We start from the raw sequence: 57,671 nt of genomic DNA on the forward strand, positions 1-57,671 counted from the left end.
ATTGCATGGCAGTATAAGCCTAGACAGCCATTATAAAGGTTTGTGTGCCAGCAATTTCTCGCGGCCGGTGAAAAGCTGACGGCTGATGACTTACTGCTATAAAATCAAGAATGCCCACTGATGGAATTTTCCGCCAATGAAGACTATCTTTCGACTAGCGATCGCTTTTTTTGTCCTACTATTTATCCTATCTCCTGTCAATGCCTTAGCTGCCAGTTCTGCTGCTGTCACAGGAGCTAATGCCAGTTATGAAAACCAGAATCTGACAGGAAAGGATTTTTCGGGACAAAATTTGCAATCTGCCCAATTTACTAACGTTAATCTGCAAGATTCTAACTTTAGCTCTGCCGATTTGCGCGGGGCGGTGTTTAACGGAGCCTCTATCATCGAAGGCAACTTTCATGGAGCGGACTTAACCAATGGATTAGCCTATCTGAGTACCTTTAAAAATTCCGATTTAAGCGATGCCATTTTTGCCGAGGCAATTATGCTGCGTACCATTTTCGAGGGAGTCAATATCAACGGTGCTGATTTTAGTTTTGCCGTGCTTGACGCTCAACAAATCAAAAATCTCTGTGAAAGAGCCGAGGGTGTCAACTCAAAAACCGGCATCTCTACCCCGGAATCTTTAGGATGTGATCAATGATGCACACAAGGGTTGGTGTTATTGGTGGTGGACAATTAGCATGGATGATGGCACAGGAAGCCAAGAAATTAGGCATTTCTCTAATTGTACAAACACCACACCCCGACGATCCCGCCGTTGCTTTAGCTGACGGGGTTGTCTTCGCAGAAATAGCTGACGTGGAAGGCACAAAAAAACTAGCTCAACATTGTGATCTGATCACTTTTGAAAATGAGTTTGTTAATTTAGATGCCCTAGAAGAATTAGAGGCCACAGGAGTTAAATTCTATCCTAGTTTGGCAAATCTGCGCCCCCTATTGGATAAATACGAGCAAAGATGTTATTTACGCTCCCTAGGGTTGCCTGTGCCTGATTTTTGGGCGATAGATAATTTATCCCAACTAGAAAATTATCCTTTTCCGCTAGTGCTGAAAGCGCGACGACACGGTTATGATGGTCAAGGAACCTTTATTATCCGCACTCCTGAAGAATTAAACGCCAAAAAGCCGCAATTAGAGCGTCTTGACTTGATGTTAGAAGCTTATATTCCCTACGAGCGCGAATTAGCCATCGTTGCCGCTAGGGGATTAACCGGGGAAATCGTCACCTATCCCGTGGTGGAAACCTATCAAGAGGAGCAAGTCTGTCGCTGGGTGATTGCTCCCGCCGCTCTTAACCAATCTTTACAGGCTCAAACCGAATCTATCGCCCATCATCTGTTAAGTAGTTTGTCGGCGGTGGGTGTTTTCGGAATCGAATTATTTGTCACTCCGCAGGGAGAGGTATTGATTAATGAAATCGCTCCCCGTACCCATAATTCGGGTCATTACAGCCTCTCTGCCTGTCTTACCTCCCAATTTGCCCTACAACTGCAAGCAGTGGCTAATTTGCCCCTCGGAGCCACGGACTTAAAATCTGCTGGGGCAGTTATGGTTAATTTATTGGGTTTTGAGGATAGTGACGGCGATTATGGGGAAAAAAGAGCAGTTTTAGCGGCAATTCCAGACGCTCACGTTTTTTGGTACGGTAAAAAATCCCGTCCCGGTCGAAAATTAGGCCATGTCACCCTCTTAAGGGATACAAGCGATCGCTCTGAGTTATTGGCCCTAGCAAAGCAGATAGAAAAGCTTTGGTATGGTTGTTAGGGAATTATGAATTATGAATTATGAATTATGAATTGGGGAGTGGGGAGTATTTTCAGTAAACAGTAAACAGTAAACAGTGAACTGATAACTGATAACTGATAACTGATAACTGATAACTGATTCAGTAAACCCTAATTAAAAGACCTTTTTGATTGCCTCGGCCAGTTTTTGACTAATTAACTCGTTACCGTCTCGACTAAGATGAATATTATCGCGATAGAGGGAATCAGGAGTAGGATGAGCTTGAAAAATGGGCAGAAAATCTAGATAAAAAATCTGCTGGTTGCTGGTGAAATCCGCTAGTCTTTGACGGGCCTTTAATTCATAATCTCGCCCCTGTTTTTGAGCTTCGCGAATGAGGGGGGTAATAGCGATAATTAAACGGGCTTGATGAGCCTGAGCAAGGGCTTGAATTTGAGCCAGAGCGGTTAAATTATTGCCCACTCGATCGCCCCCTTCTCGCACCGGTGGCAAGGGAGGATAACGCTTAAAATATCGATCGTACAACTCGATTAAAGCTAAAGCCGGCCGGCGAGCGGGATAATTAATTTCTCGTCCCACCACCGCCGAACTAGGAGCTAAAGCGAACAGATCATCGGTGTTCATTAATAACACGATCACCTGGGATTCAAAGGTGCCGAAACGTCTTAGATAGGCCGATTGATTGCGCGGTCCCCAAGAATTAGCCGAAGCATTGAGAACTTCCACCGAACCCGTCAGATTTTGGCCTAAATTTTTGGTGATTAAAGCAGCAATGGTCTCTTTTTGATCTGTCCACCAGGAGCCATTAGCGATCGAATCACCGATTAACATTATTCTCGTCGTCTCCGGGGGCCGTTGGGGTGTAATCGGATCGCTCCGCATCGAATACTGATTAACGGCGATAAAATTGGAAAACCGGCGCGTTTGTTGATTAGGAGCCAAAAGATAGCCAATTTCGGCATCAGCTTTGTAAATAAGCGGATTACCGAACCCGAAGACAATTCTTAAAATAGCCTCAAGGAGAAGGCCAAGGGCGAAAAGAACGCCTAGAATGATTAAAGACAGCCGAATGATACCAATTTCTAATAACACGGATAGATGAGAGTTCGCTAATTTTTGACATCCTCACCGCCGTAAACGGACGGTGATTCCCAAACCTCACGATTTGAGTTTCTGCTTCTTTCCCGAAGGATTTTTCGCACCTGCCTTAACAGATTTACTCTGTTCTGGTCATCAGGTCGCTCTACAGACTGACACCGCAAGCCCTGCGGCCAAAATATTTTTACTGGCGTTAATATCTCGGTCATGGTGAGTCCCACAGTCTGGACAGTCCCATTCTCGAATATTTAACGGCATTTTTTCAGCAATATACCCGCAATTACTACACCTTTTAGAGCTAGGAAACCATCTATCTATTTCGATGTAATTTCTCCCATACCAACGGCATTTATAGGCTAATTGTCGGGTAATTTCTCCCCAACTAACGTCAGATATTGCCTGAGATAATTTAGGGTTTTTGACCATATTCTTGACGGCTAAATTCTCAACCACAATCGTTTGATTTTCACGAACTAATTGAGTGGTTAGCTTATGTAAATGGTCTTTTCTGTTATCAGTAATTTGAGCGTGAATCTTGGCTACTTTGATTCTTGCCTTTTCCCGATTTTTTGACCCTTTCTGTTTTCGAGAAAGATTTTTCTATGCTCTTCGCAACCTCTGATAATGTTTCTTAAAATGCTTAGAATTAGATACTTTATCGCCGTCGCTGGTAATCACAATGCTACTAATTCCTAAGTCAATTCCAATGGCTTTATCTGTTACTGGTAATGGCTTAATTGTTGGGTCATCAAATCTTATTGAGATATGCCAACGTCCAGAAGGATGTAATCTGACTGTTACTGTGCTTGGTTCACATCCGTCTGGTATTTGTCTTGACCATCGAATAGGTAAAGGTTCTGTGCATTTAGCTAAATAGATTTGTCTGTCTTTAAATTTAAAAGCAGATTTGGTAAATTCGGCACTTCCTCCCTGATGTTTTTTCTTAAAGTTAGGATACTTAGTACGACCAGAAAAGAAATTGTTAAAAGCTGTTTGTAGGTGTCTTAACCCTTGTTGTAAAGGTACACAGCTAACTTCGTTTAAAAAGTCTAATTCTTCTTGTTTTTTCCAATCGGTCAACATTGAAGAAGTTTGAGCATAGCCTACTCTTTCTTGCTTTTCGTACCAAGCTTGTGTTCGTTCGTGGAGAGCTTTATTGTAAACCAATCTTACACATCCCAAAGTGCGCCGCAATAGCGACTCTTGTTCGGGTGTTGGGTAAAATCGGTAAGAATAGGCTTTTTCCATGTCTTATATTTTAGCATATATTTCGTAAATGTGCTAATATTTAACAGCAAAGCCGCCGTAAAACGGCGGGGTTTCAGACCCAAATTTTCGATGAAAAGGAGTTAAGGGCAATGTCAGACTTAAATCGTGGCATTATGAAATTCGAGGGAGCCGATAAACCGGCAGTAGTGGCGATATCGTCGATTATCGTCATCGGTAGTATTATTGCTCTGATCCTTTGGGCAATGAAAGTCGCCTACATCTAGTTAGGGTTTGCGGCAAAAAGTTTCTCGTGGGGGCAGGGTGTAGGGTGTAGGGTGTAGGGTGTAGGGTTTTACCCATTTTCATCTGGTAAATTACCTAATTTTCAGGGAAAAAGTCCCTAAAATTTCCCCCCGATCCCTCCAATGGCGGGTACTTTTTGATTTCCCAAAAGTCTAAAAGTCTTACCCAACAAGGTTTAGATTTATTCAGCAACATCTAGTTAACTAGATTATTTCGCTCACTTTTGGCATCACTCAGTTTAAGTTTCTTGCCATCACGATCTCACCTCTTGTCCCCTTGAGCCTGTAGGATAGGGTCAAGGGAGAAATTGCTAGTTCCCTCTATTGCGCTTGCTAGTCACACTCGACTCGAAACAGATCATCGATGAGCAGATCAACTTCTGTTTTAACAGAACTGTTGCAGTTACTCCCCCAATGGCGATCGCAGATGTACTTCAAAGTATCCCTGACCGCGCTATCCCACGCCATGGAGGATCAGGTTTTAGCGGAAGACGATCAACCATTAGTGATTGCCAGTTTTCAGCGTGAGCGCTTTTATCGTCAAGAGGCCCATCGCTATCGACGCATTGCCCACAAAAGCGGGCAAGTTTATGTTTTGTCCGCCCCAGAAACCGATTTTAAGCATAGTTCCGACATTTACGAGACGATCGCTTTTCAACCGGAGGACAGTTTAGCCCAAGAATGGCATCTAGTGGTTATCGGTCACCATTATGCTAGTTGTTTGATCTGTCGGGAACGAACCCATCTGGTAGCCGAAGGGGAAAATAGGGCAGCTATGGATAATAATCGCCGTTTTGAGGGGATTTGGACGAGCGATCGCCATGTAAGTCAACAGGCGGCCCAAATTCTTTTAAATCATATTCTCGATTATCGTCCTGAACTGGCGGAGAAAATTAGGCGCGCTCAAGAAGAATACCTGATCTGTGAACTGACGGACAGGGACCATCAAGAGGAACCAGATCCCTTTGTCCAGCGATTGGTCACTTATTTGCAAGCGGGACAGTATAAACTGCTGAAAGCCAATCGTTCCCTAGCATCGAAAGAACACAAGGAAAGACTGATCAACTCGGTGACAGCGGCGATCCGTCGTTCCCTCGATCCGGAAGATATCCTCCAGGTGGCAGTGCGGAAATTGGGCGAGGGATTAGGGGTCTGTCGCTGCGTGGTCTATCGTTGTAAGGAAGCCGACATTAACGCCACCATCGAACACGAATTTTTAAACTCCGGCATTAGTTCCATCAAAGGACAAAAATGGCCCCTGAAAAATAATCCTCTTTTTCAGGAAGTGCTGGAATTGAGAGAATCCCTGAAAATCGAAGACGCTATTCACGATCCCCGTCTCCCCGGCGATTCCATTCAAAATCTCGTGCGGGAATGTTCCATCTATTCCTGGTTATTAGTGCCGATTTTTTACCAAAGTCGTCTCTTGGGAATGTTGGAACTGCATCACTGTGGACCCGATACCACCACTTGGAAAAGCGAGGATGTCGCCCTTGTGGATGCGGTGGCCACTCAAATCGGAGTCGCCCTCATTCAAGCAGAAGCCTACGCTAATTTACAGGATTTAAACGAACAATTAGCCGCCCTCGATCGCACTCGTTCTAATTTAGTCGCCATTACCGGCCACGAATTACGCACCCCCCTCTCCACCATTCAAGTCTGTCTAGAAAGTTTGGCCTCGGAACCGGATATGCCCGCGGAAATGCGCCAAATTATGCTTGATACTGCCCTGAAAGATGCGGAACGAATGCGTAAATTAATCCAAGATTTTTTAACTCTTTCTCGCTTAGAAAGTGGCCGGGTTAATTGGAATCCCGAAGCTTTATCCCTATCGGAATGTGTGGAATTAGCCATCAGTCACGTTCACTCCTGCAATCTCGACAACGAAAACCCACAAATTATCAATCTTGTCCCCCCTAATCTGCCCTTTGTTTTAGCCGATGGCGAGTGGTTGGTGGAATTACTCTCCAAACTTCTCGATAATGCCTGTAAGTTTACCGGACGGGAGGGAAATGTCTCGATCGAAGTCGCTTCGGGAAAACCAAAAACTCTAGAAGTAACCATTTCTGACACTGGACGCGGCATCGAACCCAATCTTTTAGAACAGGTTTTTGATCGCTTTTACCAAGAGGAGGGGGCCCTGCGACGCAGTGCCGGGGGAACCGGTTTAGGACTGGCTATCTGTCGTCAGATCGTTAATGGTTGGGGCGGCGAAATTTGGGCAGAATCGAGGGGCAAAAATAACGGCAGTCAGTTTCATTTTACTATTCCAATATTTAAAGATAAAACTAACGATAATCCCCCAAATACCGCTCCGAAAAAATCCTCCCGTCGTCCTGCTAGTAAACGTAAATAGCGGCCAGTTGCCCGTTTAGTTTTGGCTCTTTACTCGTGATACTAAATCCAGTTATTAAAAACTGATTATGTATTCCCCCTTTTGCCTCTTGCCTCTTGCCTTTTGCCTATCCTGATATGTAGCATATACTTAACGGATTTAGTATGACTTCCTATGCCTTTTCTTCATCAAAAACTAAATAAAAAAGCATTAAAAAAGAAGCATCAAATACCCAAGATATATAATAAACTTAAAAGAGTAATCAATTAGTCGTTTTTAGGTGAAAAAATTATGGGACGCGCCAAGAGAGTGGTTTTAGCTTATTCCGGAGGAGTCGATACTTCCGTTTGTATTCCCTATCTCAAACAGGAATGGGGAGTGGAAGAAGTGATTACCCTAGCCGCCGATTTAGGACAGGGAGACGAATTAGGCCCGATTCAAGAAAAGGCCCTGCGCTGCGGAGCGATCGAATCCTTAGTAGTCAATGCTCAGGAAGAATTCGTCAAAGAATACGCTTTTCCCTCAATTCAAGCTAATGCTCTCTACGAAAATCGTTATCCCCTTTCTACCGCCCTGGCTCGTCCTTTAATCGCTAAATTATTAGTAGAGGCCGCCGAGAAATACGGGGCCGATGCCGTCGCTCACGGCTGCACCGGCAAAGGTAACGATCAAGTGCGTTTTGATGTGGGCATTATGGCCCTCAATCCTAGTTTAAAAGTTCTCGCTCCCGCCAGGGAATGGGGCATGAGCCGGGAAGAAACCATCGCCTACGGGGAAAAATTCGGGATCGAGTCCCCCGTGAAAAAATCCTCGCCTTTTAGTATCGATCGTAACCTGTTGGGCCGCAGTATTGAAGCCGGTCCTTTGGAAGATCCGATGACGGAACCCCCGGAAGAAATCTATCTCATGACCAAAGCGATCGCCGATACTCCCAACGAGCCGGAATACGTCGATATTGGTTTTAATCAGGGAATTCCCGTCAGTTTAAACGGAGAAAATCTCGATTCTGTCACGCTCATTAGTCAATTAAATGACCTAGTGGGTAAACACGGTGTTGGTCGGTTAGATATGATCGAAAACCGGGTAGTGGGAATTAAATCGCGAGAAATTTACGAGGCCCCAGCTTTATTAGTTTTAATTGATGCTCACCGGGACTTAGAAAGTTTGACTTTAACTGGAGATGTTACCCAATATAAACGGGGAATTGAAGAGACCTACGGACAGTTAATTTATAAAGGATTGTGGTACAGTCCCTTAAAGGAAGCGATCGATGCTTTTATCCTCAAAACCCAAGAACAGGTAACGGGATCGGTGCGAGTCAAACTGTTTAAAGGTAACGCTAAAGTGGTCGGTCGTCAGTCAGTCAATTCCATCTATTCTCCCGATTTAGCTACCTACGGGGCCGAGGATCAATTTGATCATAAAGCTGCCGAAGGTTTCATCTATGTTTGGGGATTACCCAGCAAAGTTTGGGCTGAAAAAACTAGAGGGAAGTAATCAACAATTCTCCCCTAAGTAAGTGGTTTTTAATTCAGATCCTCCCAAGGTAGGGTTAATTCATGAATTAACCCTACTATGACTGGACCAGGGGGGAATCAACAAATAACTGATTTAAATTTGATCACCGATTTTATCAGACTTAGGATTGTTAATAAAATTAAATATAACTAATGAAATTACTTTTTTAGAACCATGCCAGCAAAAGATATTTACCATGAAGCCGTGAAAAATGCCTTAATTAAAGACGGTTGGAGTATTTTAGCTGATCCTGATAAAATTAAATATAAAGATGTTGAATTTTTGCTGATTTAGCAGCAGAAAAACCTTTGGCTGCTGAAAGAAATGGACGTAAAATTGTTGTGGAAATCAAAAGCTTTTTAAGTCCCTCACCTATGAGATATTTTGAAATAGCTTTAGGACAATATATTTTATATCGAAATTTAATCAGTCTTACCGAACCAGAATATCAAATTTATCTAGCCATTAAAGACAGCATTTATGAAAATTTTTTCCAACGAGAATCAATTCAGGATATTGTGAAAATAAATCAATTACTTTTGCTGGTTGTTGAGATGGAAAAGGAGAAAATTTTACAATGGATAGACTAGAAAAATATCGCAATGCCATTAAAAAAGTATTAACAGAATATCACGAATGGGTTTCTGGTTCTGCTAATTTAGATCAAGAAAGTTGTCTGGTTTTTGACGAGATACATGATCAGTATTTTTGGCTTTTTATGGGTTGGGAAGGCAAGAAAAAAATCAGGAATATTCAAGTCCATATTAGGATTAAAAATGAGAAGATTTATATTGAGGAGGATTGGACAGAGGAAGGTATCGCTACGGAATTATTAAGGGAGGGTATTTCTAAAGAAGATATAGTTTTAGCTTTTTACGATCTGGAAACTCGTAAGTTAACTGGGTTTGCTGTGAGTTAAGTTCTCGGTAAATCTTGCCTCGAAATCTGAGGTTGATAAAAGAAGCTTAAAGGAGCTATTCTGTTACTTTTTAACCAGTTTATCCCTATGGGTAACAAAAATTTGAGGTATAATTATAATATCTCTATAAACCCGCATAAAAAAAGTTTATGGCTATTTCAATTACTTTAACTTTACCTGATGAGATTTTTAATCTAGCTCAATCCTTAGCCCATTCAATTAACCGTGATCTTAATGATATATTAGTAGAAGCGATAGCTTTTTCTATTAGTCCCAATTATCAAGGCGAAAAAATCTCATCCCTAAATTCATTATCAGATGAAGAAATTATCAAATTAACTCAATTACAAATGGCATCAGAACAGGATCAAAGATTAAGCGAGTTGCTCAATCAACAACAAGAGAGGGATTTATCAACCTTTGAAAATACGGAACTTTGGTCATTGATGCAAATTTATCAAATAAACTTGTTAAAGAAGGCACAAGGATTAAATGAAGCGGTTAAAAGAGGATTAATTTCACCCTTAGAAGCATGAATCCTGTCCCTATTCCCGACTATATTAAAGATAAAATTCGCCAACAAGCTAATACTAAATCTGGTTATTAAAAACTGATTATTTATTCCCCCTTTTGCATGAGGTTCTCTCCTTTATAAGTAGCCTATACTCAACGGATTTAGTATAATTGCTGATTGTCGGTATTCCTGCAAATGTAAGATGCACCAGGTCAATTTATTGCGGGGGAACCTAGGAGCGAAGGTGATCATTTCGGTCAAAGAAATAAGTATAGGTAGAACCTCGCTTATCTGCATTCCAAGGTAGAACCTTGCAACCAGTCAAAAATATTTATATAATCCAAAACTATCTTAAACATAAAAATCAATAAAAAATGATGATTAAATACCCCTTGACTTCCCCCCCCCCTTGTGATATTTTTTGCTGTGGGATATTGGCGCAAAACTAGCGTTAAATATGACCATAATTTTCTCCTATTACTGTCATCGAATCCATGAAAAAATTACTGACAATTTTAACCCCCTTGACTCTGATGGGGTTAGCTGGGGTTACTCCTGCTCAAGCGGCAATAGTAGCTGGTTGGAACGAATTTACTGCTTTTACGGCAACCTATCCCAAAGCGGCGGATAATGTAGGTGCGAATATAACCAGCACTGGGTTAGATACCGCCGGGATAAATCGGTTGGGTGGTCCTCCTTTCTTGTTGGGTAATACGAGTTCTGGCGGTTGGAATACAGGTAGCACTGTTAATACCAGCCAATACGTCGAATTTGCCGTACAACCCGGTGCAGGTTTTCAAGTCGATTTTACTAACTTGCAACTCAATGCGAAGCAGGATGAAACGCGGCTAGATTTGGTCTTGCGCTCTAGTGTTGATGGGTTCACCAGTAATTTAGGGACACAAGTTAGCCTAACAGATAGCTTTAATACCTACAGCTTTGATCTAAGCAGTTTAGCACCCCAAACCGGCCCGGTACAGTTCCGTCTCTATGGACTGAATGCTGACTCCTCCTTTATCTACTTCCATGGTGAAAACTCCGCTAATGTTACCGGGGGTGGGTTTGTGGCTCTTAATGGGGATATCACTGCTACTGGTGGCGGTGCTGTATCAACCCCGGAACCTAGTAGTATAGTTGGTTTAATTGCTGTTGGTGCCTTGGGTGCCGCTTCCCTTCGTCGTCGGGGATAAATTATCCTTGGCAGGGGCAACTACAGAGGGGTTGCCCCGATATCTTGATATAATCGGGAGTGATAGGTCAATTATCTTTTCTGAATAGGGGCAAATATGCAGATAAAAGACATGACTCCCCAAGAGTTACAAAGTTTAATCCGTAATACAGTAGATGATACTCTAGATGAATACTTTGGTGATCCGGATGAGGGAAAACAAGTTAAGGAATCTTTTAAAGAAAAGTTATTAGAAATCCAACAAAAAAGACTACAAGGAAGAGCGACTATTCCTGCAGCTGAGGTGGATAAAAGATATGGGATAGAACCTTAAATGAGCTATTCTGTTACTTTTGAACCAGAGTCGATAACTGATTTAGATTTGATCACAGATTTTATCAGACTGAGGATTCTTAATAAAATTAAATGGTTAGCTATCAACTTTGAACAGATAACTCCCCTACCTCTTACGAGAGAATGGTCAGGGTTTTACAAATTAAGAGTAGGAGATTATCGGGTTATTTATGAATTTGATCGAGAGAGTAGGATAATTATTATTGTTAGAGTAGGTCATAGAAGTGAAGTTTATGACTAAATACTTACTAAAATAATTGGGATCAGCAATAAGCTAAGACGCATTTTAAACGCCTATCCTTAGAATAGCGAGATTATTTTCTAGTAAAAATTGCCAAAGACAGCCCAATTATTGACAAAATTATGGCAGCATAAATCGAGCGGTAGCCCTGATTAATTACGGCACGGCATATAATAAAAAATGGTCTCCCTAAACCAGTTGCCAAAATCGCCGCCATGGACAGTCAATTACTCGATAAACTCGGACAATTACAAAACCTCTTACAAACCAGTGAAAAGGCTCTGATTGCCTATTCTGGGGGCGTGGATAGCACCCTAGTGGCAAAAGTGGCCTATGATCTGCTAGGGAGTCAAGCATTGGCAATTACGGCGGTTTCCCCTTCCCTACTGCCGGAAGAATTGGAAGAAGCGATCGCTCAGGCCGATTATATCGGTATTCCGCATGAATTGGTGGAAACCGAGGAAATGAATAACCCTAATTACACCAGTAATCCCGTTAATCGCTGTTATTTCTGCAAAAGTGAGCTACACGACACCCTTAAACCCCTCGCTCTCGCTCGTGGTTATTCCTACGTCATCGATGGCGTTAATGCTGATGATTTAAGGGATTATCGTCCCGGGATCCAAGCCGCTAGGGAGCGCGGCGCTCGTTCACCTTTGGCGGAAATTGCTATCACAAAAAGCGAAGTTCGTCAACTATCCCGTTACTTAAATTTACCTTGGTGGGATAAACCGGCGCAACCCTGTTTAAGTTCCCGTTTTCCCTACGGGGAGGAAATTAGCCTGGAGAAATTGCAAAGAGTCGGACGGGCGGAGATTTATCTGCGAAAATTAGGTTATCGTCAATTACGGGTGCGATCGAGCGGCGATACGGCACGGATTGAATTACCAGCAGCAGAAATCCCCGACTTTATTAATCGGACAAATTTAAGCGAATTAGTCGCTGATCTGCAAAAATTAGGCTTTATCTATGTCACCCTCGATCTAGAAGGTTATCAAAGCGGCAAGCTTAATCGAGTCCTCTAGGAGTGAGGTGATGGGAGATGGGGGTGGGGGGCTGACAGGTGTAGGTTTATTACAAAGAGGTGAGCAGTCACACACTCAGGGTGAGAAAATCAAGCTGGTGGTCTGTCAAGATGTTATTGACGGATACAATCTTTTTAATTTAATTCGGGCATCTTCAGTGGTAAATCGCCAATCTACAGGAGCAGAATTTTCATTTCTGCGTTTTTCCCCAGCTGCTACTTCTTCTGTTAAGATTTCCTTGTCTTCAATACGCCGATCAAGGCACTGTCGGCTTAAAACACTCAACTCAATTTCAGCCATATTTAACCAACTTCCATGTTTAGGAGTATAATGAAACTCCAATTTATCCAGAATGCGTCTTGCTTTGACTGGGGTAAAAGCTTGATAAAGAGATGCTTTGACATGAGTATTCAGATTATCTTGAACTACTTTAATTTTCTTGGCTTGAGGATGACGTTGAGCAACTAAATACTTCATTTGTTGGGCATAGTCAACAATCCTACGTTGGTCAGTAACTTCCATATATCTCCAACCCGTGAACGGCTCAAAAAACATGAATAAATTAGAAACTCCCTCTCGCTGATATTCATAATCAAAACGTTCGGACTTACCCGGTTCGGCAGCAATTGGCGAATTGATTTCTGAAATCAGTTGTTTTGAGGTCTCATCAAAACAAACTAAGGGATAATCTGGGTCATAGTTGCTGGTGTAAAGTTGTAACACTTCTGACCTTTGACAGACAAATTCGGCATTGGCTTGAGGTGGAATTACCCAAGATTCTTTTAACCAAGGTTTTATCTCGTTTTTTTTAAGACCTGTCGCACTGTTTCATAAGAAATGCTTTCTATGTATTCTAAAGTTACCATTTCCTCTGCCAGTAGTCGTAATGTCCAACGGTTATAACCTTGAGGCACTTGTGAGCAAGCCAGTGCGATTAAATGGGCTTCTGCTTCTCCGTCTATCTTTTTGAGCTTTAATGACTTTTTCGGACGAGGGTTAAGTGCATTTTCTAGGCTTTCTTCCACAAATCTTTGTCTGACTCTCTCAATGCTTCTGGTACTGATATTCAAGGCTTCACTGATTTGTTTATCTGTACAACCTCCATCGGGTTGATTGATATCTGCTTTCAGTAAAATTCGAGCATGATTAATTTTTCTAGCGGAAGCTCTACCTGTTGTGGTTAGTTTGTTGAGACTCTTGCGTTCATCTTCAGTTAAGCAGACAATGTATTGTTTGGCTGGCATTGTTTTTCGGGGTTAGCTTATTTACATTCCTATTATCCGACATAATTGCTTTGACAGACCACCAATATTTTGTCGCCATCAGCTTTTAGCCACAATTCAATTGAGTATAAAATAATCTCAGAAAAAGCCTCCAGAAAATGTCAAATCAACCATGAAAACAATCATTTTGATTTCTAGTCTATCTTTAACAATGGTAGTCGGTGCTTCCTGGGCAAAACCGAATATAGTTTTGGCTCAAACTTGTAATTACTTTGCCGGAACTGCTGTCACGGGAAAAAGCGTTAACATCGATTTATGTTCGATTGTTCCGGCTAGTTCGCGTAGTGTTGACTTTGTTTATTATTTAGGAAATCAACGACTGGTTAGCCAAGCTAATTGTGATAACGGAACTTGGACGACTTTTCCCGAAAGACAAATTCATCGTCCCCGCTCTCAGGCGACTCAAACAATGCTAGAGGTGGTGTGTAGTTACAGATTCGATAGTTCTCAATCTACATCAAGAATCGCTACAGCAATAGTGTTTTCTCCACCATCAAATGTGAGAACGTCCCCCAATGGCAATATCATCTGTTCAGTCAGAGAACCTAGAACCATCAATATTTATGGTTCGGTTGGTCCTTGGTATTATACGGATGTCTGTGGAGAAATGGGTCTTATACATTCCAGTCAAATTAAATTTGACAAATAGAGATCGCGTTTCTGCGGGAACACAGAAACGGGTAGAATCAATCAATGCAGTTGTTTTCTTTCGAGGTGTCATCATTACTAAGAAAGCTACCCGTTCCTTAGCCGGTATTGCCGGAATTGTCGCCGTTGCCACCTTAATCAGTAAGGTTTTTGGTTTAGTCCGCGAACAGGTAATCGCCGCTGCCTACGGTGTTGGACCAGTGGTGAACGCCTACGCTTTTGCCTACGTTATCCCCGGTTTTCTGTTAATTCTCCTCGGTGGTATTAACGGCCCCTTTCACAGCGCTTTGGTCAGTGTTTTGGCCAAAAGAGATAAATCCGAGTCCGCGCCGATTGTCGAGACTGTCACCACCCTAGTCAGCGCGATTTTATTAGCTGTCACCGTCTTTTTAATCGTTTTTGCCAATATTTTTATCGATGTTCTCGCCCCCGGTTTAGATGCCGCCACCCGTGCCATGGCCATTCAACAACTGCAAATTATGGCCCCCATGGCGGTTTTAGCCGGTTTAATCGGCATCGGTTTCGGTACTCTCAATGCGGCGGATCAATACTGGCTACCGAGTCTCAGTCCGCTTTTTTCCAGTGTGGCGGTGATTATCGGGGTGGGTTTGCTGGCTTGGTTTCTTGGCGATCGCATTGATGAGCCGCAATATATTCAACTGGGGGGTTTTGTCCTCGCCGGCGGTACTCTCATCGGGGCGCTCTGGCAATGGTTAGCACAAGTGGGCGCACAAGTCAAGTCAGGTTTAGGAAAATTAACATTTCGTTGGGATTGGCGGATACCGGGGGTGTCGGAGGTGTTGCGGGTGATGATTCCGGCGACCTTATCTTCGGGAATGTTGCATATTAACGTTTATACTGACCTCTTTTTTGCTTCTTTTATCGAAAATGCCGCCGCTTCCATGCGTTACGCCAGTTTTATCGTTCTCACGCCCTTGGGCATCATGTCCAACATGATTCTCGTGCCGTTTATGCCGATATTTTCTCGACTGACGGAACCGGAAAATTGGGGAGAATTGAAGCAAAGAATCCGTCAGGGTTTATTATTGACGGCTTTAACCATGTTACCCTTCACCGCTATCTTTATCGCCCTCGCTTTCCCGGTAGTGCGAGTTATCTATCAACGGGGTGCTTTTAATCTGGCTGCCTCGGAACAGGTGGTTCCCGTATTAATGGCCTACGGTTTCGGGATGTTTTTCTATCTCGGCCGCGATGTTTTAGTACGAGTGTTCTATGCCTTGGGTGATGGTGACACCCCCTTTAAGGTGAGTATGGTGAATATTTTTCTCAATGGTGTGCTGGATTTCCTCTTGTATAAACCTTTTGGTACTCCGGGGATTGTTTTAGCAACCGTGGGGGTTAATATCATTTCTATGGGCATTTTTACGGTAATTTTAAATCGTCGTTTAGGGGGTTTACCTCTGGGAGAATGGGGTTTATCCTTATTGGGATTAACGGTAATTACAATACTTTCTGGTGTTAGTAGTTGGGGTGCTAGTTGGGGTTGGGAAAAGGTTTTCGGTGCTGGTAATATTTTCTTGCAATTATTACAGTTGGGTTTGGCCTCGACCGTAGCGGTGGGTTTATTCCTCCTCGGTGCGATGTTATTGAAGTTACCTGAATTAGACCTATTAATCTCGCGATTTCGTCAGAAGTTCTTGAAAAAATCTTAGGTTTAAGTTGCTGCCTCACTAGATTAAAGAAGGGTTAAACCCTAGCTAATACCAAATCAGTTTTTAAGAGTCTGATTAACTCCCTCCCTCCCTCGTAATTACTGTTGTAGGGGACGGAAGAATTTTTTCAATTTGCTCGCTCTCTTTTTGTTTAATGTCAAACAAATCCAATCGGATTTGAAGATTTAACCAAAAATCAGGAGAGACTTGCAAGTATTTAGCTAGTCTTAAAGCGGTGCTAGGGGTAATCCCCCGACGACCGTTGACGATTTCGTTAATTTGTCGGTAGGGAACTCCGATTGCGTCGGCAAGTTGACGTTGTGTGATTCCCATCGGCTGCAAAAATTCCTCTTTCAGCATCTGGCCCGGATGGGTGGGTCTTCTATGGGTAGGTATGCGAACCATGCTTATACTCCTTTTTTAACTGGAATGATAATCAACGATTTCAACCATTTTTGCCCCGTTTACAGTCCAGATAAAACAGATACGGTACTGATCATTGATTCGGATACTATACTGACCTTGCCGATCACCGACTAAAACCTCTAAACGATTATTAGGTGGAACGCGGAGGTCATCTAGGGAGGTCGCCGAATCGACTAAATCGAGTTTTCGCCGGGCCACGTTCCATAAATTTCTAGGACAGACTTTCCGCGCTTTTTTTGTATCCTCACCGTTGAAAATATCTTCAGTAGCTGTATTCCTGAACGAGAGGATCATAATAACACGGTAGCACGTTTATCATGTTAGACATTGTTATATCGGAAATGCCAGTTTCCTTGTTCTGACTTTCCCAACCGACGACCGACTCCTAACCGCAGTAAGAAGCTTTTTCAGCAAACCTTATTTATTTTTAGGAATTGGGGGCAGTTGCGGTGATTTTCGGCGAGAATTAGAACCGGATATTTTCGGGGGTAGGGGTGCAGAATTGCGATTAGATAAACTTTGAAGGCTCTTTTTCATATTAGCAGGTTCTGGCAGTTCTAGAGTTACCCCTTCTCTAGCGGTCATTGTTTCCTCTGGTAGGCATAAATCAAAAACAAAGGCAGAATTATTGGTTAAATCGGCAAATTCTAATTTTACCATCTCTCGAGAGGATTCTAGTGCTAATAAAGGTTCAATTTCGGTTTTAATTAACTGTTCTAATTGAGCCAGATAATTGATCTTAACAGGAGTAACAATTAAAGTTAACGTTTCTTGCCAACCTTGCCCCGCCAATTCTGCCAGAATATCCCCATAACAGCGAATTTTCCAGCTACCTATTCCTAAATCTCGATAGGAAAAAATTTCTAGCCAACCCCCAGCATCCGATCGATAATAATGGGTATATCGTTCGCTACTTTCGGGAGATTCGTAATCGATACGCACTTCAATATGAGCAAAAGGAGAATCCAGACGGGCCAAAAGACGATAGTTTCCCGAGACAATTTCTAGAGAATTATTAGAAATTGTGCTTCCGTGATTCTCCCCTTGTTTTTGCAGTATAAATTCCATAATCTTAGCCTAGGACTGATGTTTGGCCTCTTAGGTTTGGTGGGTAAAATGTATTCTAGGATACAGTCCCGCCAGCGAGCGAGTGGAACGAACCACAAAGACACAAAGGACACAAAGAATAAGAGAGCCTAATGTTTGCCCATGACGCTAAAACTTAGGATTTGTGCCGGGAGATTTGCGCTTTTAATTCCCTTGCTTGTGTCAATAAATCCGCTTGGGTTAGACTAATTTGTTCTTGGGTGGCCATCCATTTCAGTTGTACCGTGCCATTTTCAGCCTCAGCATCCCCCAAAATTATACAGCCCACGGCCTTAGCTCGATCGGCCCGTTTAAATTGTTTTCCGAAAGCGCTGCCGCTTAAGTCTAACTCAACGCTAAACCCCAATCCGCGTAATTGTTGCGCTAACACCACACTGCGGGCCTCAGCTTTTTCTCCTTTGGAGACGAGATAAAAATCGGGAACCAAAAAAGATAAAGATTGCTTTTGTTGTAATAATATAATCAGACGTTCTAAACCGATCGCCCAACCCACTGCTGGCGTGTCTGGACCGCCTAATTGAGCTATTAAACCATCATAACGACCACCACCGCAAACCGTGGCTTGAGCGCCTAAATCATCGGACTGAATTTCAAAGGCCGTATGGGTGTAATAGTCCAATCCTCGCACTAAACAGGGATTAAGATTATAGATAACTCCCAAATCAGTTAGTAAAGATTGCACCCGTTCAAAATGCTTTTGAGAATCACTGCCGAGATGCTCAAGAATACTGGGGGCATTCTCACAGATAATCTTGGTTTTCTCGTCCTTACTATCCAAAATTCGCAGGGGATTTTTTTCTAATCTCTGTTGAGAATCCGCGTCTAAATCAGCTTTGTAGGGAGTCAAATAATCTAGCAGGGCCTGACGATAATTTTGCCTATCTTGGGCATTTCCCAGGGAATTAAGGTCTAATTTTAGGTTTTCTAGCCCCACAGCTTTTAATATCTCGCTGGCAAGGGTAATTACTTCCACATCCGCCCTAGGGTCATCAGTTCCCAACAATTCGACCCCAATTTGATGAAACTGTCGCTGCCTACCCGCTTGCGGACGTTCATAACGAAACATCGGCCCCTTATACCAGAGTCTTTGTACTCCTCCGGCGGCCTGTAATTTGTGTTCAATGTAGGCGCGAACGACCCCAGCCGTTCCCTCCGGTCGCAAAGTCAGGGAACGTTGACCGCGATCAAAGAAAGTGTACATTTCTTTACCCACCACGTCCGTCGCTTCCCCGATACCCCGTTCAAAAAGTTGCGTCTGTTCAAAAATGGGAGTTCGTATCTCTTGATACAGCGCAGTCCCTAAAATTCTGCTGGCAGTTTCCTCTAACCACTGCCAGTAACCGATCTCCGCCGGTAAAATATCTTTTGTGCCTCGGATTGCCTGGATTTCGCCCATAGTTCTCTGTATTTTTATCCCTATTTGAACAATCTTAAACCGCTTAGAGTCACTAATACCGTCGATCCTTCATGACCGATAACACCCAGAGGTAAAGTTATATCACCGGCAAAATTGGCTATTAGCAATATGCCGATAAACGCGAGGGCGAAAGTGATATTCTGTTTAACGATGCGATTGGCACGACGACCAAGGTTAATCGCGCTGGGAATTTTGGCTAAATTATCGGACATAAGGATAATATCGGCCGTTTCCAAGGCCACATCACTACCAGCTTTTCCCATGGCAATCCCCACATTAGCCATAGCTAAAGCGGGCGCGTCATTAATGCCATCCCCCACCATAGCGACAGTGTGATATTTTTCTTGCAGATTTTGGATAACGCTTAACTTATCTTCTGGCAGTAAATCAGCGTAAACTTCCTCAATACCGAGTTTTTCAGCGACTTGATCGGCACTTTGTTGATTATCACCCGTAATTAAAACGATATGTTCGATACCGATCTTTTTTAGCTGCTTCACCAGATTAACTGCCGATTCCCGCAGGGTATCGGCCACAGCGATCGCACCAAGTATCTGATTCTCTTGTACTACCCATACCAGGGTTTTGCCTTCTTTTTGTAAACGTTCGCGCATAGCTAGAATATTCTGGTCAAGATCAGTAATATGGTCACGAATATAGGCAAAATTGCCCACAGATACCGACTTATCGGCAATTTTTCCCGTGATACCCCGTCCCGATACCGCTTGCACCTGATTAGCACTGAAGAAATTTATACCACGTTCCCTGGCTGTGGCGGTAATAGCGGATCCGATGGGATGTTCCGAACAGGATTCTAGGGCTGCAGCCACCGCTAACACCTCATTTTCACTGACTGCATGGATAGGGATAATTTCCACCACTTGCAACTTACCAAGGGTGAGAGTGCCGGTTTTATCAAAAGCGATCGCTCGTATGCGGCCGATCATCTCCAATCTTGCGCCATTTTTGAATAAAATCCCCTGTTTTGCGCCGTTAGCGATACCCGATAACAAAGCTGGCATAATTGAGGCCATTAAAGCACAGGGAGAGGCCACCACAAGAAAAATTAAGGCCCGATAGATAGTAGTTTCCCAGGTCCAACCCCAGAGAAAAGGCGGTAAAATCCCGAAAATTAAGCCCAAAATCACGATAATTTTCGCATAACCCCGCTCGAAACCTTCGATAAACTCTTGGGAGGGAGGGGATTCATTTTGTGCTTTTTCTACCAAACGAATCACCCTCTCAATTAAGCGACTTTCGGGGGGAGTTTCCACCTTTAAACGTAGCACTCCCGCACCGTTGAGAGTTCCCGCAAAGACTTCTTCACCGATGGTTTTATCCACGGGAAGGGATTCTCCGGTAATTGGCGCTTGATTGATGGGACTGTTTCCCTCCATAATAATGCCGTCAATGGGGATTAATTCACCCGGTTTGACCAAAACTGTGTCACCTATCCGTAATTGCTTGATAGGAACCTCTTTTTCCCTATCTCCCGTGATTAATCTAGCAGTATCGGGAGTCATCGCCATGAGAGAACGAATATTGCGATCGGTTTTTGCCATGGCAATCTGTTCTAATGCACCACTAATGGCGAAAATCAGGATTAAAACGGCTCCATCGATGATGAGATAGTAATTACTATCCCAGAGTCCCAAAATCGCCGCCCCCAAGGCCGCTACAATCATTAACAGGTCCACATCCAGTTCTTTTTCCTCCCATAAAGTCGTCAATCCTGCTTGGGTACTCTCGTATCCTCCCACCAGATATGCGATCGCTAGTAGGATAAAAGCCGGGCCGATCAGATTAAGGTGTAGGCATAACCAACCAAAAAAGACTAAAATAGCGCAAATTCCTGCGGCAACTGCCGAGGAATACTCAGACAACCAAGAGGACGAGATACTCTGAATCATGGATCGATGGCAATTACTTTTCTCCCCATTCTAGAAAAAATTAGATCGATGCAGAAAACCCCTATGTGGTATTCACCGGTGCGAAGGCTCTCTTAGGTTTGCTGGTTAAAATGTATTCTAAGATACAGTCCTGCTGGCGAGGGAGTGGAAGGAACCACAGAGGCACAAAGGACACAAAGATCGATCACTACATTCAGTTAAACTGATCAGACAAAGAAGAGTGGAAGGAACCACAGAGGCACAAAGGACACAAAGATCGATCACTACATTCAGTTAAACTGATCAGACAAAGAAGAAGAGAGCCGTGCGAGTTACGAGGAAGCGGAAAATTGGCTATTAGAGGACGAGTATGAACCCCGAAAGGGACGAATTTCGGCAGTAGAGATATAATTTCCTTATCTGTGCGAAACGTTTAGGCATGAAATAGGGTTGAAATGCCTGAAATAACCGCCTAGTAAGGTCTTCAGTCCCCCGACTGAATCTAAGAGGTCAACCCAGACCAACCTTATAACTGTTTATATGTCCCGACGTTTAGTATCACCCGATACAAAATAGGCAAGGGGACTCAAGGTCAAAACACTTTGTAACAACTATTTACAATCGTTACAAAGGTGAGAGTAACGGCGATAGCCACCCCCAGTTTCAGAAGTCACAACCCTGAAATTGAAGCGGGGAACGGAAGGCTCCGAGGTGCAACCTAACACCAGCAGCGAGACCACTGCCAACAGCCCAGGATTAAGCGAAAGCTGAACGTCTGACATGAACCATCGTAACAATTAAGCAGTGAAATAAGGTTGACACACTGCGTTCAAAAGAACAAGGGGAATAAGTGAGGGACTTGATAAGCTACTCACACAGACCTTTTAAAGTACCCCGGTGGAAAAGACGAATCTAAAGGATGGAAAGCCCATATAAACGGAACGTGATAACCCCTTTCAGGCTCTGAGTATCGGTCGAAATACCCAGTAGTGAGAAGTGTAAGCGCAAGCCTTAAAGGGGGTGAGATGTAACCAAAAGCCAACGCTTGACGTTAATAGTCAAGATACGCTAACAGGTTACGGTTTGATTGTAAGGATAGAGTCTAGTAGGAGTCTATATGACGAAATCGAGAAAAGGTAAAGGGTTCGGGAAACCGAAAACCACTAAGACTACGAATGTATGGAAGGCTATCAATTGGGCGAAAGTCCAAAGATATGTCTTCAAGCTCCAAAAGAGGATATACCAAGCGGCTAAATCGGGACAGGATGCAAAGGTTAGAAGGTTGCAACGTCTATTGGTGAAATCGTACTACGCTCGTCTATTAGCGGTTCGCAAAGTAACCCAAGATAATCAAGGAAAGAAAACAGCAGGAGTTGATGGGAAGATAGTAATATCCCCAGAACAAAGGCTAAATCTAACCGAAGAAATTAAGGGAACACTTAAAGCAAAACCGTTAAGAAGGGTATGGATTCCTAAACCCGGCAGGGATGAAAAACGCCCATTAGGAATACCAACCATCAAAGACAGAGCTAGACAAGCGGTGATTAAATCGGCACTTGAACCAGAATGGGAAGCAAAAATGGAAGGAACCAGCTATGGTTTCCGACCCGGAAGGTCTGCCCATGACGCAATATCGAGGATATACCTCAGCATTAATAAGGGTAATTACTTTGTGTTAGATGCTGATATTGCCAAGTGTTTTGACCGAATTAATCACAACTTCCTACTGTCAAGAATTCATTGTCCCAGTGCCTTGAAAAGAGACATAAAACAATGGCTCAAAGCAGGAGTATTGGATAAAGGCGTATTTGAAGAAACAGAAACAGGGACACCACAAGGAGGGGTAATAAGTCCACTACTTGCTAACATCGCACTGGATGGAATGGCAAGATTAATCGAAACACTATTCCCCAAAAAGGGAAATGGTACAAATCAAGCTGTTTTAATAAGGTACGCCGATGATTTTGTGGTGATTTCACCTTCACTCGAAATCATTGAACAGTGCAAAACTGCTATCTCCGAATGGTTAAAACCGATAGGATTAGAACTCAAACCAGAAAAAACCAGAGTGTGTCATACACTCAAACCCATTGAATATAATGGAAAAACGGAAGAACCAGGATTTGACTTTCTAGGATTCAACATCAGACAATACCCAGCCGGAAAATATAAAGCGGGAAAAATATGTAAAGGAACACCCAAGACATTCCTAACACACATTAAACCTAGCCAAAAAGCAGTTAAAGCCCACACAGAAGCGATTAAAGGTGTAATCAAAAAACACAAAACCGCACCTCAATCAGCCCTGATTAGTCGACTAAACCCAATCATAAGAGGATGGGGGAACTACTATTCAGGAGTAGTATCTATGGATACTTTCACAAAACTAGACCATACAATCTGGTTGATGTTAAGGGCATGGACAGTATCAAGATGCAGAAAAGCGAACTACGAAAAGCTGAGAAATTACTTTAGACCGGGTACAGTTAAACTCAGCAATGGGAAAGAAAGACAAGAATCCTGGTTATTTCAAACCAAAGACGGTCTCCACTTATGGCAACATAATTGGATACCAATTGTCAGACATACCTTAGCACGCTCCGACGCATCACCATTCGACGGAAATTGGACCTACTGGGCAACCAGAAGAGGACAAGCAATCGACACACCGACAAGAGTAGCCAAACTACTTAAGAAGCAACAAGGCAAGTGTAACCGATGTGGGCAATACTTCACCCCATCGGACTTAATTGAAGTTGACCACATCCACCCTCTCAGCCTAGGCGGAAAGGATGAATATAAAAACCTTCAATTACTACACCGCCACTGTCATGATGAAAAATCAGCTTCAGATGGAAGCCTCGATATACCCACAAGACAAAGTATACAGGCAACCACAGAGAAGTCAAGCGGTATCCTTAACAAAGGAACAATCAAACTAGGAGCCGTGTGAGGTGAAAGTCTCAAGCACGGTTCTGAATGGGAGGGGAGGTCGGTGACGACCTTCTCGACCCCTAATTCCTTTCCGCTTTTCTTCAAAACCCTTATTCTGTATGCTGTTTAGCAAGAATTAGCGATCGCCGCTTAACCAACTCAGGCCCTAATAGGTAAAATATAAGCTGGGAGATTATAGTGAGAAGTTATGAAGTTGACTGTAACACTTGACCGTGACGAGGATGGGGTTTGGGTTGTAGAATGCCCCAGTATTCCGGGTTGTGTCAGCCAAGGTCAAACGAGAGCAGAAGCTCTAGAAAATATCAGAGATGCGATTATCGCTTGCCTTGAAGTTCGTGCAGAACGTGGACTACCGCTCACGATTGAAACTTGTCAAGTAGAGGTAATGGCCTAATCATGTCCTCTGCTCTTCCTGTTCTCAGCGGACGTGAAGTAGTCCGAATATTTGAAACCTTTGGCTGGCAAGTTGCGCGTCAAAGTGGAAGCCATATCATTATGGTTAAGGAGGGTGAACAGGTAACACTCTCTGTTCCTGATCATCGTGAAGTGGCTAAAGGTACGCTTCGTAGTCTTATTCGTACTGCTGGAATTACTTTACAAGAATTTGTTTCTGGCATGAGATGAACAAACAAGTCGAGGAAGCGGAAAATTGGCTATTAGAGGACGAATTTGAACCGGTAGAGGGACGACTTTCGGCAGTAGAGATATAATTTCCTTATCTGTGCGAAACGTTTAGGCATGAAATAGGGCTGAAATGCCTGAAATAACCGCCTAGTAAGGTCTTCAGTCCCCCGACTGAATCTAAGAGGTCAACCCAGACCAACCTTATAACTGTTTATATGTCCCGACGTTTAGTATCACCCGATACAAAATAGGCAAGGGGACTCAAGGTCAAAACACTTTGTAACAATTATTTACAATCGTTACAAAGGTGAGAGTAACGGCGATAGCCACCCCCAGTTTCAGAAGTCACAACCCTGAAATTGAAGCGGGGAACGGAAGGCTCCGAGGTGCAACCTAACACCAGCAGCGAGACCACTGCCAACAGCCCAGGATTAAGCGAAAGCTGAACGTCTGACATGAACCATCGTAACAATTAAGCAGTGAAATAAGGTTGACACACTGCGTTCAAAAGAACAAGGGGAATAAGTGAGGGACTTGATAAGCTACTCACACAGACCTTTTAAAGTACCCCGGTGGAAAAGACGAATCTAAAGGATTGAAAGCCCATATAAACGGAACGTGATAACCCCTTTCAGGCTCTGAGTATCGGTCGAAATACCCAGTAGTGAGAAGTGTAAGCGCAAGCCTTAAAGGGGGTGAGATGTAACCAAAAGCCAACGCTTGACGTTAATAGTCAAGATACGCTAACAGGTTACGGTTTGATTGTAAGGATAGAGTCTAGTAGGAGTCTATATGACGAAATCGAGAAAAGGTAAAGGGTTCGGGAAACCGAAAACCACTAAGACTACGAATGTATGGAAGGCTATCAATTGGGCGAAAGTCCAAAGATATGTCTTCAAGCTCCAAAAGAGGATATACCAAGCGGCTAAATCGGGACAGGATGCAAAGGTTAGAAGGTTGCAACGTCTATTGGTGAAATCGTACTACGCTCGTCTATTAGCGGTTCGCAAAGTAACCCAAGATAATCAAGGAAAGAAAACAGCAGGAGTTGATGGGAAGATAGTAATATCCCCAGAACAAAGGCTAAATCTAACCGAAGAAATTAAGGGAACACTTAAAGCAAAACCGTTAAGAAGGGTATGGATTCCTAAACCCGGCAGGGATGAAAAACGCCCATTAGGAATACCAACCATCAAAGACAGAGCTAGACAAGCGGTGATTAAATCGGCACTTGAACCAGAATGGGAAGCAAAAATGGAAGGAACCAGCTATGGTTTCCGACCCGGAAGGTCTGCCCATGACGCAATATCGAGGATATACCTCAGCATTAATAAGGGTAATTACTTTGTGTTAGATGCTGATATTGCCAAGTGTTTTGACCGAATTAATCACAACTTCCTACTGTCAAGAATTCATTGTCCCAGTGCCTTGAAAAGAGACATAAAACAATGGCTCAAAGCAGGAGTATTGGATAAAGGCGTATTTGAAGAAACAGAAACAGGGACACCACAAGGAGGGGTAATAAGTCCACTACTTGCTAACATCGCACTGGATGGAATGGCAAGATTAATCGAAACACTATTCCCCAAAAAGGGAAATGGTACAAATCAAGCTGTTTTAATAAGGTACGCCGATGATTTTGTGGTGATTTCACCTTCACTCGAAATCATTGAACAGTGCAAAACTGCTATCTCCGAATGGTTAAAACCGATAGGATTAGAACTCAAACCAGAAAAAACCAGAGTGTGTCATACACTCAAACCCATTGAATATAATGGAAAAACGGAAGAACCAGGATTTGACTTTCTAGGATTCAACATCAGACAATACCCAGCCGGAAAATATAAAGCGGGAAAAATATGTAAAGGAACACCCAAGACATTCCTAACACACATTAAACCTAGCCAAAAAGCAGTTAAAGCCCACACAGAAGCGATTAAAGGTGTAATCAAAAAACACAAAACCGCACCTCAATCAGCCCTGATTAGTCGACTAAACCCAATCATAAGAGGATGGGGGAACTACTATTCAGGAGTAGTATCTATGGATACTTTCACAAAACTAGACCATACAATCTGGTTGATGTTAAGGGCATGGACAGTATCAAGATGCAGAAAAGCGAACTACGAAAAGCTGAGAAATTACTTTAGACCGGGTACAGTTAAACTCAGCAATGGGAAAGAAAGACAAGAATCCTGGTTATTTCAAACCAAAGACGGTCTCCACTTATGGCAACATAATTGGATACCAATTGTCAGACATACCTTAGCACGCTCCGACGCATCACCATTCGACGGAAATTGGACCTACTGGGCAACCAGAAGAGGACAAGCAATCGACACACCGACAAGAGTAGCCAAACTACTTAAGAAGCAACAAGGCAAGTGTAACCGATGTGGGCAATACTTCACCCCATCGGACTTAATTGAAGTTGACCACATCCACCCTCTCAGCCTAGGCGGAAAGGATGAATATAAAAACCTTCAATTACTACACCGCCACTGTCATGATGAAAAATCAGCTTCAGATGGAAGCCTCGATATACCCACAAGACAAAGTATACAGGCAACCACAGAGAAGTCAAGCGGTATCCTTAACAAAGGAACAATCAAACTAGGAGCCGTGTGAGGTGAAAGTCTCAAGCACGGTTCTGAATGGGAGGGGAGGTCGGTGACGACCTTCTCGACCCCTAATTCCTTTCCCCCTTTCTTCGATGCTATCCTTACTAAAAAAGCTCTGGAATTGGCTAAAATCGCTCTTTATTGCCAGTCCAAAGGCAATTAACCCCAAAGAAGTCAAAAATACTCCTCCAGAACCCAGCGATGGGGAATATGAAGGGATATTGATGGGGTTATTCGAGCAGGTGGCGGCGGGAACCACTACCGGCGGGTTACGGGGATGGCTATACAGTCGCCATTGTGACGATAAAAAGCTGGCGCGGTGGTTAGAGGTCAAAAGCGAGGAATGGCTACAGTATCCGGAAGATTATCAAACTTTAGGGCGGGATCTGGCGGCTTTAGGGAAGGTGATGACGGGAAATCTGGGGGAAGTGTCCCAACGGATTAGCCTCCAGTTACGCGACGCGGTGAGGGATGTTTCCGGTGTGGAGGGGGAAAATCTATGCCCAAAGGAGACGGATTTAACGGAAGTGGTTCAGGATGCCGAATTCTGGTTTGAGCAAGGAAACCAGAAATACATGAATGGGGATTTTATCGGCGAGATCGCATCCTACGATCAAGCTTTAGAATTTAAACCCGATGACCCTGATGCTTGGAACAACCGAGGGGTTGCGTTAGGTAATTTAGGCAGATTTGAACAAGCGATCGCATCCTTTGATCGAGCTTTAGAAATTAAACCCGATTACCATCAAGCTTGGGACAACCGAGGGATTGCGTTGCATAAATTAGGCAGATTTGAACAAGCGATCGCATCCTACGATCGAGCTTTAGAATTTAAACCCGATTTCCATGAAGCTTGGATCAACCGAGGGGTTGCGTTAGGTAATTTAGGCAGATTTGAGGAAGCGATCGCATCATATGATCGAGCTTTAGAAATTAAACCCGATTTACATCAAGCTTGGTACAACCGAGGGATTGCGTTAAGGAATTTAGGCAGATTAGCAGAAGCGATCGCATCCTACGATCGAGCTTTAGAAATTAAACCCGATGACCATGAAGCTTGGAACAACCGAGGGATTGCGTTAAGGGATTTAGGCAGATTAGAAGAAGCGATCGCATCCTACGATCGAGCTTTAGAAATTAAACCCGATTTCCATGAAGCTTGGTACAACCGAGGGATTGCGTTAGGTAATTTAGGCAGATTAGAAGAAGCGATCGCATCCTACGATCAAGCTTTAGAATTTAAACCCGATAAGCATGAAGCTTGGAACAACCGAGGGATTGCGTTAGGTAATTTAGGCAGATTGGCAGAAGCGATCGCATCCTATGATCGAGCTTTAGAAATTAAACCCGATGACCATGATGCTTGGAACAACCGGGGGGTTGCGTTAGCTGATTTAGGCAGATTTGAACAAGCGATCGCATCTTATGATCGAGCTTTAGAAATTAAACCCGATTTCCATCTAGCTTGGTACGGCCGAGGGTGGGCCGTTTGTTCTCTGAGTAAAAATCGCGTTTCTACTCCCAGTCTAGAAGCTCTCATTTACCGTAAACCGATAGTAGCCCTTAATGACCGAGAACCCCATATTTTCGCCCTCCGGGAGGCACTTACCCACCTCATTCAAGGATCGCCTCCGTGGGGGCAAATTTATCGCTATCTAGGGGAAGCTTATCTGAAACATTCCCAGTATAAAGAGAATGCTAGTCCCTATTGGCGCGAAGCGATCCGACATTATCAAATCGCTTTACCGATTCTCAGCGAAAAAGACTTCCCCGAAGATCATTTAGAAATTCTGCAAGGATTGATCCGCGCTCATCTTTCCCTACAGGAAATCCCTGAAGCGCGATTCTATCAACAACAGGGGCGCCACCTTTTTACCAGACTACGCGCCCAGAAACGCGATAAACCGGCTTTTGAGAGAAAATTCAGCAGTTTTAGTCACCTAGAAATCGATTTACTGATCGAGGAAAATCATCCTCTAGACGCAATTGAACAGGCAGAATTTTATAAAAATCGTTGTTTGACTTGGATTCTCGATAATTGGCAAGAAAACCCCACCAGTCCCGATTATGCCACTATCCAAAGCCTGACAGGTCCGAATAAGGCGATTATTTACTGGTATCTCAGCGAGGACAATCTCACCACCTTTATTATCACCCCAGAGGCTGATCCCGTCATTGTCGAGCCAGAACAACGCCGTCAACCAGCGCGACAGTTTCGGACTTGGTTAACTGAATGGGATAAACAATACCTTGACTATGCCAGTAAAAAAGAAACGGAGAATAAACAAAATCACCCCTGGAGATTGTCACTTAACAGCCGTTTTGCCCAATTAAAGCGGATTTTACAGATCGATAAAATTCTCGAACCTTTGCCAGTTTCCGTTGATTCCCTGATTCTCATCCCCCACCGGGATCTGCACCGCTTCCCCCTACATACCCTCTTCCCCGAAAAATACACCGCCACCTATCTCCCCTCTGCTCAGGTCGGTTTGCGTCCCCAGTCCGGCGATTCCTCCTATTCTCCCCTCCTCAGCGTCGAAGACCCCAAAACGGAACAAAAACCCATGGATTTCGCCCAACTGGAATCAGCGATTATTAGCCATATCCTGCAACCGAGCCAGAGAATTAGCACGAAAAAGGCCTCACGGGAAAACGTCCGCAACGCCCTCGAAAATGCCCATAAAACCTTTCATTTCACCGGTCATGGCTATTATGACTCTTTTCGCCCCCAAGCCTCTGCGATCGCCCTTAGCGATGGCTTATTGACCGTCCGGGATATCCGTGCGCTGAACCTCTCTAGTTACCGTCTCGTCTGTCTGGCTGCCTGTGAAACCGCTCTCACCGGTAAGGATGGCATTACTACCGAATACGTCGGCCTCGTCAGTGCTTTCTTGGCAGCCGGTGCGACTAATGTGGTCAGTACCCTCTGGCCGGTGAAGGAGATTTCTAGTGCTTGGTTTATGATTAACTTCTATCAAAGATTATTAGCGGGTGAATCCCCGGCCCTAGCTCTGAAAAATACACAAAATTGGTTAAAAAATATCACTTGGCAGCAACTAGCTAACTGGATCGAGCAACTTGGACAACTTCCCGACCTAATGGAATGGGTCGATCGACTGGAGGCGCGGGCGGCGAATATTTTAAAGGAAGGCAGTACAATAGGGCTAGATCAGCTAACAGAATACAGTGATCCTTACTATTGGGCAGCCTATACCCTGACTGGACAGGACTAACTTATGGAAATCCCCAAAGCAATTATCGATCTTGAAGCGCTGCTAATCGCCCTCGCACAGCAGACTGAACCTTTGCCAGAATATCTACAGCGATCGCTCAAAGAAATTGAACGATTATTAAGGGAAGAACAACCCCAGGCAGCAACACAATTGCGGCAACTTGTCAAGGATTTTCCCCCCCTAGAAAAAGCTTATAAAAAAGCGATCGAAGAGTTAGACGCAGCCTATGCTAACCAAGAATGCGCCAAAAGTTTAAGCGTCACTTTTCCCGATAGTTTAGATTTCGAGGCCCTATTTATTAATGATGTTATTCCTAGCCAAGATTGGGTAAAAACTGCCCAAAAATTAGCCCGATCCCCCCTTGATCGCGAGGGTGCTGATTCCCCTCGATTTTGGGATAAAGCCGATCGCCTGATGGTGGTAACGGTGGGAGGTGCAGCCCTAGGGGGATCGATTGCGGGAGTTTATGGCGCGGTTATTGGTGCGATATTAGCGGCCGGCTGCGGATGGTATATTACCTTTAGGAAAGCAAAATCAGCATAAATTTTTGATGAAGATTGTTAACATTGAAAACTTTCTTTTGTTAATCGGAACCTTGGTTATTACCGCAAGCGTGGCGCTGGTTACAAAAAAACAGCCAAGACGGGGAAACAATAAATCTTATCTAGAAATTCTTTTTGTTTCTGGGTTAAGTTTATCGGCTGTATTGGCAATATCTAAGGTGGTCTATAAAGTGTTAACTGATGAAAATTTTCAGAATTGCCTTGGCTCGGATAGTCAAATCCTTCTTTTGTTAGCTGCTGTTCTCGGTATCTTTATTTCTATTCAAGAGATTTGTAAATTATTTGAAGCGAAGTAATAGGAATGCCAGCTTTATCCATATCCAAAAGTTATACTAAATCCTGTTGAGAAGGTTTTGATCCCCCCTTGATCCCCCCTTAATAAGGGGGGCGCTGATCCCCCCTTGATCCCCCCTTAATAAGGGGGGCGCTGATCCCCCCTTGATCCCCCCTTAATAAGGGGGGCGCTGATCCCCCCTTGATCCCCCCTTAATAAGGGGGGCGCTGATCCCCCCTTGATCCCCCCTTAATAAGGGGGGCGCTGATCCCTCCTTGATCCTAGGGTTGATTCATTGTAGGGTTGATTCATGAATCAACCCTACTACCCTTAATAAGGGGGGTGCTGATGATTTTTAACACCTACCTACTTAAAACTACATTCCCATAATTTCGTAACCGGAATCTACATAAATAATCTGACCGGTAATACCACTAGCAAGATCACTGGCTAAAAAAGCGGCCGTATTTCCCACCTCAATTTGTGTCACCGTGCGATGTAAAGGAGCGATTTCTTCCACATGATGGATCATATCAAGAATTCCCCCCACGGCCGAAGATGCTAAGGTGCGAATTGGACCGGCGGAAATACCATTAACTCGGATCTTTTGGCCACCTAATTCGGCGGCTAAATAGCGAACACTCATTTCTAAACCAGCTTTTGCCACCCCCATTAAATTATAGTTAGGAATTACCTTGACACCGCCGAGATAGGTAAGAGTGATAATACTTCCCCCTTCCGTCATCAAAGGTTTAGCCGATCGAGCTAGACGGGTTAGGGAAAAAGTGCTAATATCTAGGGATTTAGTGAAAGCTTCCCGAGGGATGGCGGTAAAATCGCCCGTTAAACCCTCTTTATCGGCAAAAGCGAGACAGTGAATCAAAATATCCAGTTTACCCCATTTTTCCGCCACTGTAGCGAAAGTATCTTCTACCTGTTGGTCATTTTGGACATCGCAGGGGACATAAAAAGCGGGATTAAGTTCATCGGCCAATTCTCGCACTTTTTTCTCAAAACGGCCCTTTTCGTCGGGGAGATAGGTGACACCGATATTTGCACCAGCTTGATGGAGTTGTTGGGCAATTCCCCAAGCGATCGAGCGATTATTGGCAATTCCCGTCACTAGGGCGTTTTTTCCCGTTAAATCTAACATAGTTCTCGTTTCTCTTACAAAAATCTCCCCAATAGCCGACCCCAGCGAGATTCGGTATAATAGGGATACAGATAACGGGGCAGCAATGATCACCCCTCCCCCATTGTCTGGCAAAAAGCGCCCAAAACTTTTCCCAGTTTAGGCAGCGGTTGTGTTTAATAGAGGTGACACTCGTTGCATAATAAAAACAATTTTCCCCTTTTTTGGATGTGAGATGGACTTATCCCTAATACAAGACAAACCCCTAGCAGATGTGTTCCGTCGAATCGGCAGCGGCAATTTCCCCCCGGTGGTGGAATTGTTCGAGCGTGGCAAAACGATCTTTTTCCCTGGAGATCCCGCCGAAAGAGTCTATTTTTTGCTGAAAGGAGCCGTTAAGTTGTCGCGAGTCTATGAAGCGGGAGAGGAAATTACCGTGGCTCTACTGCGGGAAAATAGCGTCTTTGGTGTGCTATCCTTACTCACCGGCCAGCGATCGGATCGTTTTTATCATGCTGTGGCTTTTACTCCGGTAGAATTACTCTCGGCCCCGATCGATCAGGTAGAAAGATCCCTGCGCAATAATCCCGATTTATCAATGTTGATGTTGCAGGGGTTGTCCTCGCGGATTCTGCAAACGGAAATGATGATCGAAACCTTGGCTCACCGGGATATGGGTTCCCGTTTGGTCAGTTTTTTATTGATTCTCTGTCGTGATTTTGGGGTTCCCACCACCGATGGCATCCGGGTGGATCTAAAATTGTCTCACCAAGCGATCGCAGAGGCGATCGGTTCTACCCGCGTCACTGTCACCCGTTTATTGGGAGAGCTGCGGGATCAGGAAATGGTCTCAATTCACAAGAAGAAAATTACCGTCCATAATCCCGTCGCTCTCAGTCAACAATTTACCTAAATTCTGGATGACTAGCGCTTATATTTTGGTTTTGGCCATCGTGGTTTTAGGTGGTCTGATAGCGGCTGTTGGCGATCGCATAGGGAGCCGTATCGGTAAGAAAAGGATGCGTTTATTTAATCTGCGTCCGAAACAAACCGCAACTTTAATGACGATTGTAACGGGAATTTTGATCGCCGGTTCGACTTTAATCGTCTTGTTTGCTTCTAGTAAATCCCTGCGTCAAGGGGTTTTTGAACTGGATCGCCTTTTAAATGAACGTCGTGCCGCTATTAAGGATTTGGAAAGTCAGGTAAGAAAAACCACCGAACAAAAAAATCAGGTGGAAAAGGCGTTAAAAACGGCTAAAAGTGAACAGATAGCCGTGCAGAAACGTCTAGAGGTTCTTAACAAAAATTATCAAGCTTCTCGTCAACGTTTGCGATTAGTTTCGGGACAGTTGGAAAAGTTTCGGAAGGAAGTGGCTAATTTAAACAATGAACGAGTTATTTTAACTAATCAAAAGGCACAGTTAACCAGTCAACGGGATCAATTGTTCCAACAAAAATCAATTCTTTCTGGTCAGATAAATCAACTACAAACCACCGTTAAAGTTAGAGATAAAGAGTTAGCTAATCAACAAAAGTTATTAACGGCCAGACAAGCGCGACTTCAACAGTTAGAAACCCAGCAAAAAACCCTACAGCTAGAAATTGATCGCCGGGATCAACGTATTGGAGAACTCGATAGCTCGATCGTCGATAAAAATTTAGCTTTGGAACAGCGCGAGGGAAAATTAAAAGATTTAGAGACCCAAATGGCTTTTCTTAAGCGGGAAGTGGAAGTTTTAGAACAATACTATCAAACCTATCAAGAATTGCGGGAAAAACAAATCGCTATTTTCCGGGGACAGGTGTTATCTTTTGGAGCTTTTCGTATTGTTGATCCCCAAGCTATTGTCACCGTTATCGATAAGTTATTGCGAGAAGCGAATATAAATGCTATCCGTGCCACCCAACCGAATCAGCCTAATTTTGACCAGCGTTTAGTTAAGATCACAAAAGCACAGGTAGAACAGTTAAGTCAACAATTACAGGACGGTAAAGAATATGTGGTGAGAATTCTTTCAGCAGGTAATTATGTCTTAGGAGAAACCGAGATTCGTGTCTTTGCTGATGTGGTTCCCAATCAAAGAGTTTTTGAGGAAAAACAGGTCATCGCTGCCGTTTCCATTGATCCCCAAAATATGACAGAAGAAGACCTACAAAAGCGGTTAGATTTACTCTTAGCTTCGGCTCAATTTCGCGCTAGAAGTGCGGGAGTTTTAGGGTCAATTCAAGTGGAAGATGGTTTATTAACTACGGTAGTTAACTTTATTGGTCAAGTGAAAAAGTCGGGTAATTCTATCGAGACACTTGAGGCAATTGCCGCTAGTAAAACTAATACATCTGGACCTTTAACTTTGCGTTTAGTGGCGGTAAAAGATGGTAAAATTATTTTTAGTACGTCCCCTTAAAATATAGCTAAAGTTAGGAGTTGAGATTAAAATCAACTCCTTCGTAAATATCGGCAAGATTTAAGCTAATTCCTAAAGAATCTAGGGATATAATTCCCCTTGCTGGGGTGTATTCTTGCAGTAACCAATTATTGTCTGATGTTTTGCTATAGGATTCTATTAGTATCTCTCCTTGACTGACGAGAAGATATTGGTTTAATTGGGGTATAGAACGATAATAACGAAATTTATCACCCCGATCATAACTAGAGGTGGAAGGGGATAAAACTTCGATAATTACACAGGGATTTAAAATTTCATCGTTGCGATTATCACTCAATAATGGTTCCCCAGCAATGATCATTAAATCTGGGTATAACCCGCGATTATATTGGGGTATCCATAGACGTAGATCGCTAGATTGAAGACGATAATTAGTTCCTCTTAAAGCTAATTTTAGTAGGACAATAAGATTAATGAGAATACTATTATGATTGATGCTTCCCCCCGTCATCTCGATAATTTCCCCGTCGTGATATTCGTGTTTAGTTTCCGCGCTAGTTTCTAAATTACGATATGCTTCTAAGCTGAGAATTTCGGGAGGAGATGAAGTCAACATTTTTCTAGATCAGAGCTTCTTTTATTTAATCATAACACAATTAATGCTACCTGTTTAATCCTAATTCCCCCTGGAGAAAATCAATAAATTGTCTAGCAGTTCTTCCCGATCGCCCATTATGTTGGGTTGCCCATTGTTTGGCACGAAATTCTAGGTCTTCTAGGCTAATTTCTAATTTAGATAAACTGGCTAAATGACGCACTATTTTCAAATACTTTTCTTGATTAGCCGGTTCAAAAGTTAGGGTTAAACCAAAGCGATCACTAAAGGATAATTTTTCTTGTACTGTGTCCCAATTATGCACTTCATCACTATCTTTTGGTTGTGGTCGATCGGCAAAAAATTCTCTGACTAAATGTCGGCGATTAGAAGTGGCATAAACTACGACATTTTTCGGTCTAGCGGTGACACTTCCCTCTAAAACAACTTTTAAAGCTTTAAAAGCTTCATCGTCTTCTTCAAAGGATAAATCATCGACAAAGATAATAAATTTTTGCGGTAAATCTCGCAGAATTTCAATAATTAATGGTAGGTCTTTTAATTGGGATTTGGCCACTTCAATTAAGCGCAATCCTTGACTATGGTATTTTTGCAATAATCCCTTGACTAGAGAGGATTTTCCCGAACCACGGCTGCCATAGAGTAGGACATTTAAAGCGGGATAGCCTGCTAATAAAAACTCAGTGTTTTTAATCAAGGTTTCCTTGGGCATTTCATAACCGACTATTTCTTGAATCTGCACAGGATCGGGATGAGTAATTCCTTGTAATCGGCCTTCTTGCCACCTTAAAGCTTGATAACGGGCAAAAATTCCTGTACCGCATTCACGATAATAATCGGCTATATCTTCCACTAATTCCGTCCAATTTAAACCAGAATGTAGGAAACTTTCTAATTTGTTGTCCACTTCCCAAGCGGGGAAATTTATAAATTTAATTTGTTCAAAAACTGTCGAATTGCTGAGGCTATAAATGCTAGAATTATAGAGAGATTGGAGGATAGATAAATCCTGTTTCACGCCATTAATTAAAGATTCGGGTAACTCCCAAACACTTTTTTTCTGTACCTGTTGACTAAAGGGATTATCATCTAATAATATTTGTTCGACTAGAAAATCATTCCAACTGATATTTTTAGATGCTAAAGCTTGAAACAATTGACCATAAGCTTTGAGAAAATCGGCGATATTATCCGTAGATAATAGGGTAATAAATGCCTTGCCAATAGCATTATCAAAAACCCCTTGATACAAAACTAATAAGCTGACTTTTTGGTAAATTTCAGAGATCATTTTTTATTCTCCACTCATAACTAACATTTCATGTCCGCCTTTTTACAATTCTAATCCGATTTAATAATTGCCGTCCTGTAGTCGAGGAAATGTCAATCATTTATTATTATATCAAGATATAGCGTTTTTCAGTCTGCTGAGGTACAAAAGTTATGGGTTTTAGGCAAAAGGCAAAAGGCAAGAGGCAAAAGGGAAGAAAAATAGGTGTACCTCACTAGCTTAGGAAACGCTATAAGTTAATCTCTGCAAGATTAAGGTTAAAAAAGGTAAAATGCCTAGAGACTAATTCCCAGTATTTCTTGAATTGATTCTCAGTTATCTTGATGATGAGGTACAAGGTTTTCGTTTTGGGTAGTCGGGAGAAGATGCTCTGTCAGGTTATACTTCCTCTTGATGAGAAACGTTATATTTGATAAAATTTAACCAATCTTGGATTTCCTGTCCTAACCAGAGACATTCATCCTCGCGGAGATTCTGTCCGATAAGATAATAATTTTTAGCCGTCCGCAGACGAATCTGATAGTTAGCTTCTGTACCATTGCTATGAAGAAAAATACCCCATAAGTCTTGAGTTTTGAAAGCAAATTTTTGGTAGATAAAATTGAAGAGTTTATATTTAATTAAAACTTCTTGAGGGGTAAGAATTAACTGCATCTCCCGCAAAAAAATAAAACCAATCAGAGCTATAATAAAGGTAATAATTGGGGAGATAAAGACAGTGATAGTAAGGAAAATCGCCAAAGACCAGAGAGTAGGCGCATCGGAAGGTAGCTTAATTTTTGGGGGTAAATTAATCTCTAAATTATCCTTATGTTTAGCGATACGGATGGAACTGTGGGGAGGTTTTGGTAATTTCTTAGGATCGACTAAACTTGATACTTGACGATAGTAGGGATGTTGGAGAAATTTCAGGGCTTCTCTGGCACTTTTAAACCGCTTTTCTACCGCTACATCGGTCATAGTTTCTAACCAATCGATTAAATCATCATCGATTGTCACCAGTTGGCGAAATTGAATTTTAGAGTCGCGGTGGGGCAGTTCTATCGGCACAATTCCCGTCAATAAATGAATTAAAGTCATGCCTAAGGCATATAAATCAGAACTGGGAACCGCCCGGCCCCAAAATTGTTCTAGGGGTGCATAACCACTCGTCCCCACCACAGTAAAAGTAACTCCCGTCACTGCACCCCTGGCCTGGACTGCGCCAAAATCCACTAAATAAACGTTATTTTCCGAGTTAATAATTAAATTACTAGGTTTAATATCTCGATGTAATACTGGTGGCGATAATTCATGCAAATAGATGAGAATTTCGAGAACTTCTTGGGCAATAGTCCGAATTACCATAGGGGTGAAACGTTGCCCCTTTTCTAAGCGATCGCTTAGGGATTCTCCCGCTATATAATCTTGTACAAGTACAAACCAAGGAATCCCGTCACCTTGATTTTTATCGAGGGAAAAATAATCGCGATAGCGGGGAATACGAGGATGATGGAGAGAAGCTAAGACGGCGGCCTCCCGTTCAAATAATTTTAATTCTTCCCACTCCATCTGGGGACTAAAAGCGAGGAGTTTAATAATTACCGATTCTTGGGATAATACATCGATAGCTAACCAAGTTTGACGACCGATAGCGGTATTGCCTAGGCGTTGTTGCAGTTGGTAACGTTCAGCTAAAAGAGAATCAGAAGTAAAGGTCATGTTGGCTTTTCCCTTATTTAGACCTGTTTTTTGTCAGGAAAACTGCTGTGGAGGTACTAATTAATATCGATTTGTTTTTTGGCTGTCCAACAAAGGGCGATTCCTTTTTCTTTATAGGAAGATTCTCCGACAAAGATAGGATATAATGTAGATTCCCCACGATAGATAATTTCCTGACCATCAAATCCTAGAAAAATCGGTTGATTGGGTTGAATTGCCTGATAATCTCGTTGGAGAATCTGAGGATGTAACATGGCTTTAATTTCACCCTGTTCATCCCTAGGATAATCGATCGAGCCTAAACGTTGGTAAACTGTTAGGGATTCGCCGAAAGTATCGAGATGGGCAGCGAGATAATTTTCCTGTTCGATATAGTCTAGGATTTGATAGATGAGTGTTTCGGTTTGACGAAAAAGATAGGGACAGATGACACCATGGTTAATTGGACCGATTTCTAGGGTAAAAGCTAGGGGACAAATTCCTTTCAGAAAATGATTTTCTTCCTCGCTGACGGGATGATAAATTAAGCGCACATCAGGATTAATTTTAGTCAGATAGGTAAAGAGTTTTAATAGCCAAGGATGGGGGTTAGAATAAATAATCGCCAGCATCATGTTAGATGTGGTGCTGTGAATATCAATTAATAAATCAATGGATTTTTCTTGGATTTCTTTGACTATTTTTTTGGCTCGTTTTTGTTCGTATTGCTGACAATCGGGATTAACTAAATCTTTTTGGTTAAAACAACGATTTAAATCCGTATCGACATATCTAACCCGTTGCTTTAGGGCTAAGGGATTAGCGATGAGACTGTGGGATTGAAAACTGCTGCGGGCTAGGAGATTAGCTGAGTTTTGCAGGTATTTAACCAGATAAGCGGGAGTTAGTTCATTGCCATGCACACCGGCAATTAAAGCCAGATTTTTAATAGTAGTTTTCTGCTCGATCATTTTTTATAAGTTTTGAGAAGTTAAGTGGGTGGGTGGAATTAAATATAAGATGAAGGTAGGTTGGGTTGAAGCATGAAACCCAACGCCCGATTATGTTACGCTACCGCTAACCCATCCTACAAATAATTGTGCCTCCCTACTTATAATTATTTATGGTTTGCGGCAAAAAGTTTGTTGGTGGGGTTAGGAGACAGTTATCAGTTATCAGTTATCAGTTATCAGTTCACTGAGAAAAGTCCCCACACCCCACACCCTACACCCTACACCCCACACCCCACCCCTATAACTGATTTAGAAAAACCAGCCGTAGGAATGAAGACCTTTACCTAAAAGATTCACCCCTAAATAACATACCCAAACCACAACAAAACCACTCGCCGCTAGAATAGCCGGTTTTCTTCCTTGCCATCCCCGGGTAATGCGGGCATGGAGATAAGCGGCAAAAACTAACCAAGTAATTAGCGCCCAAGTTTCTTTCGGGTCCCAACTCCAATAGGAACCCCAAGCTTCATTGGCCCAAACCGCCCCGGCGATGATACCGATAGTGAGAAGGGGAAAACCGAGGCCAATGACCCGATAACTGATATTATCGAGGGTTTCCGCCAAGCTAAGACGTTGGGGCGAAAGAGTTGCCATCGCTGTTAAGGTGGGAGTTAAAAGGGCGGTTGGTCCACCGTTAGCCGTTTCCAGGAAAATTGGCGCGGAAAGAGTGGTAGATAACTTATTTTGGAGACGATAGGCTCCCGTACCCACGGAACTGCCTTTTAACTCGATATTTTGACCTCTCGTGACGATCAGAAAAGCGATCGCCATTAGGGAACCCACCATCAAAGCAGCATAACTTAACATCATGACGCTAACGTGCATCATCAGCCAATTCGATTTTAAAGCCGGAACCAAGGGTGCCGAAGTTTGCATTTCTCCGGGTAAAGACAAAGTGGCAAAAGCGGTAATCCCCATGGCCACAGGAGTCGTCACCACTCCCACCAGGCGACTGCGGCTAGTGTACTCAGCAATTAAATGAACCGCAGTTACACCCCAAGCGAGAAAGAATAAAGATTCGTAAAGATTGCTAATGGGGAAATAACCCGCTTCTAACCAGCGCGCTCCCAATAAAGCGGCGATACAGAGGTTAGCGATGGCCACGCCCGTGCTGCCCAGGCCCGGCAACAAAGGTATGCTAGGAAAGGCTGCCCCGGCCCAATAAACCAGCATGGTTAAAAACAGGACTAAAAAAGAAGTGTTATCGAGAAAGTTCTCTAAGCTAACTAAATTCATGGGATTTCTCTCGTTTGTCGCTCGCTCGCTACCAAGTATTCCATCCTCTATCCTATCCCATCGGCAAGGCGATCGAGACAGGGAATTGTTAGTATGAACTTTGTATTTTCACCGTGACCTACCCTAAAAATTAGGGAATTGTTGGTATCAACTTTGTATTTTCACCGTGACCTACCCCAAAAATTATGGCTAATCAAGAAGATAATAAATTTTCCTGGTCCCGTTTGCCTCGGTTAGGCAAAATCCTGATCATTTGTTCTGGTGTTGCCGCTTTAGGCTATTTTCTTATCCCTCGTTCCTCAGAATTGTCCAATATTCCCCTCGAACCCTACAGCGAATTTATCAGTAAAGTGGAACGGGGCGACATCAGTAGGGTCAGAATTGGCAATCAAGTCATCTATTATCAATTAAAAAATCCTTTAGAATCCCTGGCTATTCCGGGTAATCCCCCCGTTAATCCCCCAGAATCAAGTAATCCCCTTTACGGTGATTCTAGTTCTTTGGCGGGGAAACCAAGCAGTCATCTAGTCCCAGAACGAGTCTTGGCCACGATTCCAGTCTATAACCCCCAATTACCCCAACTCTTACAGCAAAAAGGCGTAATCTTCGAGGCGATTCCCCTGGCCGAAAACAGTTGGATCAGCACTCTCCTCGCTTGGGTGGTTCCTCCCTTAATTTTAGTCGCCGCCATGCAGTTTCTGTTCTATCGCAACGATGACACGCGTAAATCGCTGCTTTTTAATAAAAATCTCGCTAAAGTTTACGGAGACGACGAAAAATATCCGATTACCTTCAGTGATGTGGCCGGGGCCGAGGAAGCAAAAACCGAGTTAAAGGAAATTGTCGAATTTCTCAAGGATGCCGAGCGCTTTAATAAAATTGGGGCGCGTATTCCTAAAGGTGTTCTCTTAGTCGGACCGCCGGGGACAGGGAAAACTCTCTTAGCAAAAGCGGTCGCGGGAGAAGCGGGAGTGACTTTTTTTAGCATTTCGGCCTCGGAATTCGTGGAGTTATTTGTCGGGACCGGGGCAGCCCGGGTGCGGGATCTATTTGCCCAAGCGAAGAAAAATGCCCCTAGCATCATTTTTATTGATGAATTGGACGCGATTGGTAAATCGAGAAGTTCGGGATCGGGAACTAGCGGCAGTAATGATGAGCGCGAGCAGACTTTAAACCAACTTTTGACAGAAATGGATGGTTTTAGCCCCAAAGAGGCCGTAGTCATCGTTTTAGCCGCCACCAATCGCCCAGAGACTCTTGATGCCGCTTTATTACGTCCGGGGCGCTTTGATCGCCAAGTTCTGGTGGATCGTCCCGATTTGGCGGGACGATGGGCAATTTTGCAAATATACGCTCAACGAGTCCAGATGGGCGAAGATGTTAACCTCAAAGCGATCGCCACCCAAACCCCCGGTTTTGCCGGTGCCGATTTAGCCAACCTCGTCAATGAGGCGGCTCTCTTGGCCGCGCGTAATAATCGGGAAAAAGTCAGTCAAATTGATTTTAAAGAAGCGATAGAAAGAGTTATCGCCGGTTTAGAAAAGAAAAGTCGGGTTTTATCGGAAAAAGAAAAGAAAATCGTCGCTTATCACGAGGTCGGCCATGCTTTAGTCGGTGCTGTCATGCCGGGGGGGGGTTGCGTCGAGAAAATTTCTATCGTTCCCCGGGGTTTATCCGCTTTGGGTTATACCCTGAAAATTCCCACGGAAGACCGTTTTTTGATGACAGAAACCGAATTTAAAGAACAAATTACTATGTTATTGGGCGGTCGGGCTGCTGAAGAATTAATCTTTGGCAGTGTCACTAATGGCGCTTCCGATGATTTACAAAGGGCGACGGATATCGCTGAAAGAATGGTGACAATTTATGGTATGAGTAAATCCCTGGGACCCCTGGCCTACGATAAAACAGGACAGGCGAATTTTTTAGGTAATAATCAGGTTAGTCCCCGCCGTTTGATCGGAGAAAATACGGCTAAAGCGATCGATGAAGAAGTGAAACAAATTATCGACGCTAGTTACCAAAAAGCCCTAGCAATTCTCAGTCACAACCGCAATTTATTAGAGTCGATTACCACTAATCTTTTGACCACGGAAGTAATCGAAGGAGAAGAATTGCAAGAATTCTTAAATCAAGCGCAAATGGTCTGATCAATCCTCATAAACAGGGTCTGCTGAAAAAGTTTTTCGTGGGGACAGGGTGTGGGGTGTGGGGTGTGGGGTGTGGGGAAGTGGGGAGAACAAAGCTGCCTTTTGCCTTTTGCCTTTTGCCTTTTGCCTTTTGCCTTTTGCCTCTCCTCATAACTAGGGTTTGCTGAATAAATAGTCGAGAAGAACTAACTTAAGGAGAAGACAGAATCAAAGCATTGGAAAACTGATATTTCCCTGCTTTGACAGTTAATTTGCCCTTTTTCCATGGCAAAGAAACGGGAGAGTTATCTCGACTTAAACTGTTATAAAGGGCGAAATTTTTTGACCAATCGTGCTTTTGACCGTTACGAATTAAAATCGGCAGTAGATTGATTTGATTATAGGTAAATTGTAAACTCTCTCCCTGACTGCCTTTAAATAAGAGGCTGCCTTGGTTAATTTGAGTTAAATTTACTTGACTTTTTTGCTTAAATATGCTCTTGAAATTCTCATAACTGCCCTGGGTTGCCGCTTCCCCCACTTCCAGGGCAAAACCCGCATAATCGTTACCTGTGGGTAAAGCTTGGTAGGTATTATCATCGGGATAAGGGGAATTAGGAATCTCGATAATTTCAGGATAAGAAAGATTTATTAATCTCAGGGCTAACCAAGTTTTTTCTAATTGAATAAACCAGATATTATCATCTTTTTCTACCTTGGCCGTTTTCGGTAATTGCCAGAAAAAAGCTTGATCTGCCGGTCGTAACCAGATTAAAAGATTGCGATATTGTCCGATTTCATCCCCGGGATTTTTGCCCGGTTTTACGCCATTTTTGCCGGTGTTAGCCACAAAAAAATCCACCCCTTTGTGTTGATTAAAGGCCATTAATTTAAACGGGGCCACATCGCCATCGGGGAAAGTTCCCGCCAGACTACCCATTTGATAACTAGCCCCGATAAATTGAGTTTCCCAATAACCCGGACTTTGATTATTGCCCGGTTTCCAGTTTTCATACAGGGGTTTACTGGCGAGAATTTCTACGGGTTTATTAAAGTTTTTTCGAGCTAATTCCATCACTGCTAAAGGAGGACGATAACGACTGGTAATTAGATAAAGAGAGTCTAATTCCGGGCGATTATTAGCGACGGGGGTATCACCAAAGTATAACCAAAAAGTGCGGGCAGAATCCGATCGCATTACCCCATTACTACCACCATAATCGCGTTTTACAGGGCCACCCCAACCACCGCGATAATATTTAACACTAGCGGCCATGGATAACCAATCTAAGGCCATTTTTGCCCATTGTTTAACTTCCGTATCTTGAGCAAAATCGTAGAGATTGAGATAGGGAGCAAAGGTATGACCGTGATAAACTTCTGAATCCCATTCTCCCATCCCGATGTTATATAAAGCTGAAACGTAACGCTTGATTTTACTTTTATAAATTTGACGAGTTGCTTCATTTCCTGTTTCTTCGGCCATCAGATAAACTGATGTTTCGCGCATCGCTCGCAGGTTATCAGTATTGCGACTATCTACCCATAAACCCCGTCTTTTCATACTCCAATCATTACCCGTTCCTTGGCCAGTGCCATGGATAGGGTGAGGCCGTTGTAAAGGGTCGGTTTCTGTCCAAATTTTCGCCGCATTATACATTCTCTGACGATAAACTGGATCGAGATACTTTCCGAGAAGAAAATATTTTCTAATTTGTCCTTTCAGGGTAAAAGAAAAATAATAATCTATATAATCAGTGTGGGCTTGTTCTTGTGTTTGTGGGTCATCCTGTTGCAGGAAATCTAGGGCTTTTTGCTGGTTTCCTGCCAAGAAATCAAACATGGCCAGATGATAGGATCTTTTCTCGTTTTCTCCCCACAAATTGCCATAACTTTCTGCCTGAGCAAAATGGTTAATAACTTCCTTGGCCCTTTGTTGAAATGCCGTCTCTAATTCCGGTGTCCAATCGTTAAGATATTGGGCTTGAACTTCGGCAACAGGGAAGGAAGCGATCGAGTTTTGAGAAACAGAATAGAGGGAATTAAAGCCAATAGTAAATAGGGCAATTATTCCCAATAAAATTAGATATTTAATTCTAGATCCAATCGTCATCTTCGGCAAATTCATCGATGTTTCCTTGATTTTCTGGTGACTGAGGTTGATTCTCTTTATTTAATTGTAAAGGTACTGGTTCGGGGGGGATAATTTCTGGTAATAATTCCTCGGGTTTTTGACCATCTATCTCCACCACGATCATTTCTGTGACGGGAAACCAAAGTAGGCGGCCTTGATCGTCACAAACCGTCACCGATCGAGATTTATCTGTATCCTCCGTTGCGAAGAAATCTCCTAACATTTTGGTGGGTAAAATATTCTTACTTTCACCGCCACTAACTCCTAGGAATATATATTCGTTACCTGTGGTCAAATGTTGAACAATAATCGCCATAGTTAAAATAATTCAGTCAATGAAATGTACTTATTGATAGTCAACTCTTGAATGATAGCTTTCAGCCCTAAGCTTTCCACTGATAACTGATAACTGATTACTGCTTAACTTGACTGCCGTGACTGCGGGGATCGGTTTGACTAGAACCCACAAGGACATTAAAATCAGAAGTCTGTCCCGTAGTGGTGGCATAGGGTAGGGTAGAATTAGTTAAAAGTGCCTCTAAATTAGCCGTTAAAATTGATTTTGGTTGTTCTCCGATCGCTTGGGCAATCGGTTGTCCTTGGTTATTTAAAAAGACAAAATGGGGAATACCATCCACACGATAACGGAGAATTTCCGGCAACCATTTATTATTATCAACGTTGAGCATAACAAAATTAATGGCATTACCGTATTGTTTTTTAATTTCGGCAATTTCAGGGGCCATCGCCTGACAACTGCTACACCAATTAGCATAAAATTCTGTCAGGGTGGGTTTACCATTGCTGAGGGCAAGATCGAAAGGTGTCGCTTTTTCCGCTTGCGCTTCCAAAGACACGGAACTAGCGGTGGTTTGAAACCCGAAGAAAATCGCTACACTAAGGATAACTGCCGTTACTGCCAGCAGCAGATTTCTGATTTTATTGGTGGGTGTGGTGGCTGTCATGGATAGTCTCTCAAAAATTATTCCTATCCTATCCTATCCTCATGAAAAAACGCATTACTCTCACTTTTCCCAAAAAAGCCGTCCATATGCCCGTTACCTATCGACTGGCGAAGGATTTTAACGTCGCCGCTAATATTATCCGCGCCCAAGTTGCCCCCAATCAAGTGGGAACATTAGTATTAGAATTATCGGGAGATATCGATGAGTTAGAAGCGGCGATCGAATGGTTACAATTACAAAATATTGGCGTTTCCCAAGTTAGTCGCGAAATCGTCATTGATGAAGAAAAATGCGTCGATTGTGGCTTATGTACGGGAGTTTGTCCCACGGAAGCTTTAACCCTTGATCCGGAAAGTTTTCGTCTTAAGTTTTTGCGTTCCCGTTGTGTGGTTTGTGAACAATGTATCCCCACTTGTCCCGTGGTGGCAATTTCCACAAACTTGTAAAGTAGCAGTTATTAAATTAATTTTTTTGCCCATTTAAATAATAGCCATCTCTGGAGATTTTAAGCCTTCCTTGATCTCCAACCCAGTTAATCGTCACAAATATCTCGCTCCTTTTCTGCCTAAAGACCCTTTCTCCGATATCATAGTTAAAAAGAGAGCCTTGACTCTGGCCACATCTGTGGGGATTACATACCATTAATCATGGTTTTTTTGCAAAAAATACAAAAAACTTGACATGACTTCTGCCGTTCCTCGCCTTTCCTATCCTGATAGTCCGATTGCTGATCTTCGCAGCCTCTATAACTTTATCCTCAACCCACAACTGTTAGCCGCAGAAAAGGGAAATCCGTCGATCATCAGTTTTTGTCAAAAAATTTCCCCCCTTGATCTCCTAGAAATTCTCTCTCGGATTGCCCCTAGCTATCCCACCCATTGTTATTGGGAAAATCCCGAACGAGAAACCGCTTTTCTCGGCTACGGCATCGCCTTTAATGCCACTTTCCACGGCAAACAACGTTTTTTAAAAGCTCAAAAATTTATTGAAAACTGTCAACAAAGAATTATCAAAATTGATAACTATAGCGAGATTACTCCCCGCATCTTTTGTAGTTTCACTTTTTTCGACTCGGAAACAGCTACCCCCTTTCCCTCAGCCACCCTAACCCTGCCTAAGTTTCAAATTATCAAAAAACAGTCGGAATATTTTTTCCTGACCAATCTCTTAATCACTGGCGAAAAAGAAATAGAAAACTCCCTCGAAGAAACTCTTAATAACCTCAAAATTATTCAAAATAACTCCAGCAATTGCCGACAAAATCCCCATCAGGATCCCTGTAGTTATTATATTCATCCTACCTATAATTTTCAAGCGGCTGTTGCCGATGCACTCCAATCTATCCAGGCTCAAAATTTTAGCAAAATTGTCCTTGCTCACGCTCTTGACGTGATTTCTCCCCGTCCTTTTCATCTGGTAAACTGTCTCGATAATTTGCGTCAGCGTCATCCCGATTGCTACACTTTTTCCCTCGGCAATGGACGGGGAGATCATTTTATCGGCGCTAGTCCCGAACGCTTGTTAACTGTCCATCAGGGGCAATTAATCACCGATGCTTTAGCGGGATCCGCTCCCCGGGGAGAAAATGCGATCGAAGATGCTCTCTTTGCCAATAAACTCCTCGCTAGTGAAAAAGAACAACGGGAACATCGGGCCGTTAGTGAGTTTATTAACCAAAAACTGCGACAAATTGGCTTAAATCCGCAAAATTCTCCTTCTAGATTGTTAAAACTCTCCAATATTCAACATCTCTGGACTCCTATCCATGCCAAACTAAAACCCTCCATCCATCCCCTCGAAATTGTTGCCCAACTACATCCCACTCCTGCTGTTGCTGGGGTTCCCACCGAGATCGCTTTAGCACAAATTCGTCATTATGAAACCTTCGATCGCTCTCTTTATGCCGCTCCTTTGGGTTGGATCGATTGTCAAAATAATAGTGAGTTTATTGTTGGTATTCGTTCGGCCTTAATTAAAGGCGATCGAGCGCGATTATACGCTGGTGCGGGTATTGTTGCCGGTTCCGATCCAGAAAAAGAACTAGCAGAAATTCAGCTTAAATTTCAAGCTCTCTTAAAAGCTTTAACTTAAACTATAGCTTTTCACCGAACCAATAACTTAAATAAGCCTAATTTACCCTTAAAAGGCGGATATTTTAAAGCGGGATTGAACCAAAGAGGTGTTTTCATAATCGCTTTTTGGTGACTAAAATTCTCAAAGGAAAAACGACCATGATAGCTACCAATACCGCTATTTCCCCGACCACCAAAGGGTAAACTAGGATTAGTAAAATGAAAACTATTGTTATTAATACAACCTCCCCCAAACTGGACTGATTCTAACCATTTCTTTTCGGTCTTTGCCTTGGTAGTAAACAGATAAAAAGCTAGAGGGTTAGGGTTTTTAGCAATAATTGCTATAGCTTCCTCAAAAGTGCTAAAGGCAATGATCGGTAAAATTGGACCGAATATTTCTCCTTGCATAATAGGATCATCGAGGGAAACATTAGTTAATAAAGTTGGTTGAATATATAAATTTTCTCGATCGGTTTTGCCGCCAAAAACAATCTCACCATCTTGGAGAAATTCAATCAAGCGATCAAATTGTTTCTCATTAATTATCTTACCATAATCAGCACTTAATCTGGCATCTTTACCGAAAAAATTAACAATAGTATTAGCTAATTCTCTGATAAAATTCTCCTGCTGGGATTGATGTACCAAAACATAATCAGCCGCGATACACATTTGACCACAATTAGAGAATTTTGTCACGGCAATGCGACGGGTTGCCACGGAAATATTAGCATCAGCTTCGATAACACAGGGACTTTTTCCCCCCAATTCTAGAGTAACGGGAATTAACTTTGCTGCCGCGAGTTGATAAATAATTTTTCCTACCCTGGTACTGCCAGTAAAAAATATATGATCAAAGGTAAAACTGTCTAACATATTCGGAATTACTTCCGCACCATCTCCCGAGACAATTAACACATATTCTTCTGGGAATATTTCTTCAATTATTTTAACTACTAATTTTTCCGTCGCTGAGGCAAATTCACTCGGTTTTAATACCGCACAGTTACCAGCAGCAATGGCCCCGACTAAAGGCGCTAATAACAATTGGAGGGGATAATTCCAAGCAGCAATAATTAAAACCACTCCTAAAGGTTCCCAAATAATCTGACTGGAGGAAGGGAAATTTAAAAGATTAGTTTTAACAGGTTTGGGTTGCATCCATGAGCGCAAATTTTTTAAAGCGGTATTAATTTCCCCCAAAAGGAAACCATTTTCAGTAATCCAACAATCTTCGGGACTTTTCTTTAAATCGCTATATAAAGCTTGATATATCTCTGCTTCATATTTAATGATTGCCTGTTTTAACTTCTCTAACTGCTGACGACGGAATTGATAGGAACGAGTGGCACCACTAACAAAATACTGACGCAATTTGGCTAATTTTTCTGAGTTTGACAGCATCGAAATAATTCCCAAGTTAATAATGAAATTCTACGGCATCCACTGGGGACGAATTCCAGCTAGAGGTAATTCAATTAAATCAGATTTACTTGCTTTCACTCCATCTTGTAGGGGAGGAATTAACATCCACAAACGACCACCGATAATTGTTTCTCCCGAATCGGTAGTCAAGGGATTAGTAGGATTAGTATCATAACTGGTGCGAAGTTGATCAAAAATAATTGCTAAACTATCGGGAGATAAACTAATGTGAATATCACGATAATCGGCTAATTCCAGTAGGGGAGTCACTTGACCGGTCTTCACATCTATTTTAGCAAAATAGGGTTTTTCTTTGTACTCTTGACTGTTAGTAACTAACTCGGTTAACAAACAATACAAATCGCTACCAGTGGCATTAAATTGACAATCTATAATCGAACCTTGTAGATTGAGTAAGCGTTTTTGTAATCCTTGATTATTGACATAAAAAAGCGATCGAATATAACGCATTTTGGCATTATCAGTATTAAAATTCACCATTGCTGCGGCCGTACCATCGGCAGAAAAATTCAAAATTCGCCCAAATTTTGGTAAAAAATCCAGGGGTTTTGTTTCGGGTTTTAAGGGCAAAAGCGCAATTCCTTCCCCCTGGGTGACAGCCAAAGTTTTACTATCAGGTGCGATCAAAAATTCGCCACCTTGAATGTTTAATTGTTGGGGTTTTTCCCCCGATTTAACTGCCCATAAATCGAAGTTAATCGGATTGCGGCGCTCAATTCTCTGCACGACAATAGTTTCCCCATCTTTAGCTAAATCAAAATGATTATTTTGATAATCTTTATTGTCTAGCACTAACTCAATTTTTGCAGGGGATTGACTGCTATCAACTTGATAAAGCTGCAGTTCACGAATTCCCTCTATCCCCCGATTTTTCGCCACGGCCGAAAAGAGGATTTTTTTACCATCAGGGTAGAATTCAAAAGCCATAACGGTCAAATTTGCGGGGGTTAAGAGGGTTTTCTTCTCCTCGGTCAAGTTATAAAAAATTAATCTTCCCTGTTCTTCCCCATTAGTGCCAATATAGGCAAAAGCACGATCGCGACTTTTAAATTCTCTTTCAAAAATTGCCAGGGTTTGTCCTAATCGATTACCGCTGCGAAATTGTTCCCGCGCACCCTCAATTTGCAGATGATATTTTTCTCCGTAGGGAATGGGAGAAGTGAGGGTATAAGCTAATCGTCTTCCGGCCCAACTAAACTTCCCCGGCAGCGGAGGATCGATCACTAGATTTTTTTCTACACTAGCATGATCCATGGGGCGATCAAAAGTGATAATAAATGCTTGATCTTCCGCGCCAATTTCTCGATTTTCCCAGCTAAATTCCTTGACCCTTGGACCAGTTTGTAAAAGACATTGATTACCACAGCTATTACCTAACCAAATTAAGCCACCAATTACTAAGGTTAGGGATACAATTAATGTTATCGCTAATTTATCAATCGGTTGTAGTTGTAAGGTTTTCAGCATTATAGTAGATAGTTAAGAACAACAACTGATAACTGATAACTGTTAATATCCGTAGGGATCCACAGGAGTGGGTATAGGTTTCACGGATTTAGCCTTAATTACTAATTGTCTTCTGGTGGTTGATTTTCCCACCTCTACGGGTAAGGATTCCGTGGTCATTTCTCCGGTGATTTCTAACCAAGTATCATTGGGATATTGACTGCGACTTCCTGATAGTTTCACAGGCAAACCCACGGGATAAGCATCCACGGCACAACAGGTAAGAATAAAGCGACTAATTAATAAATAATTATCGGGCAATTGGGGCAATTGTACCACAAAACCTGTGACTTTTACCGGTTGTCCCGTGTAGGCATCAGGTTCGGGGTAAGCATTCAAAGTTCTTACCCATTCAATTAAACTTTTTTCCTCCGGTTTAACGGTAGTGCCAAAGGATTGAGTTTGCAAGCGAGTTAGGGGTAAAGACTCACTAATTCCCCTCTGTAATGCGATTTGACTGCTGAGGGGCTGCGGGGCGATAAATAGTCCTAAAATGGCAGTGATTACTAATAAACTTGAGCCAAAATGTTGGGGAAGAATGGTAATATGTGATCGCTGATCGTTACTATCTAAATTAGTCTTTTTTTGCCACTGCTTTAATAATGTCCAAAGCTTGACTATTCCCAGGACAAATAAAGCAATACTGGTGAAGATAACCAGAATAAAATAATTAGGATGGATCAGTAAATTTAACTGTCCAGTTATCCAGTATTTAAATAGTAATGAACCCCAACCGATTAGGGCAATAATATCGATAAATTGGGTGGCGATTATTTTTAGACGTGATGAATTCATGGGCAAAAATATCCAGGGACTGAACTAAAATAAATAACTGTGAGCCAAGGTGAGTAAAAAAGTCATTTGCGCTGCTAAAGCAAAGAGATAAATTAACATTCTCGGTTTAAAAATAGACAACATTAAACCAATACCTTTCAGGTCAATCATTGGACCGAACACTAGAAAAGCCAGCAGGGAACTACTGGTAAAACTAGAGGCAAAGGAGAGAGCAAAAAAAGAATCAACCGTGGAACAAATCGAAACAATGACAGCTAACAGCATCATGGCCAAGATCGAAGTAATCGGATCCTGACCCAAATTAAGCACAAATTCCCGGGGAACAAACACCTGTAAACCGGCCGCTATAGCACTTCCTAAGATTAACACTCCTCCTAATTCGCGTAATTCCATCACCACGTTTTCCAGAAAAGTTAACCAGCGCCTTTTCATCGGGATTGCTTGCACTGCCGGTAGGACAGCAGTAGCGGCAAAACTTTCGTCTAAGCGCAAAGTTTGCCCAGAATTACCGATCAGAAAAGAACCGGATTGTAGTAGTAGTGGGATAGATTCTTTTTCCGGTGTTTCCGGTTGCCAATTGAGACTTTTTGCCAAAGAGGTTTGGAGGAGTGGTCGGGGATCTTTTTGGATACTAAAGATAATGCCGATAACCGTAGCGATGAACAAGGAAAAGATAACTCGATAGAAAACAATTTCCGGTTGATCGCGAAAAGCTACCCAAGTAGACCAGATAACAATCGGGTTAATTGTTGGCGCTGCTAAGAGAAAACTAACCGCTACTGCATTCGGCATTCCTTGCACAAGTAAACGTCGCGCCACGGGTACATTGCCACACTCGCACACGGGGAACAAAAACCCAATACATCCTCCCACAAATGCTCCTAAAATAGCATTGCGAGGCATCAACGCAACTAGGCGACGTTCATCGACAAATATTAAAAGAATACTAGAGAGAATCACCCCTAGCAGCAAGAAAGGCATCGCTTCCACCAACAGGCTCAGGAATAGGGTAAAGGCATTTTGTAGTTGACTCATCTATCCTCGCCTTGGGAATTGGGGGTTTAGGGGTAAAGACTTAGGAACCCTAGAAAAAGGTTCATCAGTCCGCTCCCCGGCTTTTTAACATTTTTTTAATATATCTGATCGAGTGACCAATTATCAGTTATCAGTGACCAGTTATCAGGGGACAGGAGACGGGAGCCAGTATTCAGGAGTCGGGAGATTATTTTTATTTATTCTCCCTTCTCCCCACTCCCCCCACTCTGACAGGTGTAGGTATTTTACAACTAAGAGGAAGGGGAGTAGTAAAAAGCATCAACGGGGGTGGGAGGGAAAGAACTCCAACGGTGAAGGTGAATCGACAAACCTTTTAGTAAATCAGCAATTAGGGTAATAGAAATCATCGAAGCTAACAATGATGCAACTCTCGAAGAATTATCGGACTTACTGTATGAAAAGACACAGGTGAAAGTCAGTAGAGCCAAATAAGCACTTCAGGATTCCATAAGCAAAAATTATCACACAAAGTCGAGAAGAGCCCCAATAAGCAATGCAATCCTTGCTATCAAAGTAATTTCAGTTCCGGGCTGATTCGGAGCATCTTTCAATTTGACAACGCCCTAATTCTTCCCACCGTAGAGCATAGCCATTTACTTCAACCTTAACCGCCGCCAATTGCTCATTCGTTGCTTGTTTCAAAATACGGAAGCGATCGCCAGGAACCCCGATAATACGTCCATCACTGAGTTCAACGTATATCATGCGCTCTTCTGCCCAGGCTCGAATGGCAGCAGGCTCAATGGTCATCATGGGATTAACGGTTGTGGAAATCACGATAAGCACTCCTTATTCTAATTATAGTTATTTCAAATAAGAACGAGACACTAGGCGACACAATAAGTACGAATAATTTCATCAAGGGGTGTCCCCACAGGAGCATACATTCTTGCCCTCTTTAATGCAATAAAATCATGTTCGATATCATTTAAATCAGGAGAGTATTTTGGCAAAAACACTACCTGATCACCTGCTTCCTCTACCAGGCGTTCGGCGAACTCAGCCGAGCCGTTGTTTAATGACTGTCTTCCGATGAATTGGTGCATTATCCATAATTAATACTGATGTTCTGGGCGCGAGAGGGCAATAAATATAAAGATAACCACCCTTCAAAACCTTCGGCATTCAGGCTTATCGTAAATACCATCGGTGCAATAAAGTCTTTTTTTCCCTTTCTTCTCCCAGCGACAAGGTTCTCTCTTTTTCCTCGTTTTCCTTGTCTATCTCCCAATACTTTCTTCCCTTTTTGTGCATCGGGCATAAAAGCAGGCTTGAAATTCTTCAAATCCTGACTCATCAATAAACACAAGGCTTTCACTTCCATATATTTTAATCAATTCTCTCAGCACTCTGTAGTATTTCATTCTTTCTTCTCGGTTTCTTTCTCTATAACGAAGTTCCTTCTTTTTTCTGGTAACTTTCATTTTTTTTAAGGCATAGCAAATGGCACTTGGTCTCACTCCAAACTTCTCGGCTCTGTCTCTTAATCTTGCCTCGGGATTTTCTTGGACATCTTTTGACAGTGCTTTCCAGTCCAGCTTTCTCTGACGGTGTTTTACCTTTGTTGCTTCCAGTTTTTCCCTACTTAGCCATCTATATATTGTGGCTCTTCCTATATTAAATATAGCGGCGGCTTTGGTTATGCTTCCTCCATACATAATCAATTACTTTTTTTCTCAAGTCTAGGCTATAGGACATTTTTCTGTATGGGTTGCTTGTTTCTCCTTATTTTACCCTATTTTTTACTTGTATCATAGTTACTAATTCTGTACGCAAATATTGCATCTAGAATTAGCTTTGTACGCTTTGACCCGTACTGGGTTAACTACGAACCTCTCTATCGGATTCCCGCTAAAGGCGGCCTCTCCGACTACCTTTCTTCCAATATTTAAGGAACCATTAATATCTGCTCCATAGAAATAACCCGACGAGCTTCTGAATAGTCCTCTTTTAATTCTCTTGCCTAAATAGCTTTTTTGCTTTTGAATAGACTCTAAGTCCAAGAAACTACATTTAGAGGTATAGCTTTCATTAGTTGTTTTGACCTCTATTCCTACTAAATTTGCTTTATAGGTAAGTTGTTCGATAAACCTTGAATGAGGAATATTTACGAATGACTGGTTATTTCTATCTCCAATATTAATGTTTTGTTTCCAGCCTTGATTATGACCAATAACTAAAAGGTTAATTTGATGAGCTAGTAATTTATCAATAATATATTTACTAGCGGTGTGGAGGTAATAATCCACCTGGCAATTACGCTTTAAAGTTAAACCTTGTATTCTTTTACTGGTCTTCTGGAGACTGGGTAATTCCGATTTGAGTTTAGCTAGTGTCTTGTTGTACTTTTGATTGCAGGATTTTAAGGCTTTTCCACATACTAAAGTTGGCTGAAATTCGGGAATATTAGAGGTAACAGCAGCTAGGTTATTTAAGCCTAAATCGATAAAAGCATATCTTTCTCCCTCTTGACTTGATGAGGATGGTTGTTCATAGACAATCTCTAAACAATAAGCACCCAATTTAGGAATAATCCTGACCTCTAAGACTTCCTTTAAATTAGTTTTAAATTCTAAATTAGTCCCTGATAGCTTGATTAAACCTTGCTTCAACGCTTTTTTAGAAATGGCTTGATAGTTATAAGTTAAAACGTTTCTACCTTTTTCCTTGTCTTTGTATCTTGGCAACTTAGGCTCTCCTGTAAATTTATCTGGCGATTTTTTGTATTGTTCTTTCGCTTTTTGGTAGGATTTAAAGGTTTTTTCTACTTGCTTTAATACTAACTGACTTACTTTGGCGGGTAAGGCTTGATAATCTGGACTCATTTTTAAGGCATGATGTAACTCAGTCATTGTTAAAAATGGTTGATGTGAAAAGAAAACTTGACGGTTTAAATAAACAGCACAATTATACAGATTCTTCGATAAAAATCCTAATTTATCAATTACTGAATAATTTTTGTGATTAAATTTAATTAGATGTTTTTGAACTAATTTCATCATTCTCCTCAAGGCATTTAATTAAACATTCTGTCTTTCTATTTCGTCGTCTTAATGAGTATAATCGAGCGCAAAATGAGGTAATTATGCTCACGAAGTCTTGCCTTAAATCGTCTTTTCTTTCTTCTGCTAGATTAACGACCTCTATATCTCTATTTGTTTGAGTTAAAAGAACTTTCAGATAATTAAACCCTACTCTGCTTAAACGATCTTTATGTTCTACGACAATCAAATTATAATCAGTTTGTTCTAGAAGTTTTAATAATAGCTTTCGATGATCATTGACTCCACTTCCTACTTCTTTAACTACTCGAACAATTTGATAGCCTTTCGCAATACAATAAGCTTCCAATCTTTTTGCCTGAGTCTCTAAGTTAGATTGATTTTCTGAACTAGAAACTCGCGCATAAATAGCTACTTTATTTTCACCGCAAGAACGGTCATCTTCAAAAATAATAATTGTTCCTGTAGGAAGACGTTCTCCTTGTAACTGCCCTCGATTCCACATTCTCCAAGCAGTGTCATAACTGCTCCCTTTTTTCTTAGCATAATCTGATAGTTTTATATGAACTGCAATGTAAACTTGTACTAACCACATTAGCAGTTGTTTGCAGTTATTTGCATATATTTTTTATAAAACTTTACAATACTTATTTTAAATGACTATACCGTTGGCATTCAGTCAAATTCGTAATCATTGAGAGTAGCTAGTTCTTTATTCTAGTCGGAAATTGTGGCGATCATTGTCGCACCCCAATCAGACCGATAAAGACCTTCAGCAATAAACCGATAGATACTGAAAAACAGCCAATCCTGCTGTTTTAAACACAACCCATACCGCATAGGATTATTATGAATATAATTGAAAGTTGTAACAGTCGTTCAGTTATGGAATACCGATGGGATGAAGCAAAACGACTTACTAATCTTCGTAAACACGGTATAGATTTTGCCGATGTTCCCGCCGTTTTCGATGGGGACATTATAACGGTTGAAGATGATCGTCTCGATTATGGAGAGCAGCGTTTTGTGACATTGGGTTTACTAAAAGGGCGAATTATTGCCGTTGTCCATACTGAACGTGAGGATTACACTCGTATTATTTCTGCAAGAAAGGCAACGAAATAGCTCTTCTCGACTTTGTGTGATAATTTTTGCTTATGGAATCCTGAAGTGCTTATTGGGCAAGACTTTTAGGACTATTTTGCGGATATTCTATCAGTATAGACCTCGTTTCCACACAGAAACCAGAAGAGCCTGCATTGCATCTTTCCTATTCTGATCTGACAACGTCAGAATTAGATGAGGATATTACCGTTCCTGGGATTATCGCTGGTCATTTTCAGTTACCACCTTGCTAATGTGTTTTGATAGTTCAAGCAATTGTAGGATGGGTTTGCGTAGGCGATCGCGGTTTTAAAGTTTAATTAACAAGAAGACAGCGATCGCACTGGATAAAAGGGTTTCTAATGCGATCGCCAAAGGTTTAAGGATGCCAGGGATTGATGTTACAATGTCTCCAGAGGAAGGACTGATTGGGGTACGATAAAGCTCGCCACAATTCCCGACAGTATTGGCAATGAATGATGTAGGATATGTTAGCGTAGCGTATCGCAATATTGATTAAAGTCTTTTAAAGAAGGTAAAAGCTGCATGGGATGCACCCTACGCAATCGGTGATCGCACCCCAAAGATTGGCAGTTCCTTAGTATTTATAGGCTTATTACCCAGAGTGATTATCATCCCATAATCGAACAAAAATCCCAAACAAAAAAACAATAACGGCCGATCCCAAAAAATATATCAAGAAATTAGAAACATCTAGATTAGTAGATCGAGTAAACTCATTCTTAATTGAATCAGGTAATTGCCAAGAGATAAACAAGCCTAATATCCAAGAAATAAACAATCCAGCTAAAAGCCATATCAAATAACGAATATATGTATATAACTTTGCCACACTTTCGTTAGGCCATCCCCAAAAATTTTTTTCTGGGGGTTGTTTAAAGTTATCTCCTTCTAGCAACCAATATGCTACCTGCTTGACCAAGGGATTTTTT

The 57,671-nt window shown here is 42.3% G+C and carries 48 protein-coding genes and 6 pseudogenes (1 of these 54 only partly in view); 28 read left to right on the forward strand and 26 right to left on the reverse strand.

Features of this window, described 5'->3' with window-relative positions; translation table 11 throughout:
* Positions 1–136 precede the first annotated feature (136 nt).
* Positions 137–646 (forward strand): pentapeptide repeat-containing protein, encoded by a 510-nt coding sequence (locus tag myaer_RS17865; RefSeq protein ID WP_046663063.1) that lies wholly within the window; start codon positions 137–139, stop codon positions 644–646.
* Positions 643–1,770 (forward strand): 5-(carboxyamino)imidazole ribonucleotide synthase, encoded by a 1,128-nt coding sequence (locus myaer_RS17870; RefSeq protein ID WP_046663064.1) that lies wholly within the window; start codon positions 643–645, stop codon positions 1,768–1,770. The genes myaer_RS17865 and myaer_RS17870 overlap by 4 nt, the downstream gene beginning before the upstream one ends.
* Positions 1,771–1,905: 135 nt before the next feature.
* Here the strand turns inward: myaer_RS17870 and myaer_RS17875 are convergent, their stop codons facing one another.
* Both myaer_RS17875 and myaer_RS17880 read right to left on the reverse strand, forming a co-directional pair.
* Entirely contained in the window at positions 1,906–2,844 is a 939-nt protein-coding gene (locus myaer_RS17875; RefSeq protein ID WP_046663065.1) for an SGNH/GDSL hydrolase family protein, read from the reverse strand.
* A 66-nt stretch (positions 2,845–2,910) separates the two neighbouring features.
* Positions 2,911–4,098, reverse strand: a pseudogene (locus myaer_RS17880) (RNA-guided endonuclease InsQ/TnpB family protein).
* A gap of 110 nt (positions 4,099–4,208) precedes the next feature.
* Here myaer_RS17880 and myaer_RS22380 point away from each other — a divergent pair.
* From myaer_RS22380 to larE, 10 genes and pseudogenes are all read left to right on the forward strand, one after another.
* A complete protein-coding gene (locus tag myaer_RS22380) occupies positions 4,209–4,343 on the forward strand; it encodes a hypothetical protein (protein ID WP_002736350.1) in 135 nt (44 codons plus the stop codon).
* Between the two features lie 382 nt (positions 4,344–4,725).
* Complete coding sequence (locus tag myaer_RS17885; RefSeq protein ID WP_046663066.1) at positions 4,726–6,717, forward strand: DICT sensory domain-containing protein; 1,992 nt, start codon at positions 4,726–4,728, stop codon at positions 6,715–6,717.
* 270 nt (positions 6,718–6,987) lie between these two features.
* A complete protein-coding gene (locus tag myaer_RS17890) occupies positions 6,988–8,193 on the forward strand; it encodes an argininosuccinate synthase (protein WP_046663067.1) in 1,206 nt (401 codons plus the stop codon).
* Positions 8,194–8,388: 195 nt separating this feature from the next.
* Positions 8,389–8,804, forward strand: a pseudogene (locus tag myaer_RS17895) (XisH family protein).
* Positions 8,792–9,133 (forward strand): XisI protein, encoded by a 342-nt coding sequence (locus myaer_RS17900; RefSeq protein WP_002793145.1) that lies wholly within the window; start codon positions 8,792–8,794, stop codon positions 9,131–9,133. Before myaer_RS17895 ends, myaer_RS17900 begins: the two are co-directional and overlap by 13 nt.
* A gap of 149 nt (positions 9,134–9,282) precedes the next feature.
* Complete coding sequence (locus myaer_RS17905; RefSeq protein ID WP_008197417.1) at positions 9,283–9,669, forward strand: hypothetical protein; 387 nt, start codon at positions 9,283–9,285, stop codon at positions 9,667–9,669.
* Between the two features lie 472 nt (positions 9,670–10,141).
* Positions 10,142–10,837, forward strand: a complete 696-nt coding sequence (locus tag myaer_RS17910) for a PEP-CTERM sorting domain-containing protein (protein WP_046663069.1) — start codon at positions 10,142–10,144, stop codon at positions 10,835–10,837.
* Positions 10,838–10,933: 96 nt separating this feature from the next.
* Complete coding sequence (locus tag myaer_RS17915) at positions 10,934–11,149, forward strand: hypothetical protein (RefSeq protein WP_002760368.1); 216 nt, start codon at positions 10,934–10,936, stop codon at positions 11,147–11,149.
* On the forward strand, positions 11,150–11,410 hold the full coding sequence (locus myaer_RS17920; protein ID WP_002780565.1) for a type II toxin-antitoxin system RelE family toxin: 261 nt from the start codon (positions 11,150–11,152) through the stop codon (positions 11,408–11,410).
* 215 nt (positions 11,411–11,625) lie between these two features.
* Positions 11,626–12,435, forward strand: coding sequence for an ATP-dependent sacrificial sulfur transferase LarE (gene larE, locus myaer_RS17925; RefSeq protein WP_046663070.1), 810 nt, complete (start codon positions 11,626–11,628; stop codon positions 12,433–12,435).
* Between the two features lie 105 nt (positions 12,436–12,540).
* On the opposite strand, the gene myaer_RS17930 is transcribed toward larE, so the two are convergent.
* Positions 12,541–13,679, reverse strand: a protein-coding gene (locus myaer_RS17930; RefSeq protein WP_103672896.1) for an IS630 family transposase whose coding sequence is annotated in 2 segments (ribosomal slippage) — positions 12,541–13,250 and positions 13,250–13,679 — 1,140 coding nt in all. Because the reading frame shifts where the segments join, the coding sequence is not laid out codon by codon here.
* 151 nt (positions 13,680–13,830) lie between these two features.
* Here myaer_RS17930 and myaer_RS17935 point away from each other — a divergent pair.
* Positions 13,831–14,367 (forward strand): hypothetical protein, encoded by a 537-nt coding sequence (locus myaer_RS17935; RefSeq protein WP_046663073.1) that lies wholly within the window; start codon positions 13,831–13,833, stop codon positions 14,365–14,367.
* Complete coding sequence (gene murJ, locus myaer_RS17940) at positions 14,312–16,039, forward strand: murein biosynthesis integral membrane protein MurJ (protein ID WP_046663074.1); 1,728 nt, start codon at positions 14,312–14,314, stop codon at positions 16,037–16,039. Before myaer_RS17935 ends, murJ begins: the two co-directional genes overlap by 56 nt.
* 75 nt (positions 16,040–16,114) lie before the next feature.
* Here the strand turns inward: murJ and myaer_RS17945 are convergent, their stop codons facing one another.
* The 5 genes from myaer_RS17945 to myaer_RS17970 all read right to left on the reverse strand — a co-directional run bounded on the left by myaer_RS17945 (position 16,115) and on the right by myaer_RS17970 (position 20,899).
* A complete protein-coding gene (locus myaer_RS17945) occupies positions 16,115–16,444 on the reverse strand; it encodes a HigA family addiction module antitoxin (protein ID WP_046663075.1) in 330 nt (109 codons plus the stop codon).
* A 15-nt stretch (positions 16,445–16,459) separates the two neighbouring features.
* Positions 16,460–16,759, reverse strand: a complete 300-nt coding sequence (locus tag myaer_RS17950) for a type II toxin-antitoxin system RelE/ParE family toxin (protein WP_046663076.1) — start codon at positions 16,757–16,759, stop codon at positions 16,460–16,462.
* Between the two features lie 123 nt (positions 16,760–16,882).
* Complete coding sequence (locus myaer_RS17955; protein ID WP_046663077.1) at positions 16,883–17,533, reverse strand: hypothetical protein; 651 nt, start codon at positions 17,531–17,533, stop codon at positions 16,883–16,885.
* 154 nt (positions 17,534–17,687) lie between these two features.
* The gene (gene hisS, locus myaer_RS17965; protein WP_046663078.1) at positions 17,688–18,968 is read right to left on the reverse strand and encodes a histidine--tRNA ligase; all 1,281 of its coding nucleotides are present in this window, start codon (positions 18,966–18,968) and stop codon (positions 17,688–17,690) included.
* A 20-nt stretch (positions 18,969–18,988) separates the two neighbouring features.
* Complete coding sequence (locus tag myaer_RS17970; RefSeq protein ID WP_046663079.1) at positions 18,989–20,899, reverse strand: heavy metal translocating P-type ATPase; 1,911 nt, start codon at positions 20,897–20,899, stop codon at positions 18,989–18,991.
* A gap of 1,096 nt (positions 20,900–21,995) precedes the next feature.
* On the opposite strand from myaer_RS17970, the pseudogene ltrA (myaer_RS17975) reads away from it, so the two are divergent.
* The 7 genes and pseudogenes from ltrA (myaer_RS17975) to myaer_RS18015 all read left to right on the forward strand — a co-directional run bounded on the left by ltrA (myaer_RS17975) (position 21,996) and on the right by myaer_RS18015 (position 31,170).
* Positions 21,996–23,820, forward strand: a pseudogene (gene ltrA / locus myaer_RS17975) (group II intron reverse transcriptase/maturase).
* Positions 23,821–24,020: 200 nt separating this feature from the next.
* Entirely contained in the window at positions 24,021–24,227 is a 207-nt protein-coding gene (locus myaer_RS17985) for a type II toxin-antitoxin system HicB family antitoxin (protein ID WP_008198193.1), read from the forward strand.
* A gap of 2 nt (positions 24,228–24,229) precedes the next feature.
* The gene (locus tag myaer_RS17990; protein WP_046663080.1) at positions 24,230–24,457 is read left to right on the forward strand and encodes a type II toxin-antitoxin system HicA family toxin; all 228 of its coding nucleotides are present in this window, start codon (positions 24,230–24,232) and stop codon (positions 24,455–24,457) included.
* A 792-nt stretch (positions 24,458–25,249) separates the two neighbouring features.
* Positions 25,250–27,074: pseudogene (ltrA, locus tag myaer_RS17995) on the forward strand (group II intron reverse transcriptase/maturase).
* A gap of 96 nt (positions 27,075–27,170) precedes the next feature.
* Positions 27,171–30,311 (forward strand): CHAT domain-containing protein, encoded by a 3,141-nt coding sequence (locus myaer_RS18005; protein WP_046663081.1) that lies wholly within the window; start codon positions 27,171–27,173, stop codon positions 30,309–30,311.
* Between the two features lie 3 nt (positions 30,312–30,314).
* A complete protein-coding gene (locus myaer_RS18010; RefSeq protein ID WP_046663082.1) occupies positions 30,315–30,854 on the forward strand; it encodes a hypothetical protein in 540 nt (179 codons plus the stop codon).
* A gap of 7 nt (positions 30,855–30,861) precedes the next feature.
* Positions 30,862–31,170, forward strand: coding sequence for a hypothetical protein (locus tag myaer_RS18015; RefSeq protein WP_004163806.1), 309 nt, complete (start codon positions 30,862–30,864; stop codon positions 31,168–31,170).
* A 354-nt stretch (positions 31,171–31,524) separates the two neighbouring features.
* Here the strand turns inward: myaer_RS18015 and fabI are convergent, their stop codons facing one another.
* Complete coding sequence (gene fabI / locus myaer_RS18025) at positions 31,525–32,301, reverse strand: enoyl-ACP reductase FabI (protein ID WP_002760333.1); 777 nt, start codon at positions 32,299–32,301, stop codon at positions 31,525–31,527.
* Between the two features lie 214 nt (positions 32,302–32,515).
* Here fabI and ntcA point away from each other — a divergent pair, with 214 nt between their 5' ends.
* Both ntcA and myaer_RS18035 read left to right on the forward strand, forming a co-directional pair.
* Entirely contained in the window at positions 32,516–33,193 is a 678-nt protein-coding gene (gene ntcA, locus myaer_RS18030; RefSeq protein ID WP_046663083.1) for a global nitrogen regulator NtcA, read from the forward strand.
* 7 nt (positions 33,194–33,200) lie between these two features.
* Entirely contained in the window at positions 33,201–34,688 is a 1,488-nt protein-coding gene (locus tag myaer_RS18035) for a DUF3084 domain-containing protein (protein WP_046663084.1), read from the forward strand.
* A 13-nt stretch (positions 34,689–34,701) separates the two neighbouring features.
* Here the strand turns inward: myaer_RS18035 and myaer_RS18040 are convergent, their stop codons facing one another.
* From myaer_RS18040 to ccsB, 5 genes are all read right to left on the reverse strand, one after another.
* Complete coding sequence (locus myaer_RS18040; protein WP_046663085.1) at positions 34,702–35,286, reverse strand: Uma2 family endonuclease; 585 nt, start codon at positions 35,284–35,286, stop codon at positions 34,702–34,704.
* A gap of 46 nt (positions 35,287–35,332) precedes the next feature.
* Entirely contained in the window at positions 35,333–36,577 is a 1,245-nt protein-coding gene (locus myaer_RS18045; protein ID WP_046663086.1) for an ATP-binding protein, read from the reverse strand.
* A gap of 378 nt (positions 36,578–36,955) precedes the next feature.
* Positions 36,956–38,278: a serine/threonine protein kinase gene (locus tag myaer_RS18050; protein ID WP_046663087.1), complete on the reverse strand. Its 1,323-nt coding sequence runs from the start codon at positions 38,276–38,278 to the stop codon at positions 36,956–36,958.
* 56 nt (positions 38,279–38,334) lie between these two features.
* A complete protein-coding gene (locus myaer_RS18055) occupies positions 38,335–39,228 on the reverse strand; it encodes an aspartoacylase (RefSeq protein WP_046663088.1) in 894 nt (297 codons plus the stop codon).
* Positions 39,229–39,519: 291 nt separating this feature from the next.
* Positions 39,520–40,506: a c-type cytochrome biogenesis protein CcsB gene (ccsB, locus tag myaer_RS18060; protein WP_046663089.1), complete on the reverse strand. Its 987-nt coding sequence runs from the start codon at positions 40,504–40,506 to the stop codon at positions 39,520–39,522.
* A gap of 185 nt (positions 40,507–40,691) precedes the next feature.
* Here ccsB and ftsH point away from each other — a divergent pair, with 185 nt between their 5' ends.
* Positions 40,692–42,656: an ATP-dependent zinc metalloprotease FtsH gene (ftsH, locus tag myaer_RS18065; RefSeq protein WP_046663090.1), complete on the forward strand. Its 1,965-nt coding sequence runs from the start codon at positions 40,692–40,694 to the stop codon at positions 42,654–42,656.
* A 190-nt stretch (positions 42,657–42,846) separates the two neighbouring features.
* Here the strand turns inward: ftsH and myaer_RS18070 are convergent, their stop codons facing one another.
* The 3 genes from myaer_RS18070 to myaer_RS18080 form a co-directional block, all read right to left on the reverse strand.
* On the reverse strand, positions 42,847–44,763 hold the full coding sequence (locus myaer_RS18070; protein ID WP_046663091.1) for a hypothetical protein: 1,917 nt from the start codon (positions 44,761–44,763) through the stop codon (positions 42,847–42,849).
* Entirely contained in the window at positions 44,732–45,085 is a 354-nt protein-coding gene (locus myaer_RS18075; RefSeq protein ID WP_046663092.1) for a hypothetical protein, read from the reverse strand. Before myaer_RS18075 ends, myaer_RS18070 begins: the two co-directional genes overlap by 32 nt.
* 97 nt (positions 45,086–45,182) lie before the next feature.
* Positions 45,183–45,734 (reverse strand): thioredoxin family protein, encoded by a 552-nt coding sequence (locus tag myaer_RS18080; protein WP_046663093.1) that lies wholly within the window; start codon positions 45,732–45,734, stop codon positions 45,183–45,185.
* Positions 45,735–45,775: 41 nt separating this feature from the next.
* Here myaer_RS18080 and myaer_RS18085 point away from each other — a divergent pair, with 41 nt between their 5' ends.
* Positions 45,776–46,180: an NIL domain-containing protein gene (locus myaer_RS18085; protein WP_046663094.1), complete on the forward strand. Its 405-nt coding sequence runs from the start codon at positions 45,776–45,778 to the stop codon at positions 46,178–46,180.
* A gap of 235 nt (positions 46,181–46,415) precedes the next feature.
* Entirely contained in the window at positions 46,416–47,825 is a 1,410-nt protein-coding gene (locus myaer_RS18090; protein ID WP_046663095.1) for an isochorismate synthase, read from the forward strand.
* 11 nt (positions 47,826–47,836) lie between these two features.
* On the opposite strand, the gene myaer_RS18095 is transcribed toward myaer_RS18090, so the two are convergent.
* From myaer_RS18095 to myaer_RS18110, 4 genes are read right to left on the reverse strand one after another with little or no spacing between them, the layout of a single operon-like run.
* On the reverse strand, positions 47,837–49,213 hold the full coding sequence (locus tag myaer_RS18095; RefSeq protein WP_046663096.1) for an aldehyde dehydrogenase: 1,377 nt from the start codon (positions 49,211–49,213) through the stop codon (positions 47,837–47,839).
* A gap of 30 nt (positions 49,214–49,243) precedes the next feature.
* On the reverse strand, positions 49,244–50,722 hold the full coding sequence (locus myaer_RS18100; RefSeq protein WP_046663097.1) for a hypothetical protein: 1,479 nt from the start codon (positions 50,720–50,722) through the stop codon (positions 49,244–49,246).
* Between the two features lie 42 nt (positions 50,723–50,764).
* Complete coding sequence (locus myaer_RS18105) at positions 50,765–51,556, reverse strand: TIGR03943 family putative permease subunit (protein ID WP_046663098.1); 792 nt, start codon at positions 51,554–51,556, stop codon at positions 50,765–50,767.
* A 24-nt stretch (positions 51,557–51,580) separates the two neighbouring features.
* The gene (locus tag myaer_RS18110; RefSeq protein WP_046663099.1) at positions 51,581–52,591 is read right to left on the reverse strand and encodes a permease; all 1,011 of its coding nucleotides are present in this window, start codon (positions 52,589–52,591) and stop codon (positions 51,581–51,583) included.
* A gap of 348 nt (positions 52,592–52,939) precedes the next feature.
* Here myaer_RS18110 and myaer_RS18120 point away from each other — a divergent pair.
* Positions 52,940–53,038, forward strand: a pseudogene (locus myaer_RS18120) (IS630 family transposase); the annotation flags it as partial.
* 93 nt (positions 53,039–53,131) lie between these two features.
* On the opposite strand, the gene myaer_RS18125 reads toward myaer_RS18120, so the two are convergent.
* From myaer_RS18125 to myaer_RS18140, 4 genes and pseudogenes are all read right to left on the reverse strand, one after another.
* The gene (locus myaer_RS18125) at positions 53,132–53,365 is read right to left on the reverse strand and encodes a DUF2442 domain-containing protein (RefSeq protein WP_103672745.1); all 234 of its coding nucleotides are present in this window, start codon (positions 53,363–53,365) and stop codon (positions 53,132–53,134) included.
* 74 nt (positions 53,366–53,439) lie between these two features.
* Positions 53,440–54,310 (reverse strand): annotated as a pseudogene (locus myaer_RS18130) (IS630 transposase-related protein).
* A 62-nt stretch (positions 54,311–54,372) separates the two neighbouring features.
* A complete protein-coding gene (locus tag myaer_RS18135) occupies positions 54,373–55,611 on the reverse strand; it encodes an RNA-guided endonuclease InsQ/TnpB family protein (RefSeq protein ID WP_046661938.1) in 1,239 nt (412 codons plus the stop codon).
* Positions 55,583–56,209: an IS607 family transposase gene (locus tag myaer_RS18140; protein WP_235614769.1), complete on the reverse strand. Its 627-nt coding sequence runs from the start codon at positions 56,207–56,209 to the stop codon at positions 55,583–55,585. Before myaer_RS18140 ends, myaer_RS18135 begins: the two co-directional genes overlap by 29 nt.
* A gap of 290 nt (positions 56,210–56,499) precedes the next feature.
* Here myaer_RS18140 and myaer_RS18145 point away from each other — a divergent pair, with 290 nt between their 5' ends.
* On the forward strand, positions 56,500–56,739 hold the full coding sequence (locus myaer_RS18145) for a BrnT family toxin (protein ID WP_046663839.1): 240 nt from the start codon (positions 56,500–56,502) through the stop codon (positions 56,737–56,739).
* Between the two features lie 595 nt (positions 56,740–57,334).
* Here myaer_RS18145 and myaer_RS18150 read toward each other — a convergent pair.
* Positions 57,335–57,671, reverse strand: the 3' portion of a protein-coding gene (locus tag myaer_RS18150; RefSeq protein WP_046663100.1) for a hypothetical protein. Its footprint extends 1,274 nt past the window's final position; only the last 337 of its 1,611 coding nucleotides appear in the window; its start codon lies off the right edge, out of view; it ends in the stop codon at positions 57,335–57,337.

The sequence above is a fragment of the Microcystis aeruginosa NIES-2549 genome (assembly GCF_000981785.2).
In the GTDB taxonomy this organism is placed as follows: Bacteria; Cyanobacteriota; Cyanobacteriia; order Cyanobacteriales; family Microcystaceae; genus Microcystis; species Microcystis aeruginosa_C.

Bases quoted from the DNA above. Each gene is read 5' to 3' on its own strand.
- myaer_RS18140 (WP_235614769.1), bottom strand. From the start codon at position 56,209: ATGTGGTTAGTACAAGTTTACATTGCAGTTCATATAAAACTATCAGAT.
- myaer_RS18050 (WP_046663087.1), bottom strand. From the start codon at position 38,278: ATGACCTTTACTTCTGATTCTCTTTTAGCTGAACGTTACCAACTGCAA.
- myaer_RS17935 (WP_046663073.1), top strand. From the start codon at position 13,831: ATGAAAACAATCATTTTGATTTCTAGTCTATCTTTAACAATGGTAGTC.
- myaer_RS18035 (WP_046663084.1), top strand. From the start codon at position 33,201: ATGACTAGCGCTTATATTTTGGTTTTGGCCATCGTGGTTTTAGGTGGT.
- myaer_RS18040 (WP_046663085.1), bottom strand. From the start codon at position 35,286: ATGTTGACTTCATCTCCTCCCGAAATTCTCAGCTTAGAAGCATATCGT.
- myaer_RS18105 (WP_046663098.1), bottom strand. From the start codon at position 51,556: ATGAATTCATCACGTCTAAAAATAATCGCCACCCAATTTATCGATATT.
- myaer_RS18135 (WP_046661938.1), bottom strand. From the start codon at position 55,611: ATGAAATTAGTTCAAAAACATCTAATTAAATTTAATCACAAAAATTAT.
- myaer_RS18075 (WP_046663092.1), bottom strand. From the start codon at position 45,085: ATGGCGATTATTGTTCAACATTTGACCACAGGTAACGAATATATATTC.
- myaer_RS17955 (WP_046663077.1), bottom strand. From the start codon at position 17,533: ATGGAATTTATACTGCAAAAACAAGGGGAGAATCACGGAAGCACAATT.
- myaer_RS17990 (WP_046663080.1), top strand. From the start codon at position 24,230: ATGTCCTCTGCTCTTCCTGTTCTCAGCGGACGTGAAGTAGTCCGAATA.
- myaer_RS18095 (WP_046663096.1), bottom strand. From the start codon at position 49,213: ATGCTGTCAAACTCAGAAAAATTAGCCAAATTGCGTCAGTATTTTGTT.
- myaer_RS18010 (WP_046663082.1), top strand. From the start codon at position 30,315: ATGGAAATCCCCAAAGCAATTATCGATCTTGAAGCGCTGCTAATCGCC.
- myaer_RS17945 (WP_046663075.1), bottom strand. From the start codon at position 16,444: ATGGTTCGCATACCTACCCATAGAAGACCCACCCATCCGGGCCAGATG.
- myaer_RS17950 (WP_046663076.1), bottom strand. From the start codon at position 16,759: ATGATCCTCTCGTTCAGGAATACAGCTACTGAAGATATTTTCAACGGT.
- murJ (WP_046663074.1), top strand. From the start codon at position 14,312: ATGTCTGTGGAGAAATGGGTCTTATACATTCCAGTCAAATTAAATTTG.
- myaer_RS18085 (WP_046663094.1), top strand. From the start codon at position 45,776: ATGAAAAAACGCATTACTCTCACTTTTCCCAAAAAAGCCGTCCATATG.
- myaer_RS17865 (WP_046663063.1), top strand. From the start codon at position 137: ATGAAGACTATCTTTCGACTAGCGATCGCTTTTTTTGTCCTACTATTT.
- myaer_RS18100 (WP_046663097.1), bottom strand. From the start codon at position 50,722: ATGCTGAAAACCTTACAACTACAACCGATTGATAAATTAGCGATAACA.
- myaer_RS17905 (WP_008197417.1), top strand. From the start codon at position 9,283: ATGGCTATTTCAATTACTTTAACTTTACCTGATGAGATTTTTAATCTA.
- myaer_RS18145 (WP_046663839.1), top strand. From the start codon at position 56,500: ATGGAATACCGATGGGATGAAGCAAAACGACTTACTAATCTTCGTAAA.
- myaer_RS18015 (WP_004163806.1), top strand. From the start codon at position 30,862: ATGAAGATTGTTAACATTGAAAACTTTCTTTTGTTAATCGGAACCTTG.
- myaer_RS18110 (WP_046663099.1), bottom strand. From the start codon at position 52,591: ATGAGTCAACTACAAAATGCCTTTACCCTATTCCTGAGCCTGTTGGTG.
- myaer_RS17900 (WP_002793145.1), top strand. From the start codon at position 8,792: ATGGATAGACTAGAAAAATATCGCAATGCCATTAAAAAAGTATTAACA.
- myaer_RS17870 (WP_046663064.1), top strand. From the start codon at position 643: ATGATGCACACAAGGGTTGGTGTTATTGGTGGTGGACAATTAGCATGG.
- myaer_RS17920 (WP_002780565.1), top strand. From the start codon at position 11,150: ATGAGCTATTCTGTTACTTTTGAACCAGAGTCGATAACTGATTTAGAT.
- fabI (WP_002760333.1), bottom strand. From the start codon at position 32,301: ATGTTAGATTTAACGGGAAAAAACGCCCTAGTGACGGGAATTGCCAAT.
- myaer_RS17970 (WP_046663079.1), bottom strand. From the start codon at position 20,899: ATGATTCAGAGTATCTCGTCCTCTTGGTTGTCTGAGTATTCCTCGGCA.
- ccsB (WP_046663089.1), bottom strand. From the start codon at position 40,506: ATGAATTTAGTTAGCTTAGAGAACTTTCTCGATAACACTTCTTTTTTA.
- myaer_RS22380 (WP_002736350.1), top strand. From the start codon at position 4,209: ATGTCAGACTTAAATCGTGGCATTATGAAATTCGAGGGAGCCGATAAA.
- ftsH (WP_046663090.1), top strand. From the start codon at position 40,692: ATGGCTAATCAAGAAGATAATAAATTTTCCTGGTCCCGTTTGCCTCGG.
- myaer_RS18090 (WP_046663095.1), top strand. From the start codon at position 46,416: ATGACTTCTGCCGTTCCTCGCCTTTCCTATCCTGATAGTCCGATTGCT.
- hisS (WP_046663078.1), bottom strand. From the start codon at position 18,968: ATGGGCGAAATCCAGGCAATCCGAGGCACAAAAGATATTTTACCGGCG.
- myaer_RS17885 (WP_046663066.1), top strand. From the start codon at position 4,726: ATGAGCAGATCAACTTCTGTTTTAACAGAACTGTTGCAGTTACTCCCC.
- larE (WP_046663070.1), top strand. From the start codon at position 11,626: ATGGACAGTCAATTACTCGATAAACTCGGACAATTACAAAACCTCTTA.
- myaer_RS18045 (WP_046663086.1), bottom strand. From the start codon at position 36,577: ATGATCTCTGAAATTTACCAAAAAGTCAGCTTATTAGTTTTGTATCAA.
- myaer_RS17915 (WP_002760368.1), top strand. From the start codon at position 10,934: ATGCAGATAAAAGACATGACTCCCCAAGAGTTACAAAGTTTAATCCGT.
- myaer_RS18005 (WP_046663081.1), top strand. From the start codon at position 27,171: ATGCTATCCTTACTAAAAAAGCTCTGGAATTGGCTAAAATCGCTCTTT.
- myaer_RS18070 (WP_046663091.1), bottom strand. From the start codon at position 44,763: ATGAATTTGCCGAAGATGACGATTGGATCTAGAATTAAATATCTAATT.
- myaer_RS18125 (WP_103672745.1), bottom strand. From the start codon at position 53,365: ATGATGACCATTGAGCCTGCTGCCATTCGAGCCTGGGCAGAAGAGCGC.
- myaer_RS17890 (WP_046663067.1), top strand. From the start codon at position 6,988: ATGGGACGCGCCAAGAGAGTGGTTTTAGCTTATTCCGGAGGAGTCGAT.
- ntcA (WP_046663083.1), top strand. From the start codon at position 32,516: ATGGACTTATCCCTAATACAAGACAAACCCCTAGCAGATGTGTTCCGT.
- myaer_RS18080 (WP_046663093.1), bottom strand. From the start codon at position 45,734: ATGACAGCCACCACACCCACCAATAAAATCAGAAATCTGCTGCTGGCA.
- myaer_RS17910 (WP_046663069.1), top strand. From the start codon at position 10,142: ATGAAAAAATTACTGACAATTTTAACCCCCTTGACTCTGATGGGGTTA.
- myaer_RS17985 (WP_008198193.1), top strand. From the start codon at position 24,021: ATGAAGTTGACTGTAACACTTGACCGTGACGAGGATGGGGTTTGGGTT.
- myaer_RS18055 (WP_046663088.1), bottom strand. From the start codon at position 39,228: ATGATCGAGCAGAAAACTACTATTAAAAATCTGGCTTTAATTGCCGGT.